Consider the following 54369-nt stretch of genomic DNA (forward strand, 5'->3'; position numbering starts at 1 on the left):
TGAGCAGGCACAGAAGGCGGGTTGATTCGGTAGCAATCCGGCTACCTGGTCCCACAGCGGATGGCGTTCACCATGGCGCTCACCCTGTGGGACCAGGCGATAGCCTGCGAATAACGCGCTTACAACCACCCCGACCGCTTGAAGCTGGCGAACAGCCCGGTGCAGCCCACCACGATCACACCCAGCACCGTGAAGTAGCCGTAGTGCCAGTTCAGCTCTGGCATGTATTGGAAGTTCATCCCGTAGATGCCGGCAATGGCGGTGGGGAAGGCCAGGATCGCGGCCCAGGCGGCAAACTTGCGTTGGGTAACGCTCTGCCGCGCGGATTCGAGCAGCATGCCGATTTCGATGGTTTGGCTGGCGATGTCACGGATGCCGGTCAAATCTTCCATCTGCCGCGTGACGTGGATCTGCACATCGCGGAAGTACGGTCGCATGTTCTTGTCGATGAAAGGGAAATCCAGCCGCTGCAGTTCCTCGCTGATTTCCACCATCGGTGCCAGGTAGCGGCGCATGCGCAGCAGGTCCCGGCGCAGGTTGTGCAGGCAATGGATATCCCGCTCGTTGAGCGCCTGGCTCAGCACATTCTGCTCCAGCGTTTCGATTTCCTGATGGATGCTTTCGGTAACGGGCTGATAGTTCTCGCTCACAAAGTCGAGGATGGCGTACAGCACGAAGTCCTCGCCATGCTCCAGCAGGATCGGGCGCGCCTCGCAGCGCTGGCGTACCAGCGCGTACGAGGCAGAGTGGCCGTTGCGGCAGGTGATCACGTAGCCCTTGCCAGCGAAGATATGGGTTTCGATGAATTCCAGCTTGCCCTCGCGCCGCACGGGCGAGTAGGTCACGATGAACAGCGCGTCGCCGAAGGTTTCCAGCTTGGGCCGGCTGTGACGCTCCAGCGCATCCTCTATGGCCAGCTCGTGAAGGCCGAATTGCTTCTGCAACAACGACAGCGTGGCGCCGTCTGGCTCTTCAAGGCCGATCCACACGAAATGACGCGGCTGGCAGGCCCACTGGCGGCCATCCTCCAGCTTGATGTCAGCAACTTTCTTGCCGGCGCTGTACACCGCCGCGGCAACGACTCGGCCCATGATCGGTGGATCTCCAATGGTGTCGCCAGATCAGAGTAGCGCGTGCACTTGCAGTTCAGTGACCGCGGACAGCTCGTCGATGCACGCCTGCATGGCGTGCTCGCAGCGCGCTATCAGTTCGGGAATATCCTTGGCGGTCAGGCCCTGGGTAGGGATGGGCGCCAGGGAGCGAACGCGAATGTCACCGCTGTGCCGGCGGTTGAAGTCCAGCGCTCGCACATAACGGCTGGCACACACCGGAATGATCGGCACGCCCGCGTCGATCGCCATCATGAACGCACCCTTCTTGAAGGGCAGCAGGCGATTACCCGGGTTACGCGTACCCTCGGGGAAAATCCAGATGGACGTGTGCTGATCGCGCAATACGCGGCTGGTGGTTTGCAGCGCGCGGCGGGCCTGATAGGCGTTGTCCCGGTTGAGCAGCACGTTGCCGCCCAGCCAGAACAGCTGGCCGAAAAGAGGTACCCAGCCCAGGCTTTTCTTTCCGATGCACGCCATGCGGCGTGGCACGATCGAGCCCAGGAAAAACACGTCGAAGTTGGACTGATGGTTGGCGATGATCACGAAGCCTGGCGGCTGCGCCTGCAGTGTGGCGACGTCCGCCTCCAGGCGTAGCCCGAGTAGGGCCAGCGAAGGGCGGCTGTAGAGCCGCGCGAAGATCCGGTTGTTGTCCGGATTGAACGGCCGGGCCAGCCCGACCAGCAGGCCAAGCACGCCCACCAGCAGAAAATTCAGGCCCAGCAAGGCCATGCGAACGACGTAGAGCATGCCAACTACTCTCGATGCGAAGGCCACGCAGTGTACGGTCGTGACCTGCGAGCAGCAAATGACATCGTTCGCGTTGCTGGCCTCAGCCTACCTTGAATTGTTCACGGTCCAGCGCGATGGCTTCGTCCAGGGTGTCGAGCAGGGCCTTGCGTACCTTGAGCTTGGTATTGCGGTGGGCGAGCTGGTTGATGCTCTTCAGCCGCTGGGCAGCCTTGGTCGCGGCTGCGGCCAGGGCCTCTGGCGCTACCACCTCATCGAGGAAGCCCGCGCTCAAGGCGCCTTGAGGGTCGAACATCTCCGCGCAGATGACCGAGCGGTGGAACGCCGAACGGCGCAGGCGATCACGCGCCAGTTCGATCCCGGCGTGATGCATGGTCATGCCGATCATCACTTCGTTCAGGCCGATATGGAACGGGCCTTCAACGCCGATGCGGTAGTCCGCTGCCAGCAGCAGGAAGGCGCCCTTGGCCACGGCATGGCCGGTGCATGCCACTACCACGGGGTGCGGGTGGGCCAGCAGCCGCCGTGCCAGTGTAGAGCCCGCCGTGACCAGTTCCACCGCCTGTTGCGGGCCGGCCGTCATTACCTTGAGGTCGTAGCCGCCGGAAAGAATGCCGGGCTGGCCGGTGATCACTACCACCGCGCGGTCGGTTTCGGCCCTGTCCAGCGCCTGATTGAACGCCTCGATCATTGCCGGAGAAATAGCGTTCACCTTGCCGTTGTTGAGGGTAAGCGTCGCCACGCCTTCGTCGAGGCGGTAGTCGATCAGGTCGGACATGGAGCGGTTCCTTGTATGAGAGGAGGCAAACGTTAACTGGCACCTTCGTTCCGGTAAAGCGCGGCGGGTGACCTGGCAGTCACGGCCGCGGCGTGCCGTTTGGGTAAGCGCATGAAAAGCATAAAAAAAGCTTTGCCATCCGATTCTGTTTCGACTACATTAGCGCGCCTCGACACACTGACGGTGTGAAGAGCTACGGTGAGGTGTCCGAGTGGTTGAAGGAGCACGCCTGGAAAGTGTGTATACAGGAAACTGTATCAAGGGTTCGAATCCCTTCCTCACCGCCACATGAAGAAAGCCCCGCAGGCCAACGCTTGCGGGGCTTTTTGCTTTTTGGGGTGCCTCAGGCCAGCCGATCGCGGGGCGTTTTCGGGGCCAGCGTATCGTTGATCTGCCCGAACGTTTCCCGGTTGGCAATCGCGGTGAGCATGCGGCCATCCTTTAGCGTGGCTACGAACGTCACCTCATGCTCCTTGCCGCCGAACCACAGCCCCGCCATGAAGCCTACCGGCCCCGCCACCAGTGCGCCGGCCATGCCCCAGCCCAGCGCCGGCACCAGGTGGCGTGCGGTTTCCTCATTGGCAATGGTAAGCCTGGCCACCCGGCTGAGCGGAATCCTTTCCCCATGCGAAGGGTGGCGTATGGTTTTCAAGGTGAAGGCGTCGTCTTCAAAGTGGCCGTCGCCTTGAAGAAAGTCGCCGGCCTGGATAGTGATCTTGGCCATGCTGAGCTCCTGCCCCGTCGTTCAAGAAAGGTTCCTCTGGTGATAGCTCATGAGGGCGCTTCGTCAATACCGGGGCGACGGAGGGGCAGGGCAGTGCTCACCAAGCCTGGGTGATCACGTAGTGCTGGGGCTTGCCCGCCACTTGAAGGTGCACTTCATCGCCTTCGTGGTGATGTAGCAAAGCCTGGCCCAGCGGGGCGTTGGGGGTGATCACGGTCACGGTGCGGCCGTCAACCTGCACTACCAGGCCGGCGGCGTCAGGCCCGATGAACAGCGCGCGCAGTTCGCCTTCGGCGTTTTCCAGCTCCACGTAGTCACCGATCCGCAGGCCATGCTCTGGGGCGTGCTCGGCGATGCGCAGCTCCCGAACCCGGCTGAGGGCCTGAGCGATTTCGGCCATGCGCCGCGCCTGGCCGGTGGCCAGATAAGACGCCTCCAGGCCTAGGGTGTCGTATTTGTTTTCGGCGACGTTTTCTTCATGGGTTGCCGCTTCATAGGCGGTTTGCGCCGCGCGCTGGGCAACCGCGAGGTCGCGTTCGAGTGCACTGAGAATCACGGCGTGCAGGTTAGCCTTGTTCATCAGTTGCAGAACCTCGCCACCTGTTCGCGGCTGTCATCGGTAGCGGCCGTTTGTGCCTGCTCCAGCCAGAACTGGCATTTGGGGTTGGCCTGGTTTGCGGGGTTGGCGCGGGCGGCCGCCTCAGCGTCACGCAGTGCCTGGGAGTGCAAGTTCTGTTGATAGTGCTGGAACATCTCATCGGCGCCAGGCCCTGGCTCCGTGGACGGCTCCGAAGGCGACTGCATGCCCGGCTGTGCAGGCACGGGGTTTGGCGCCTGCGGGGGCAGGCGGTCGATCGGGCGCGGCGGGGCGGCAGCAGCGCCTGTACTCGCGGCAGGGCTTGGGGCCAGGGGCGGTGCATAGCCGTAATGCCAGGCGGCCCAGCCGGTCACGAGTATAAGGAGGAAGCCCAGCCACATACCCAGTGCAATGGACAGCACCAGCGTAAGGCTGGGAATACGCACCGCAAGCGTGCGGCGGGGAGGGTGGACGGGCATTTCAGGTCTCCGAAAACATTGCCGATGGCACAAGCACCTGCCGATAGTGTGGCACAGTCCGTGCTGCCTACAGTGGACGGCCCTGAGGCCAGCCCGCACAATTCGCGGTTTGCCTTGCTTGGCAGGAGCGCAATGGACAACAGCTGGGATATTTTCTGCAAGGTGGTAGACAACTTCGGCGACGCCGGGGTGACCTGGCGCCTGGCTCGCCAGTTGGCGGGTGAACACGGCCTTAAGGTTCGTCTGTGGATCGACGACCTTGGCGCGTTCGCGCGCCTGTGCCCGGCCGCCGATCCCCATGCCCAGGCCCAGCAGGTGCAAGGCGTGGAAGTGTGTGCATGGCGCGATCCATGGCCAGGCGCCTCTCCCGCGCAGGTGGTGATAGAAGCCTTCGGCTGCACGTTGCCAGCGGAGTACGAAGCCGCTCTGGCGGCCCGGCCCGGCCCCACCTTATGGGTCAACCTCGATTATCTGAGCGCCGAGCCTTGGGTGGGCGGGTGCCACGGCCTGCCCTCGATGAAATCGGGCGGGCTGAGAAAGTTTTTCTTCTTCCCAGGGTTTCGCCAGGACACTGGCGGCTTGCTGCGTGAAGCGGACCTGCTCACTCGCCGGGCGGCGTTCGAGCGTGACGCGTTCATGCGCGCCGATTTTTTGCGCAGCCTTGGTGTAACCCCGGCGCCCGGCGCTGGGCTGATCTCGCTGTTCGCCTACGAGAACGACGGCCTGCCGGGCTGGTTGACGCAACTGTCGAAGGCCGCGCATCCCATTCATCTGTTAGTGCCGGAGGGCCGGGTGCTGGCCAGCCTGGAGCCCTGGGCAGGAGCGCGGCTGCAGCCGGGCGGGATTTGCGTGCGTGATGCGCTCACGGTCCAGGTGTTGCCGTTCGTTTCTCAGCGCGATTACGACCATTTGCTATGGGCGTGCGACTTCAACGCCGTGCGCGGGGAAGACTCTTTCGTACGGGCCCAATGGGCCGCGCGGCCGATGCTCTGGCACATCTACCGTCAGGATGAATACGCGCACTGGGAAAAGCTCGAGGCCTTCCTCGACCTGTACACCGAGGCACTGCCCGCGGCAGCCGCCGAAGCGTTGTCCGGGCTGTGGCGCGCCTGGAACATGGACGGGGACATGGCTACCGCCTGGGTGGGCTTCGAGGCCCACCGTGAGGTGCTGCAAGCCCACGCCCGCGCATGGTGCAAGCAACTGGCCGCTCGCCCGGACCTTGCCACGGCGCTGGTACAGTTTTGCCGAAATTCGCTATGATACGCGGCTAGACCGTCACCACCCCTATTCGGAATTGCGTAATGAAAACTGGTAAAGAGCTCAAACCCGGTACCGTCCTGCGGATCGACAACGATCCTTGGCTGGTGCAGAAGGCCGAATTCACCAAGTCCGGCCGTAACAGCGCGATCATGAAGACCAAGCTGAAAAACCTGCTGACCGGCTACAAGACCGAAACCGTGTACTCGGCTGACGACAAGCTGGACGACGTGATCCTGGATCGCAAGGAAGCCACCCTGTCCTTCATCAGCGGTGACAGCTACACCTTCATGGACACCACCGACTACACCATGTACGAGCTGAACGCCGAAGATATCGAAGCCGTTCTGCCGTTCATCGAAGAAGGCATGACCGACGTCTGCGAAGCCGTGTTCTTCGAAGGCCGCCTGGTATCCGTAGAGCTGCCGACCACCATCGTGCGTCAGGTCGACTACACCGAAGGTTCCGCCCGTGGCGATACCTCCGGCAAGGTCATGAAGCCTGCCAAACTGAAAAACGGTACCGAACTGTCGGTGGCCGACTTCATCGAAATCGGCGACATGATCGAGATCGATACGCGCGAAGGCGGCTCCTACAAAGGCCGCGCGAAGTAAGCTTCGCCGCGATGAAAAACCCGGCCATGCGCCGGGTTTTTTGTGCCTGCGCGATGCGCCCGGGTGGGGCTCAGACGTTGTCCTGAAGCCGGCCGCGCAGTTCCAGCAGGCGGTCCTGCAGCTTGCGCAGGTCGGGTGGGTCCATGGCCACCGCGCCGAAGACACAGGCCGGTATCTCCAGTGCATCGTCGCGCAGGCTCCGGCCGGCCTCGGTCAGGTTCACGATAACCACGCGCTCATCTTCCTTGCTGCGGGTTCGGCTGAGCAGGCCAAGGCTTTCCAGCCGTTTGAGCAAGGGTGTAAGAGAGCCGGGGTCGGTGAGCAGGCGCGTGCTGATCTCGCCCACGGTCATGCCGTCGCGCTCCCACAGCACCAACATGGCCAGGTATTGAGGGTAGGTAAGCCCCAGCTTGCTGAGTAGAGGCTTGTAAACCTTGGTCATCAGCAGGGAAGTGGAATAAAGGGCAAAGCAAAGCTGGTTATCCAGCAGCAAGTGATCGCCGGAGTCGGCCGCCTGTTTTGTTGAATGTTCGGCTTTCATGCTGATCCTTGATGTCGAATGACGTTAAAAGTAGTGCGCTTGTATTTAGTGTGCCATTCAATCCATGTCGGCTCTATCGGTACTGCGTGAGCAGCCTGAAATTTCGAACCGTGAACGCATTCAGAAGTTCGTTAAATGTTCATTTCCCGTACGATGGCGCGTTTTTACGGAGGCTCGGCATGTTGGACTGGGTAGGCTATGTAGCCTTTGGCGCGGCATTGGGAACGCTCGGCGGCTTGTTCGGCATCGGCGGAGGGCTGATCGCCATTCCCGCGTTGGGCCTGTTGTTCGGGCTGGACCAGCAACTGGCGCAGGGCACTGCGCTGGTGATGGTGGTACCCAATGTGTTGCTAGCGCTGTGGCGTTATCACCAACGTAATCGAATCGACCACCGACACGCCGTCGCCCTGGGCGTCGCCGGGCTGGTGTGCGCCTGGCTCGGGTCGCTGTGGGCGGTTGGCCTGGATGGGGCGGCCATGCGCAAGGGCTTCATCGGTTTTCTGCTGTTTCTGGTGCTCACGAATCTACTGCGTATGTTCGGGCGCCAGACGCCCCCCAGCCAGGCGCTCAAGCATGGCTGGCCATCGCTGGCAGCGCTCGGTGGGCTGGCGGGGCTGGCGGGCGGGCTGTTCGGAGTAGGCGGGGCGGTGGTCGCCACCCCGGTACTTACGGCAGTGTTCGGTGCTTCCCAGGTGGTGGCCCAAGGGCTATCGCTGGCCCTTGCGGCGCCCAGCACCGGCATCACTCTGGTGACCTATGCGTTGCACGGCCACGTGAACTGGCCCATGGGCCTGGCGATGGCGGTAGGTGGGCTGTTGAGCATCAGCTGGGGCGTGAAACTGGCTTATGCCCTGCCCGAGCGTGTGTTGCGCGCGGCCTTCTGCGGGTTCTTGCTGTTGTGCGCCTTGATGCTGGCGATGAAGCTGTGATCACAGGCGGAAACCTTCGGCGATGAACTCAGCCAGGGATTCGGTCACCGTCGATTGGGTGCTCGCATTGCGCAGCAGCATCACGTTCGCCAGCGGCAGCTCGGGCAACTGCTCGGCCGGGCCGAGGATGCGCATGTCCGCCGGGATCAGGCTGCGCAATTGGGCGGTGACCGCCAGGCCAGCGGTCACCACGGCCATGATCGCCGCCAGGCTCGGGCTGGTGTAGGCAATGCGATAAGCCTTGCCGCGCGTATCCAGCGCATTGCAGGCCCAGGCCCGGCAGAAACAGTCGGTGTTGAACATGGCCAGCGGGATCGGGTCCCGTTCGTGGGGTGAGAAACCGCTCGCCTCTGCCCACACAAACCGCTCCTGGCGCAGCAACTGGCCGATCTCGTGGCCCGGCTCGCGGGTCACGATGGTGAGGTCCAGGTCTTGCCTGTTCATCAGCGCCTTGGAGCTTTCGCAATGCACTTCCACCTGCACCAGTGGGTAAGCCTCGGCAAATCGCGACAGGATGCCCGGCAAGAACCGCATGGCGTAATCATCCGGCGTACCGATGCGCACGGTGCCGACCATGTGAGGTGCGCGCAAGGTGTTGAACACTTCGCTATGAAGCTTGAGGATGCGTCGGGCATAACCTAGTAGCACCTGCCCCTCGGCGGTCAAGCGAACCTGCCTGCCGTCGCGTTCGAACAGCTGTCGCTGCACCACGTCTTCTTCCAGCCGCTTCATCTGCATGCTAACGGCAGACTGAGTGCGATTGACCAGCTCGCCTGCACGGGTAAATCCACCGTGGTCGGCAATGGCCACAAAGGTGCGCAGTACATCCGAATCAATGCTGGGGTACGTGGCCATTCATCAAACTCTGAGATGGTAAGGATAAGAAACATTCGTTGGATTGATCTTATCGCCAGGCAGACACTTTGCCCATCACTCACGGAGGGCGACAAGATGAAAGGTCAAAAAGGTTTTGTACGGGCTCACCCGGCGCCGTTTCATTTCTTTCCGGTTACGGCTTGGTTAAAGGGCGTTTTCGGTCGCCTTGGTCGCTGGCATGAACTAGGGCAGCAGCGGCGGCAATTGGCTTCCTTGAGCGACAACGCGCTGCATGACCTGGGGCTGAGCCGCGCTGATATCGTGTCAGAAGCCGACCGGCCGTTCTGGGATGACCCGCTCAAGCACTGAGCCTGGGGCTGGCGCAGCTTGCGAACATTCCCCGGCTGCGCCGGGTCCCACAGGGCTGAAACCGCTGCTGAGGGGTTCCTGGGCTAAGGTATGAGTTTGCATGTTCGGATTGCCTATGCCCCCGCGTGAATCGTTCAGCCAGCCACAAGCCCGTCGGCTGGCACTGCATGCCCAGGGCTTTGGCGCGCGCCAAGGCCGGCACGAACCCCGGCACCTGCTGGCAATGGCCGAGCGCCTCGGCGCTTTGCAGTTGGATTCGGTCAATGCACTGGCACGCTCTCACTACCTGCCGCTGTATTCACGCCTGGGCGGTTATTCGCGTGAAACGCTGGACCGCCTTGCCTGGGGCAAGGGCAGGCACCGGCGGCTGTTTGAGTATTGGGGGCACGAAGCTTCGCTGTTGCCGCTGGGCCTGGAGCCCCTTCTGCGCTGGCGCATGGCGCGTGCCCGGCGCGGCGAGGGCATCTACCGGGAGCTGGCGCGCTTCGGCACCGAACAGCCCCGGCGGGTGGCCGAAGTTCTGGATCACGTTCGACGTAACGGTGCGCTGGGCGCAGGCAGCCTGTCCACGCGCAAGGAGCGAGCGGGGCCTTGGTGGGACTGGAGCGAAGAGAAAATGGCCCTGGAGTGGCTGTTTGCGGCAGGTGAAGTAACGGTCGCATCGCGGCGGGGGTTCGAGCGGCTGTACGACCTGCCGGAGCGTGTATTCCCAGCCGCGCTCCTGGCCCAACCCACGCCTGATGAAGCCGATGCCCAGCGCGCGCTGCTGTTGCATGCCGCGCGGGCGCTCGGTGTTGCTACCGAGCGGGACCTTCGCGCCTATTTCAGGGTCGGCCCCGACGATGCTCGGGCCCGGCTGCTGGAGCTGGAGGAAGAGGGCGGCCTGTTACGCTGCGACGTAGAAGGTTGGGCGCAGCCGGCCTGGTGCCTGCCGGTTTCGCGCGTACCTCGCAAGGTCGACGTTAGCGCGCTGTTATCCCCGTTCGATTCGCTGATATGGGAGCGCGACCGCGCCGAGCGGCTGTTTGCCTTCCGCTACCGGCTGGAGTTCTACACGCCGCCGGCCCGCCGGGTATACGGCTACTACGTGATGCCGTTTTTACACCGGGAAGCCCTGGTGGCGCGGGTGGACGTTCGCGCCGACCGTGCCAATGGATGCTTGCGGGTACATGCTCTGCATCAGGAAGGCCCGGCGCTGCGCGATGACGCCATGCAGGCACTGGCGGCTGCCTTGAAAGCCCTGGCCGCCTGGCTGGGCCTGGCGGCGCTGGATATCCAATGCCCGCGCCCCGAAGGGCTTGCGCTGCTGGCTGCGCTTGAACTCAGCGGCGAACCCCTTTGAGCGTTTCGGCGATCATGAAGGCCAGTTCCAGCGACTGGTCGGCGTTCAAGCGGGGGTCGCAGTGGGTGTGATAGCGATCGGACAAGGCGTCTTCGGTGATCGGCCGTGACCCGCCAATGCATTCGGTGACGTTCTGCCCGGTCATCTCGATATGGATGCCCCCCGCGTAAGTACCTTCGGCCTGGTGCACCTGGAAGAAATCCTTCACCTCGCCGAGGATTTGCGCAAAATCCCGGGTCTTGTAGCCGGTGCTTGCCTTGATAGTGTTGCCGTGCATCGGGTCGCTGCTCCACAGCACCTGCCGCCCCTCGCGCTGCACAGCCCGCAGCAGGCGAGGCAAGTGATCGCCCACCTTGCCGGCACCCATGCGCACGATCAGGTTCAGGCGGCCGGGGTCGTTGTCGGGGTTGAGCACGTCGATCAGCCGCACCAGCTCGTCCGGGTCCATGGTAGGGCCCACCTTGACGCCGATGGGGTTGTTCACCCCTCGCAGGAACTCAACATGGGCGCCGTCCAGTTGGCGGGTGCGGTCGCCAATCCACAGCATGTGGGCCGAACAGTCGTACCAGTCGTTGGTGAGGCTGTCGCGGCGCACGAAGGCTTGTTCATAGTTGAGCAGCAGCGCTTCGTGGGCGGTGAAGAAGCTGGTTTCCCTCAGCTGGGGCAACTCATGCAGGCCGCAGGCGCGCATGAACCCCAGGGTTTCGTCGATGCGGTCCGCCAGGCGGTGGTACTTGTCTGCCAAGGCGGAGTTGGCAATGAAATCCAGGTTCCACTTGTGCACCTGATGCAGGTCGGCAAAGCCACCCTGGGCGAAGGCCCGCAACAGGTTCAGGCTGGCGGTGGACTGGTGATACGCCTGCATCAGCCGCTCGGGGTCTGGGGTGCGGCTTTGCTCGTCGAAGCCGATGCCGTTGACGATGTCCCCGCGGTATGCCGGTAGCGTCACCAACCCCTGGGTTTCGTCGTTGCCCGAGCGAGGCTTGGCGAACTGACCGGCCATGCGCCCTACCTTCACCACCGGGCAGCCAGCGGCGAAGGTCATCACGATCGCCATTTGCAGCAATACCTTGAAGGTGTCGCGGATCTTGGCGGCGGAGAACTCCGCGAAACTCTCGGCGCAATCGCCGCCTTGCAACAGGAAGGCGCGGCCCTGGGTGACTTCGGCGAACTGTCGGCGCAATTCACGCGCCTCGCCGGCGAACACCAGGGGCGGGAAGCCGGCGAGAGTGCGTTCCACCTTGGCAAGGTGATCGGCGTCAGGGTAACTCGGCTGCTGCTTGATCGGCAGTGAGCGCCAGCTGTCTGGGCTCCAGGGGGCGGACATGATGACCTCGCGGGTTGAAGGGCAGGGGGGCTGGATATTACCGCACAAGCGCCCGGGTTCGCTGCGCTGGCGAATTGCCCGTGAGTCAGGGAGAATGGCCGGTTTCCGCCTGAAGAACGCCTCGCCGTGGACGAACCGATCCAACCCGCGCCGCCTCCTTCCGAGGAGCGCCTGCTTGCCGAAGTGGAAGACGCCTTCGGCGTGGTCCGCGTGTGGGAGGTGGGTGACTACCGCTTCCTGGAGTTCGGCGCGGCCATCGAACAAAGCTGCGTGTTCATGCCCGACCCCGCCTGGCTCGAGTATGACTACACCCGCGCCATGCTGATTGGCGCGTTGTGTCATGACGCGCCGGAAACCGCGTTGTTCCTGGGCCTCGGTGCCGGCAACCTCACTCAGGCCTGCCTGGCGCACCTGCCGCTGGAGGACGTGGAATGCATCGAGCTGCGCCCGGATGTGCCGCGCCTGGCCATGGAATACATGGGCCTGGCAGACGACCCCCGGCTGTACATCCGGATCGGCGATGCCCTCGAACTGCTGCCTACCGCCGAGTCGGCCGACCTTGTGTTCGTCGACCTTTATACGGATCAGGGCCCGGGTGTGGCCCACCTCGCCTGGCGTTTTCTCGAGCAGTGCCAGCAACGGCTCAACCCGGGCGGCTGGCTGGTGATCAACCAATGGGCCAGCGATGACGGCAAGCCGCTAGGCGCCGCCTTGTTGCGGGGCCTGTACCACCGCCACTATTGGGAACTGCCGGTAAAGGAGGGGAACGTGATCCTGTTGGTACCCGCCGACCTGGACCAGCAACTGGATTTCGACGCCCTGCATCAACGTTGCGCAGCGCTGGCGCCGCGCCTGGGTTACTCGCTGGAAAGCCTCTTGAAGGCGCTACGGCCGGCCTCTTGAGCAAAGCCAATGGCTACAGGCGAGGCAGCGCTGTCTTGCCTGAGAAAAAACTCCCCCGCAAGGGCGCTTTTCAGGTATGATGCGCGCCGGCCTTTTAACGGGCCACGTTTAGGTAGCATTCTCCGAAGACAGCTTCGGCTGACGTCCGCGCTAGCGGGCTCTCCTGACGATTCATTCATCAATCGTTTTCGCAAATCCCCGCCGCCAAAGTTGCCAGGGTGACTCTCGAAGTCTTACGGCATGCGCAACTTTGGAGCATGGGTCTTTGCGGATGCACTTAGAGGCAGACCCATGACCCAGGAATCCGGCGGCTTCGCCGCGCTCGAACTCCATCCAAGCATCGTTGCAGCCGTTATCGCCACAGGGTACGAAGAACCCTCCGCGATCCAGCAGCAATCGATTCCGATCATCCTCGCCGGTCATGACATGATCGGCCAGGCGCAGACCGGCACCGGCAAAACCGCCGCGTTCGCTCTGCCGATCCTGCACCGTATCGACCCGAGCAAGCGCGAGCCGCAAGCCCTGATCCTGGCGCCAACCCGTGAGTTGGCGCTGCAAGTGGCTACCGCGTTCGAAACCTATGCCAAGCAAATGCCTGGCGTGAACGTTGTAGCTGTATATGGCGGTGCCCCGATGGGCCCGCAACTCAAAGCCATTCGTAACGGCGCTCAAATCGTTGTAGCAACGCCCGGCCGCCTCTGCGACCACCTGCGCCGCGACGAAAAGGTATTGGCCACCGTCAATCACCTGGTGCTCGACGAAGCTGACGAAATGCTCAAGCTGGGCTTCATGGATGACCTCGAAGTGATCTTCGATGCCATGCCGGAAACCCGCCAGACCGTGCTGTTCTCGGCTACGCTGCCGGCCTCCATCCGGGCCATCGCCGAGCGTCACCTCAAAGACCCCAAGCACGTCAAGATCCAGACCAAGACCCAGACCGTTTCGGCGATCGAGCAGGCTTACCTGCTGGTTCACGCCGATCAGAAGGCAGCCGCCGTGCTGCGCCTGCTGGAAGTGGAAGAGTTCGATGCGCTGATCGCCTTCGTGCGCACCAAGCAGGCCACTCTGGACCTGGCCAGCGCGCTGGAAGCCAAGGGCTACAAGGCCGCTGCGCTCAACGGTGACATCGCCCAGAACCAGCGTGAGCGCGTGATCGACTCGCTCAAGGATGGCCGCCTGGACATCGTTGTCGCCACCGACGTCGCTGCCCGTGGCCTGGACGTACCGCGCATCACCCACGTGTTCAACGTGGACATGCCGTACGACCCGGAGTCCTACGTTCACCGTATCGGCCGTACTGGCCGTGCCGGTCGCGAAGGCCGCGCGCTGCTGCTGGTTACCCCACGCGAGCGCCGCATGCTGCAGGTGATCGAGCGTGTGACCGGCCAGAAGGTTACCGAAGTGCGCCTGCCAGGCGCCCAGGCGGTACTGGATGCCCGCATCAAGAAGCTGACCAACAGCATCGCGCCGCTGGTGGCCGACGCCGAAGCCAGCCATGGCGACCTGCTCGACCGCCTGACCGCGGACATCGGTTGCAGCCCGCGCGCCCTGGCCGCCGCACTCCTGAGCAAGGCCACCAATGGCCAGGCGCTGGACCTGGCGACCGTTGAGCGTGACCAGCCGCTGGTCCCGACCGCGGCCGCACAGCGCGAGCGCACCGGTGAGCGTAGCGGTGAGCGCCACGAGCGCCGTGCCCCGATGCCATTGGGCGAAGGCCGCGTTCGCTGCCGTACCGCACTGGGTGCTCGCGACGGTATCGCCGCGAAAAACCTGCTGGGCGCCATCCTCAACGAGGGTGGCCTGGTACGCGAAACCATCGGTCGCATTCAGGTGCGTGACAGCTTCAGCCTGGTTGAATTGCCGGAAGACGGCCTCGACCGCCTGCTGGCCAAGCTCAAGGACACCCGCGTTGCCGGCAAGCAGCTGAAGCTGCGCCGTTATCGCGAAGACTGAGCCGCGCCTGCTGTAACAAAAACCCCCGCCTGAGTGCGGGGGTTTTTGTTTTCAAAGCCCGGCCTTAGGAGACGGGCGGAGCCGATAGGCGAAGCTCGCGAAGGGGCAGGCGACGCTTCAATCAAACCGATACACATCCATCCCCAGCGCCCCAAGGGTAAAGCCCTGATGCACGATGCTGAAGCGCTCTCCCGCGCCCAGCGCGAAGTACAGTGGTAACAGGTGCTCCTCGCTCGGGTGGTTGCGCACGGCATGTGGTGCCTGGCGGCGGTAATCCAGCAGTGCCTCTATATCTCCACTGCCGAGCTTGCCCGCAATCCAGTCCCTGAACGCCAATGCCCAAGGCGTAGCGGCTTCGTCCTCTGCCTGACGGTCCAGCTCTCGCAGGTTGTGGGTAATGCTGCCCGAACCGATCAGCAGCAGGCCCTGCTCCCGAAGCGGGGCCAACGCCTTGCCTACCGCGACCTGCAGCGCCGGCCCGTACTGGCTGGGGAGTGAAACCTGCACCACGGGGATATCCGCGCCCGGGTACATCAGCCGCAGCGGCACCCATACCCCGTGGTCGAACGGCCGTTGTGGGTCCAGGGTAGCAGGTAGCCCTTTCTCGATCAGTTGGGCCATGATCCTGGTTGCAAGCTCGGGTTCCCCGGCAGCGGGGTATTGCAGCTCGTAGAGTGGGCGGGGAAAGCCTCCGAAGTCGTGCCAGGTAGGCGGGGCAGGGTGGCTGCTTACCTGCAGGGTAGGGCTTTCCCAGTGGGCGGATACCACCACTATGGCCTTGGGCCTGGGCAGCGCGGCAGCCAGCTTGCGCAAGGCTGGCCCGCTGGCGCCAGGCTCGAGCGCCAGCATGGGGGAACCGTGGGAGATGAACAGACTGGGCAGCATGGCGGCCTCGTGGATAATCAGTAATGCGCTATCTTCATCGAGCCCAGGGGCAGAAATCCAACGGGTTTTTTCGCATGAATCAATCGAATTCATAGGCAGGTGCTCAAGGCGCCCGGCACAAACGAAGAGGGCGACTTTCGTCGCCCTCCGCTGGGTTAGCCGCGCCGACGCAAGGCGTCGATCCGTTCCTCGAGAGGCGGGTGGCTCATGAACAGGCCGGCCAAGCCATGCTTGAGGCCGCCATTGATGCCAAAGGCGGTGAGGGTGCTTGGCATGGTGACCGCCACGCCCTGCTCGGCCCGCAGGCGGTGCAGCGCATTGATCATCGCACCGGTGCCGGCGAGGCGGGCACCGGCGTCGTCGGCGCGGAACTCCCGGCGGCGCGAGAACCACATCACGATGATGCTGGCCAGGATACCCAGCACCAGCTCGGCGAAGATGGTTGCGATGTAGTACGCCATGCCCTGGCCTTCTTCGTTCTTGAAGATGACCTTGTCGACGAAGTTGCCAATGATCCGCGCGAAGAACATCACAAAGGTGTTCACCACGCCCTGTACCAGCGCCAGCGTGACCATGTCGCCGTTCGCCACATGGCCGATCTCGTGCGCCAGTACCGCGCGCACTTCGTCCGGGGAAAACCGCTCGAGCAGGCCTTGGCTTACCGCGACCAGGGCGTCGTTGCGGTTCCAGCCGGTAGCGAAGGCGTTGGCCTCGTAGGCAGGGAAAATCCCCACTTCGGGCATTTTGATGCCGGCTTCGCGGGAAAGCTGCTCCACGGTTTGCAACAGCCACTGTTCGTGGCGAGTGCGCGGTTGGGTAATTACCTGGGTGCCAGTGCTCGTGCGCGCCATCCATTTGGAAATGAACAGCGAGAACAGCGAGCCGGCAAAGCCGAAGACCGCGCAGAAAATCAGCAGCTGGCTGAGGTTGAGGTCTACCCCGTTTGCCGCCATGAAGCCGTTGAAGCCGAAAAGGCTCAGGGTGATGCTGGCAATCAGCACCACCGCAAGGTTGGTGGCCACAAACAGCAGAATGCGCATCATGGTGTCGAGTTACTCCTGACGGATTGAAGTGAAGCGTAGTCGGCTATATAAGGCGCCCCCTCCGGCGATTCAACAGATCGACTATTTCAAACTGTGTCTTCAGAAGTTTCCTACACGCTGTGTCGACTTCTTCGACACTCGGTGGGCGCAGCGAAGCGGGGGAGGGCGCGGGCTCTGGAATGGGGGTGAGCGGTCGCCCACCCCCGCGTCGGTCACTGACGATAGGTGCGCAGGAAGCTGCCGATGCGGCCGATCGCTTGTTCGAGATCGTCCACCCTTGGCAGGGTGACCACACGGAAGTGATCAGGCCACGGCCAGTTGAACGCCGTGCCCTGAACAACGAGCAATTTCTCTGACAGCAGCAGGTCCAGCACAAACTTTTCATCGTTGAGGATCGGGCATACCTTGGGGTCGATCCGGGGGAAGGCGTAAAGCGCGCCCATGGGCTTTACGCAGCTCACGCCGGGGATGTCATTGAGCAACTCCCAGGTGCGGTTGCGTTGTTCGAGCAGGCGGCCCGGCGGCAGCACCAGGTCGTTGATGCTCTGGTAACCCCCCAGCGCGGTCTGGATGGCATGCTGGCTGGGCACGTTGGCGCACAGGCGCATGTTGGCGAGTATGTCCAACCCCTCGATGTAGCTCTGGGCGTGATGTTTGGGCCCGGAAATGGCCATCCAGCCCGAGCGGAAGCCTGCTACCCGGTAGGATTTGGACAGGCCGTTGAAGGTCAGGCACAGCAGGTCCGGGGCCAGCGAAGCGCTGCTGATATGCACGGCTTCGTCGTAGAGGATTTTGTCGTAGATCTCATCGGAGAACACCACCAGGTTGTGCTGGCGAGCCAGTTCCAGCATGCCGAGCAACACTTCTTTCGAATATACGGCGCCGGTGGGGTTGTTCGGGTTAATGATCACCATGGCCTTGGTGTTGGGGGTGATTTTGGCCTTGATGTCTTCCAGGTCTGGCCACCAGTTGGCCTGTTCGTCGCACAGGTAATGCACGGCGTGGCCACCGGCCAGGCTCACGGCGGCGGTCCACAACGGGTAATCCGGCGCCGGTATCAGCACCTCATCGCCATTGTTCAGCAGGGCCTGCATGGACATCACGATCAGCTCGGACACGCCGTTGCCCAGGTAGATGTCCTCGATGCCAACGCCTTCCACCTGCTTTTGCTGGTAGTACTGCATCACCGCCTTGCGTGCGCTGAACAGGCCCTTGGAGTCGCTGTACCCTTGGGCGGTAGGCAGGTTGCGGATCACGTCCTGGAGAATTTCCTCGGGCGCTTCGAAGCCGAACGGCGCCGGGTTGCCGATATTCAGCTTGAGGATGCGATGGCCTTCTTCTTCCAGCCGCTTGGCGTGCTTGAGTACCGGCCCACGGATGTCATAGCAGACATTGGCGAGTTTGTTCGATTTGCTGAACTGCATGATGAGATCCCGAAGAGTGGCCGGGCGGCGCCGAAATGAGTTTGAATGCGCGAAGCGCCGGTGACAGACTGGCAACGATTGAAGGCGCAATGATACGTGCCGTCCCCATCACGGAAAAGCCACCTCCGGCGGATTTTCCGTAGCCGAGGTAAAGCCATGCAAAAGTTTGATAAAACCCTGGAAGAATGGCGCGACATGCTCGATCCAGAGCAATACCGTGTGTGCCGCCTGGCGGGTACCGAGCGCCCGTTCACTGGTAAGTACAACGCCACTAAAACGGCCGGCATCTACCACTGCATCTGCTGTGACGCTTCGCTGTTCGATTCAAACACCAAGTTCGACTCCGGGTGCGGCTGGCCCAGCTTCTATCAGCCCATTGGCGAGCAGGCGATGGTCGAATTGCGCGACACCACCCACGGGATGATCCGCACCGAAGTGCGTTGCTCCACCTGTGATGCCCACCTGGGCCATGTGTTTCCCGATGGCCCACCACCTACGGGCCTGCGCTACTGCATCAACTCCGTGTGCCTGCAGCTGGTGACCACTGAAGGGGAGCGGGTGTAATGGCCTTGCCGCTGCTGAACGTGCCCTGCGACCTGATTGCCGGAGGTTCGAAAACCCTCGCGGACCTTCCGGCGCGGGCCTGGCTGGTGGTCAATACCGCCAGCAAGTGCGGCTTCACTCCGCAGTATCAAGGGCTGGAGCAGCTTTGGCAGCGCTACAGGGATCAGGGGCTGATGGTGCTGGGATTCCCTTGCAACCAGTTTGGCGGCCAGGAACCGGGCGCCGAAGCGGAGATTTCCCAGTTCTGCGAGCTTAACTTCGGCGTGACCTTTCCGTTGTTCCGCAAGGTTGACGTGAATGGCCCGCAGGCTCATCCGCTGTTCCTCGCGCTGAAGCAACAGGCCCCTGGTGTTCTGGGCAGCAAGGCGATCAAGTGGAATTTCACCAAGTTCCTGGTAGATGCCTCTGGCCAGCAGGTAAAACGCTACGCCCCGGCCACGCGGCCGGAGAAGCTCGAGGCAGATATCCAGGCATTGCTCAGCCGTTCGTAGGAGCGTGCGGCGCCGAGACCCAGTGGTCGATCAGGCCGATCAGCTCTTCCCGGCGGAAAGGCTTGGACAGGTAGTCGGACATGCCGGCCGCCTTGCAGCGTTCCCGTTCTTCGGGCATGGCGTTGGCGGTAAGTGCAATGATCGGCAGGCCCGGCCACCGGCCGCTTTCACGGATGCGCCGGCTCGCCTCATAGCCGTCCATCACCGGCATATTGCAGTCCATCAACACCAGGTCGAACGGTTGCCGCTCCAGTGCGCTCAACCCTTCAGCGCCATTGATCGCGACTTCCACTTCGCAGCCCAGCTTGCTCAACATCCCCTTGGCGACCAGTTGATTGACGGGGTTGTCCTCCACCAGCAGTATCCGGGCCTGACGCGGTATGTTCCCCTCAGGGGGGACGGGGCCCGGCAAGCCCGGGGGTTGCTCGTCCAGATGGCTGCGCATGATCTCCAGCAGCCCCTGGCGTGCCAGCGGGCGGGCCAGCTGTTGTATGGGCATAAGGGCCGCAGCCTGCTCCATCGGCAGGAAATTCCCATAAGCCGTTACCAGCAGCAAAGGCGCCGCCACGGTAGGGCGAAGCCTGGCCAGGCATTCCAGGCAATCGGTGATCAGCAGGTCCGGCTGGATGTCCTCCAGGCTTTCATGGCTGTTGAAGCGCTGATACTCCAGCCCCCAGCGGGGAAGATATTCGTCCAGCAACTCAGCCAGCCCGGTGCCGGCATCACATACCGCCCATACTTTCCCCCGCAACTGCGGAGCGGGGTAGGCAGGAGTGTGTACAGTCAGTGGGAGGTCGGCGTAAAAGCGGCTGCCCACGCCTGCTCTGGAGCTGATGCTCAGCCGGCCGTGCATGGCGGTGCACAGGTTGCTGGTAAGCGCCAGGCCCAGGCCGGTCCCGCCGAACTGCCGGGTGATCGCGGCGCCCGCCTGGGTGAACGGCTTGAAAATCTTGTGCTGAGCTTCCGGCGGAATACCGATCCCGGTGTCCCGAACCTCGATACGTACATACTCGCCCACCGTCTGCAAGCGTACGTCGACCCGCCCGTGGCGGGTGAACTTGAGTGCATTCGAGAGCAGGTTGCTGATGATCTGACGAATGCGCATCGGGTCGCCCAGCACCATGGCGGGAAAGCCCGGCTGCACCAGGCAGGTAAGCTCCACCTCGGGCGCGGCGTTCTGGCTGAACAGGTTGGCGGTGTCTTCGGCCAGCACCGATAGGTCGAACGGTAATGCCTCCAGCTCCAGCTGACCTGCATCGAACTTCGACAGGTCGAGAATATCGTTGAGCAGCTCTACCAGTACTTTCCCCGAATCATGGGCGATAGCCAGCTGCTGGCGTTGTTCGGCCGTGAGCGGGCTGTCCAGGGTAAGCGCGATCATGCCCAGGAGGCCATTGAGCGGGGTGCGGATTTCATGGCTCATGTTGGCCAGGAATGCCGAGCGAGCCTGGGCCATTTCCAATGCGGTACGGCGGGCCTCGTCCAGTTCACGGTTCGATTGGCTGAGGCGTTGATTGCTGGCTTCAAGTTCCGTGGTGCGGGCCGCCACAATGCTCTCCAGCTCATCCAGGTAGGCCGTAAGCCGATCCTCGGCCGCCCGCCGCTGGCGGATTTCCACTGCAGTACGGTCAAGCCGTTGGTTGGCTACCCTGACCAGCACGCCAATTTCGTCGTGCTCGTGGCCGGGAGGGCAGGGCAGGTGTTGCGGATCGGCCGCCCCCGGGCTGGCGCGGCTGAGGTGCCCCACTACCGTGACCAGCGGCTTGGTGAGCATGAAATAAAACACCACCAACAAAATGGCGGTGAACAGCATGGTCCGCAAAAAGCCACTGATGAGCGTGACCTCGGCCCGGTCGATGAATCGACTGCCCAATGCGGCGGTGTCGATGGCTACGCTCAGGGTGCCCAACTTTTCTTCGGGCAGGTGCTCGAGAAACAGGGTGGTGTCGATCTCCAGGCTTCGCCCGAACAAAGCGTCCGTGATGAACCGGTGGGGGGTTTGGGCCTTCGGACGGTCGACGGCCGCCAGCAGCGTGCCTTCGTTATCTGTAATGCGGGCACCGACGATCGACTCGGATCGCAATAGCCCGCGGGTCAGCTCCAGGGCCAGTTCCCGGTCGATGTTGTAGGCAATTCGCGAGGCGGGGTTCTGGCTCACCTCCAGCAGGGAGGCGATCTGGCGTTTGAGCAGGTCGCGGCTGCTGGCATAATCGAGGGAAATTTGCACCACGCTCAAGAGCGTGCCCAGTATCAGGCCCAGCAACACCGTAAGCCGGGCTTGTTTATAGGACAGTCGCTGGTTGAACTTGATGCTCATGGGCATCGGGCTGTTTTCCTTGATGATGCATCCCCCAGCATAGTCAATGGGTCGGTCCCCGGCCCTGTGGCACACGGGCGCATCCTGCATCCTGTATAGCGCTTGTAAGCGCCGAGGTGAAGTTGTGGACTCACGTTTATCTGCGTTCCTTGAACGCGCCGAAGGGGTACTGGCCCGCCTGGAGCCCTTGCTGCCCGCCCCGCGGCCGCACATCGACTGGGCGAACACGCTCGCGGCGCGGTGGCAACGGGACGGCCGCGAAGGCTATCTGCTGCCGCTTGAAGTGAGCCTGGATATCCGCTTGAGCGACCTGCAAGGGGTGGACAACCAGCGCGCCCAGCTCGAACGCAACACGCGCCAGTTGCTTGAAGGGTTGCCTGCCAACCATGCGCTGCTGTGGGGCTCGCGCGGCACCGGCAAGTCTTCATTGGTAAGGGCCTTGCTGGCCGAATTCGCCAGCCAGGGCCTGCGCCTGATCGAGATCGAGCGCGACCATCTGGCAGACCTGCCCCGAGTGGTCGAGCAGCTGCGTAAACAGCCGCAGCGGTTCGTATTGTTTTGCGACGACTTGTCGTTCGAAGCAGGCGAAGGTGATTACCGTGTGCTCAAGAGCGTGCTGGATGGGTCGCTCGAACAGGCGCCTGAAAACGTGCTGCTGTACGCCACGTCGAACCGGCGGCATTTGGTGCCGGAAAAACAAAGCGACAACGATAACTGGACACGGGTGGAAGGCGAGCTGCATCCGAGCGAAGCTGTGGAGGACAAGATTGCACTGTCCGACCGTTTCGGCCTGTGGCTGTCGTTCTACCCCTTCACCCAGCAGCACTACCTGAACGTGGTAGAGCACTGGGTCAACCAATTGGCCGCTCGCGCGGGGCTGAGCTGGCAGCGGGATGCGGCGTTTGACGTGCTCGCGATCCGCTTTGCCACCTCGCGAGGCAACCGAAACGGGCGTTGCGCCTATCAATTTGCCCGCCAGTGGGTGGGCCTGCAAATGCTGGAGCCTGAGCAATGATCGATCTGCAATCCACCGGAGATGGCCTTCAGGGCTACGCCTTGTTATGCGCGCAACTGGAGGCGCTGTTGGCCGGGGAACGGGACTTCATCGCCAACGCCGCGCAGATGTCGGCATTCCTGTACAGCGAGCTGGGCGACCTGAACTGGGCAGGGTTCTACCTCAACCGTAACGAAGAACTCGTACTTGGCCCCTTCCAAGGCAAGGTCGCCTGCGTGCGTATACCCTTCGGCAAAGGTGTGTGCGGCGCCGCTGCGACCACGCGTATCACCCAGCGCGTGGAGGATGTGCATGCGTTTGCGGGCCATATTGCCTGCGACAGCGCGTCGAATAGCGAGCTGGTGGTTCCGCTGGTGAAGGAGGGGAGGCTGATTGGGGTGCTGGACCTGGACAGCCCCTTGGTGGGGCGTTTCACAGAGGAGGATCAAGCGGGTATCGAGCGCCTGGCGGAAATCTTCCTGCAGGCCACTGACCTGTAATATTCAGGTCAGCGGCGCGCATTGGGCCCTCTCAGTCGTAGAGGGCCTTTTTCTTCCACTCGGTTTGTTCTTCGGTTTCCTTCAGCCCGGCGGTGAGCTCGTTCACGTCGCCGTCGTGGGCCTGGATCTTGTTCAATACCAGTGCATCGGCACGCGCTACCATCTTTTGCGCATAGGCCATTTCTTCGCTGTACAGGGAAGGGTCGGGCTGTTTTTTCAGATACTGCACGGCGCGCTCGTAGGCCAGGCGGGCATGGCCCGGGTCGCCGTCCTGAAAGGCTTGCTGGCCCAGGTTGTTGAAGAACTCCAGGTGCAACTTCACCAGCAACCCCCGGATCACCCCGGCCCAGTGACGGGATTCGCCCGGTTTGAAAATGCCTTCCTGGGCTGCGCGCAGGATTTGATGGTGCAACGCTTCGATCAGGAAGCTCACATCCTTGGCCTGGGATTCGGTGGTGATCGAGACCACAGGGTTCTTGATCTCGAGTTCTTCCTTGCCCATATCGAGCTCAAGCTCGGCAAGCCGTTCCTTCAAATCAAGGTTGCCTTTGTTCAGTGCCAGCGCCCGCTTGACCACGTTGTGTTCGAGCCGGAGCATCAGCATCTTCAGCTCTGGCGTGGTGAGCTGGCCGGGGAAGCGTTCGTTGATTTCCGCGCAGCGCCGCAGGCGGTCCTTGAACTCATGGCCCAGGCGCACCTTCTCCGCCTTGTTGGCTTCTACCATATTGTTAAGGAAGCCAATGGCAATGAGTATCGCAATGCCCGCAATCACAATCGCGGCGATCATCATGTGTGTCACGGGGCTAACCTCGTCTAAAGCAATGGCTTGAGTGTAGTGGCTGCCTGGGAGGGGTGACAGGGCTGCCCCTCCACCAGCGCGTGCCGAGGCGTCGATTATGCGCGTGGCGCATTGCCCGGCATAGCCCTGCCAAGAGGGTGAAAGCGCCGTACAAGGAGCAAGGTGGGCCCGGCAAGCGAGGCGAACCCATTGATTTGAATAATTTTTTCTGGAGGGGTTGACGGGTATCAAAACCGCCCCTAGAATGCGCGCCACTTGCAGCGTAAAGCACTTAGCCAACCGCAGCAGGGAGTGAATGTTGTAGTGTGTCCCCTTCGTCTAGTGGCCTAGGACACCGCCCTTTCACGGCGGTAACAGGGGTTCGAGTCCCCTAGGGGACGCCATTGCGGGAATAGCTCAGTTGGTAGAGCACGACCTTGCCAAGGTCGGGGTCGCGAGTTCGAGTCTCGTTTCCCGCTCCAGTTTACTTTGATACGGCTCAGGCGGTATCAGTAAAATCCGAGGCCCTTGTGGTCGCGGTTGCTGAAATGACCGAAGGTTGTTTCGGGCAGTTGTCCCCTTCGTCTAGTGGCCTAGGACACCGCCCTTTCACGGCGGTAACAGGGGTTCGAGTCCCCTAGGGGACGCCATTTGCGGGAATAGCTCAGTTGGTAGAGCACGACCTTGCCAAGGTCGGGGTCGCGAGTTCGAGTCTCGTTTCCCGCTCCAAATTCAGGTTGGCCATGTTCATTGGCTAACCTACAGAGAAAAGGGCCTTCGGGCCCTTTTTTCATGCCTGCGATTCCCTGTCTGTGTTAACGCGGTGGCGTAATTAACTACCGCCGCGTCACTGGCGCCTTCCTTAAATTGTCGGTCAGCCATTTTCGGCAGTTATCAAGGATCGGCAGCAATGACCTCTCTTTACTCCTATACCCGCGCCGACGTGGATGAAGCCTTCTCCACGCTGAGCGCATCCCTCTTCGATCGCGCGCGCGATGCTGATTGTCACGATTGTGAGCCTAGCCCGAAGATTTTGATCGTGGCAGGTGCTCAAGGCTCGGGTAAAACGTATTTGCTGAAACACCAGCTCCTGCGAACCAAGCGCTACAAAAACTACGTGCGCCTTTATGTGCCTGCTTTTCGAGAATTACACCCCCAATACGATCAAATGAAGGGGCAGGGCATCCTTCATGTGTATGAGCATACCGAGCGCTTTGTCTGGGAACTGGGCGGAAAGGTTTTCGCGCATGCCTTCGCGAACCGGTACAACATCATTATGGAAACGGCCCTGGATAGCGCTGAGTTCGCTGCGTTTCCGCCTGCGGCCGTTCAAGCGGGCTATCAATTTGAAGTCCATATGATTGCCTGCCAGAAGGAGTTCAGCCACTGGGCGACCTTGGATCGTGGGGTGAAAAGTATCGCAAACGATGAGCTTGAGCGCTTCCTGCCCCTGTCGGCCATTGAAGCGTCACAGCTCAATGCCAGGGCGATTCTCGACGCCTTCGAAAATGCTTGCACACAGGTGCCTGGCTCCCAGATCACGCTATACCACCGCGGTATCGAGACGGGGATGGATAGCAAACCGCTTTGCCATAGCGAGTGTACCTCCCCATCAGAACTTACCCCGCAAGCGGAGTACCAGGGCCAGCCCTTTTTCAGCCTGCCCAACCTTAATCCTTCCTTTGAAATTCGCCGGAGTGCCGAAGCGAACTTCCCTTGCTCGTACCTTCAGTACGCCCAAGTGGTGAACGCGGGAATGATTGACGCGAGGGTGCGTGAGGAAATGGTCAGGTTCAGTTGCAAGACACTAGAGCGGGCGCAGGCGCTGATACCCAAGGTCCCCCGTGATGTCTTCCGCGAGTTGAGTTTGTATGTGATGAAGTATGTTTACCCATAACTATGGCATTACCAGGCCAGGACTGGGGCAGTCAGAGGCTCGCCCCGAGTACCTGCGTTCTGGCGGCTGTCAATGCTTCGGACCGCTCTCCGACATTGCCAGCAACTGCTTTTCCTGATTCCAATCGAACGGCTCATCGTTCGCTTCAGCGTCGTGGCGGCGATCTTCCAACTGCTGATACAAGTCGATCTCGTCATCAGGCATGTAGTGCAGGCAGTCCCCGCCGAAAAACCACAGCAAGTCACGTGGCACCAAGTGGGCAATCTGCGGGTAGCGGGTGAACACCTGGCAGAGCAGGTCCTGGCCCAGGTAGAAATTCTCCGGTGCTTCGTCGATGAGGGCTTCGATCAGTTCATCGAACCGCTCCACGAAGAGGGCATGGCTTTCTTCCGGCACTTGCTCGGCTTCGCCCAGGGCCACGAGGATCCCACGCAGGTGGCGCAGCAGTGCCAGATGATGCTCGATGATCGGATTGGCCACGGGAGGTCTCCTGTCTGAAAAGGCGCGGCAGTATAAGCGCCGCCGCGCCTGTTGTCCCGGGGCGGTTCAGCGCACCTGCCCGTCGGTGCGCTGAAGGGCTTCGGGGGCGAAGTCATCCACGTCGATCACCTTCCGGCGAGCGGCTTCGGCCTGGCGCAACAGCTCGCCTTCGGCCAGCTGGAGCACGCCCTGTTCCACCGCAGCGTCCACGGCGGCCTGGCCCGGCGCCGCCGACACTTGCCCACCTTTTAGCGCCGCATGCAGTTTGCGCTGCACAGGTGCTGCCTTGGCCAGCAGTTGCCACGTGGTGCGCAAGCCGCCCACGGGGTCGCTGGGGTTTTCGGGGCGGTAGCAGCCCTCGAGCAGGGCGGCCAGGGCCGGGTCCTCCTCGCTGCGCCCGAGAATGCCGGCCACTTCGGCTTCCAGTCGATCGTCCGGGCCGGGGTGGCGGCGGCCGAGCGGGAATATCACCAGCGTAAGCAGGTTACCCAGCACGCGGTTGGGGAAATTCGCCAGCACGCCGGCGAGCGCGGCTTCGGCCTTGCCCAGGCTTTCTTCCATGGCCCAACGCAGTAGTGGCTGCAGGTGCTCGGGGGATTGCTCGTCGTGGTAGCGCTTGAGCGCGGCCGAACCGAGGTAGAGGTAGCTCACCACGTCCCCCAACCGGGCAGATAGGCGCTCTTTGCGCTTGAGGCTGCCGCCCAGCAGCATCATGCTCAGGTCTGCCAACATGGCGAAGGCAGCGGCCAGCCGATCCAGCGCGCGGAAGTAGCCTTGGCTCAGGCGATCGCCAGGGCGGCGTTCCAAGTGCCCAACACCCAGGCCTAGCATGAGTGTGCTGGCGGCATTGCCCACCGCAAAGCCCAGGTGATCAAGCAAGACACGGTCGAACGCTTCGAGTGTCTGATGGCTGTCGCCCTGGCTGGCCAGCGCCATTTCCTTGAGCACGAACGGATGGCAGCGGATGGCACCCTGGCCGAAGATCATCAGGTTACGGGAGAGGATGTTGGCCCCTTCCACGGTGATATAGATAGGCGCGCCAGCCCAGTTACGCGCCAGGTAATTGTTCGGGCCGGCAATGATGCCTTTGCCGCCGTGCACGTCCATGGCGTGGGTGAGGGATTCGCGGCCGCGCTCGGTGAGGTGGTACTTGAGAATCGCCGAGAGCACCGAGGGCTTTTCGCCCAGGTCTACCGCGCGGGCGGTGAGGATGCGGGCACTGTCCATCAGCCAAGCGTTGCCACCAATGCGCGCGAGCGATTCCTGAATACCTTCGAACGCCGCCAGTGGCACATTGAATTGCTCGCGAATGCTCGCATAGCGGCCCGTGACCAGGCTGCTGTATTTCGCCACCCCCGTGCCCACGGCAGGCAGCGAAATGGAGCGCCCTACCGACAGGCAGTTCATCAGCATCATCCAGCCCTTGCCCAGCATGGCCGGGCCGCCGATCAGCGCGCTAAGAGGTACAAACACGTCCTTGCCGCTGTTGGGGCCATTCATGAAGGCAGCGCCCAGCGGCACATGGCGCCGGCCGATATTCACGCCGGGCGTGTCGGTAGGGATCAGCGCCAGGCTGATGCCCAGTTCCTCCTTGTCGCCTAGCAAATGGTCCGGGTCGTAGGCCTTGAACGCCAGGCCCAGCAACGTAGCGACGGGGCCGAGGGTGATGTAGCGCTTTTCCCACGTCAGGCGCAGGCCCAGCACTTCCTCGCCTCGCCATTGCCCCCGGCAAACGATGCCAACGTCGGGCATGGCGCCAGCGTCCGAGCCGGCAAGGGGGCCAGTGAGGGCGAAGCAGGGGATCTCCTCACCCTTGGCCAGGCGCGGCAAGTAATGGTTGCGCTGCTCTTCGGTGCCGTAATGCAGCAGCAACTCTGCCGGCCCAAGCGAGTTAGGCACCATCACGGTGGAGGCGAGGTCGCCACTTCGGGTCGCCAACTTCATCGCCACCTGCGAATGCGCATAGGCCGAGAAGCCCTTGCCGCCGTATTCCTTGGGGATAATCAGCGCAAAGAACCCGTTCTGCTTGATGTAGGCCCATGCTTCGGGGGGAAGGTCCATGTCCTGGCCGACCTGCCAGTCGCTGACCATGGCACACAGGGCATCGGCCGGCCCGTCAATAAAAGCCTGTTCCTCGGCGGTGAGCACGGAAGGCGGGTAGTTGAGCAAGGTATGCCAGTCGGGCCGACCGCTGAACAACTCCCCGTCCCACCATACGGTGCCGGCTTCGATGGCCTCGCGCTCGGTGCTGGACATGGGCGGCAGGGTGCGCTTCACCCAGGTGAACATGGGCTTGGTGAACCATTGGCGGCGCAGGCCATGCAAGGTCACAAAGGCGGTGACCGCCGCCAGCAGCAGCCAGAGAACAGCCAGTACCACACCAGGCGTATCGGTAAACAGGCCAAGCCCCAGCACATAAACGGCGGCGATGCCCAGGACGGGCAAGGGCGACACTCGCCTATGGCACAGCCAGATAACGCCGCACAGCAGAACCAACACACCGAACACCCACATACGTTTCTCTCCGGATGGTGGGGCCGGGCTTGAGCGCATCGCGCGATCCGCGCGATGAGGCAGGCACGGCCTCGATCTTGCCGGGCCGCTTCGCTGCCGGGCTGTGCCTGTAGTGACCCTGCTGTGAACGCTGAGTTCGTAGCAGGCGCCCGGCGCCCCGGCGAAACTTAACGGGGGTGTGGCCGGTCGGTTGAAGCAGAAGGGCAGGGCAATGACCTGCCCCTGATAATGACTATCGACGCGCTTCACTGTACGCATGCACCGCACGTCGGCAGCATGAAAGCGAGCGCCAGACATTGTAATTCACCTCGGTGGCCCTTAACTTTCCGGCCACCTTATTATCGGTATTGATCTGTCATGAGTTCCGCACTGTCCATCCGGCAGCTAACCAAGACCTATGGCAACGGCTTCCAGGCCCTCAAGGGGATCGACCTGGATGTTGCCGAAGGCGACTTTTTCGCATTGCTCGGGCCCAACGGCGCGGGTAAATCCACCACCATCGGCATCCTGTCCACCCTGGTGAACAAAACCAGCGGCACGGTAAATGTGTTCGGTCACGACCTGGACCGTGATCCGGCACGGCTGAAGCGCTCTATTGGCGTGGTGCCACAGGAATTCAACTTCAATCAGTTCGAGAAAACCTTCGACATCGTGGTGACCCAGGCCGGCTATTACGGCATTGCGCCGAAGGTCGCCAAGGAGCGCGCCGAGCAGTACCTGACCCAGCTGGGGTTGTGGGAGAAGCGGGACGCGCCGTCGCGTTCACTGTCGGGCGGCATGAAGCGCCGGCTGATGATTGCCCGGGCGTTGATTCATGAACCTCGCCTGTTGATCCTCGATGAGCCCACCGCGGGTGTGGACATCGAGCTGCGCCGGTCCATGTGGACGTTCCTCACCGAACTCAACCGCAAGGGCATCACCATCATTCTTACCACCCACTACCTTGAAGAGGCCGAGCAGCTCTGCCGCCACATCGGCATCATCGATCACGGGACCATTGCCGAGAACACCAGCATGCGTAAGTTGCTGGGCAAGCTCACCGTCGAAACCTTCGTGCTGGACCTGGGGCAGAACCTGGATAAAGCGCCGGAACTCGTCGGCTACCCGTGCCGCCTGCTCGACCCCCATACACTGGAAGTGCAGGTCGATAAAAAAGCGGGTATCACTGCGCTGTTCGGCCAACTTGCCCTGCGCCAGATCGAAGTGCTGAGCCTGCGTAATAAAACCAACCGGCTAGAGGAGTTGTTTGTGTCCCTGGTTGAAAAGAACCTGGCGAAGGTGGCCGTATGAGCACCGAACTGTCGCCCAACCTGGTCGCCCTCAATACCATCGTGTACCGGGAAGTTCGCCGCTTCATGCGGATCTGGCCACAAACGCTGCTGCCCCCGGCCATTACGATGGTGCTGTACTTTGTGATCTTCGGAAACCTGATCGGCCGCCAGATCGGTGGGATGGGCGGGTTTACCTACATGCAATACATCGTTCCCGGGTTGATCATGATGTCGGTGATCACTAACTCCTATGGGAACGTGGTATCGAGTTTCTTCGGCGCCAAGTTCCAGCGCTCGATCGAAGAGCTGATGGTGTCGCCGGTGTCGCCTCACACCATCCTCGTGGGCTATACCCTCGGCGGCGTGCTGCGGGGGCTGGCGGTAGGGTTGATCGTCACCCTGCTGTCGCTGTTCTTCACCGACCTGCACGTGCATCACCTTGGCGTGACCATCGTAGTGGTGGTGCTGACCGCGACGATCTTCTCCTTGCTGGGCTTCGTCAACGCAGTGTTCGCGCGCAACTTCGACGATATCTCGATCATTCCCACCTTTGTACTTACGCCCCTGACCTACCTGGGCGGGGTGTTCTACTCCATCAACCTGCTGCCGCCGATCTGGCAGACCCTGTCGCTGGCCAACCCCGTGCTGCACATGGTGAACTCGTTCCGCTACGGCATATTGGGCGTGTCGGACATCCAGATTGGCACTGCGCTTAGCTTTATGTGCGTGGCCACCGTTGTGCTGTACCTCTGCTGCGCCCGGTTGCTGGTCAGCGGCCGGGGCATGCGCACCTGATGCCAAACACCCGGTAACGGTCCATTTCCCCCCCTGGTAGCCTTGCCCAGCCATACTGCGCCGGGCCGCCAAGGAGGGGGGTATGCGAGCAGCGCTGCTGGCTTTTGTAACAGGTGTGCTAGGGGCTCGCTGGTGGCCTGGTTTGCCGCCGGGGTGGCTGGTGGCAAGCCTGGCCGTGGCAGGCTTGATGTTCGCGTTCCAACCCGGGCGGGCCAGCCGATGTGTTGGATCAGCGCTCGCCGGGCTGGCGTGGGCACTGTTCTGTGCCTTGCGCATCAACGCCGATCAACTCGACCCACGTCTGGACGACCGAACAGTCTGGGTCGAGGGGCGGGTCGTGGGCCTGCCGGTATCTACCTCAACAGGCGTTCGCTTCGAGCTGCGCGATGCGGTTTCGCGCCGTGGTGAGCTGCCCAGGCTTATTCGGGTGAACTGGCCCGGCGGCGCGGCCGTGCGCAGCGGGGATCGCTGGCGGCTGGCGTTGTCGCTGGCTCGCCCTCGAGGGGTAGTCAACCCGGGCGGGTTCGATTACGAAGCCTGGCTGTTCGCGCAAGGCATTGGCGCCACTGCCCATGCGAAGGATGGGCACCTTGTGCAGGCCGGTACCCCAGGCAGGCGCGAAGTGGTCCGGGAGAAAGTGCTAACGTCGTCTGGGCATACGCTGGCGCCTTTGCTGGTAGCGTTGGTGCTCGGAGATGATTCCGGGTTGAGCCCACGGCAATGGCGGGTGCTGCAAGCTACCGGTACGGTTCACCTGTTCGTTATTTCCGGGCAACACGTAGGTTTGCTCGCCGGGCTGGTATATGGGCTGGTAGCGGGGCTGGCTCGGCTGGGTGCCTGGCCGCATCGGTTGCCCTGGTTGCCCTGTGCATGCGTTGGCGCGGCGGGCGCCGGCCTGTGCTACGGCTTGCTTGCCGGGTTCGAGGTCCCGGTGCAGCGCGCTTGCGTAATGATCGGCATCACGTTGCTCTGGCGCTGGCGGTTTCGCCACTTAGGGGTATTCACGCCGCTGTCGTTCGCGCTGGTGGCAGTCCTTCTGCTCAATCCCATGGCCAGCCTCACGCCCGGTTTCTGGTTATCGTTCGCCGCGGTGGCGGTGTTGCTGCTCGGGTTCTCCGGCCGGCTGGGGGCCTGGCCCTGGTGGCGAGCATGGTGGCGCGCGCAGTGGCTGGTAGCGCTGGGGCTGGCTGTGGTCATGAGCGCGCTGGGCCTGGGCATCAGCTTCAGCGGCCCGCTGGTCAACCTGCTCGCCGTGCCGTGGATCAGCTTTATCGTCTTGCCGTTGGCGCTGGCTGGCACCCTCGGGGTGTGGTTGCCAGGGGTGGGTGAATTTCTGTTGTGGTGCGCCGCTGGCGCGCTGGAGGGGCTGCTCGGCGTTCTGGCCGTGACGGCCGAAGTGTCGCCGCCCTGGCTTGCGCCTCGCGTGCCGCCATGGGCCTGGCTGCTGGCAGCATTCGGTGCGGTGCTGCTTTTGTTGCCGGCCGGGCTTCCCCTGCGCTGGCTCGGGTTGCCGCTCATTCTGCAATTGGCTTTCGCACCGCTGCAAAGGCCCTCCTGGGGGCAGGCGCAGGTAGTGCAACTCGATGTGGGGCAGGGCTTGTCCATCCTGGTGCGCACCCGCCACCACGCCCTGCTGTTCGATGCCGGGCCGGGGTACCGCGCGGGGGATGCCGGTGAGCGCATCGTGGTCCCGAGCATGCGTCGCCTTGGGGTGCGCCAGTTGGATACGTTAATCATCAGCCACGACCATGCCGACCACAGCGGCGGCGCAGAGTCTGTGATCCGTGAACTGCTGCCCACACGCATACTGGTGGGCGAGCCCGCCGCTGCCCCCCTGCGCTGGCAAGGCCAACCCTGCGAAGGCGCGCAGCCATGGGAGTGGGATGGGGTGCGTTTCGAACCCTGGCGCTGGCCTCGTGCCCAAAGCCCCAACCCGGCGTCCTGTGTGTTGTTGATCGAAGCCAACGGCGAGCGGCTGCTGCTCACCGGCGATATTGACAGCCAGGCCGAGCGGGCGCTGCTTGCGGCCTGGCCCGGGCTTGCCGTGAAGTGGCTGCAAGCGCCCCATCACGGTAGCCGCACGTCAAGCTCCGCCGCACTCCTGGATGCGCTGGCACCGGCGGGCGTGTTGATCTCCCGCGGCTGGAACAACCGCTTCGGTCATCCCCATCCGGAAGTGTCCGAGCGGTTGGAGCAGCGGGGCATCGTACCATTCGACAGTGCCCGGGCAGGGGCGGTCGAGTGGGTACTGGGCAGGGATAGCATGCCCAGAGCGTGGCGTGCGCGGCCGCGTTTGTGGCGCAGTGATGCGCTTGAGGACGGGCGATAGGCTGCCGGCCTGTGCGCGGGCGGTTGTGATAGAGTGGCCGAATTTGTTCGAGAGGTGCCGCACTGTGTGGGAATTGGTAAAAGCCGGTGGCTGGATGATGTTGCCGATTATTCTGAGCTCCGTCGCGGCGCTTGCGATTGTTGCCGAGCGCCTGTGGACACTACGGGCCAGCAGGGTCACCCCGCCAAATCTGGTGGCGCAGGTATGGAAGTGGATCAAGGACAAGCAACTCAACAGCGAGAAGCTCAAGGAGTTGCGCGCCAACTCTCCCCTGGGCGAAGTGCTTGCTGCCGGCCTGGCCAATTCCCGCCACGGCCGGAACATCATGAAAGAATGCATCGAGGAAGCCGCCAATAGCGTAATCCACGAGCTGGAACGGTATGTCGGCGCGCTCGGTACCATCGCCGCCATGGCGCCGCTGCTCGGTTTGCTGGGCACGGTGCTGGGGATGATCGATATTTTCAGCGCGTTCAATGCCAGCGGTAACGCCACTAACGCCACGGTGCTGGCGGGCGGTATTTCCAAGGCTTTGATCACCACCGCTTCGGGGCTGTTCGTTGCAATCCCTGCGGTGTTTTTCCATCGGCTGTTGCAACGGCGGATCGACGAGTTGGTGGTACGCATGGAGCAGGACGCCATCAAGCTGGTAGAGGTGCTGCACGGTGACCGCGAAGTAGACATCGAAGGGGGCAGGGCGTGAAGTTCCGCCGCAGCCGCCGGCGCCGCGAAGACATCGAAATCAACCTCACGTCACTGATCGACGTGGTGTTCATCCTGCTGCTGTTCTTCGTGGTGACCACCACCTTCACCCGCGAGACAGCCCTGCATGTGGAGCTTCCCCAAGCCGTGAACGGGGCGCCGGAAGAGAACCCACCCAAACGGCTGGACATCGCGATCAGTGCCGATGGCAACTACGCCATCAATAACCATGCGCTGCCAAAAAGTGACCTGGACACGTTGCTGACGGCGCTGCAGGCCGAATCCGGAGGCGATACCAGCCTGCCGCTGTCCATCAGCGCCGACGGCAAAACCCCGCATCAGGCGGTTATCACGGCGATGGACGCCGCGGGCAAGCTTGGCTTCAGCCGCCTTAGCATGACCACGGTCGAGGCACAGGCGGCTCACTGATGGCATTTTCTGATCGCCTGCTTGCGGCCTGGTACGAGGGCCATCCCGGGCTGTCGCTGCTCGCGCCGCTGGAAGCCCTCTACCGGCGAGTGGCCGGCCGCCGCCGCCAAGCGTTCAAGGACGGTACCCGCCCCGGCTGGAAAGCCCCCGTTCCCGTGGTAGTAGTGGGCAATATCACCGTAGGGGGTACTGGTAAAACGCCGATGATCCTTTGGCTGATCGACCATTGCCGCCAGGCAGGCCTGCGCGTGGGGGTGATCAGCCGCGGGTACGGCGCGCGCCCGCCACAGTTTCCCTGGCAGGTAACGGCTACCGATGCAGCAACCGTGGCAGGGGATGAACCGCTGCTTATCGTGCAGCGCAGCGGCGTACCGCTGACCATCGATCCAGACCGCGCCCAAGCGGCCCGGGCCCTGCTCGCCGAGCATCCGCTGGACCTGATCCTGTGTGACGACGGGTTGCAGCACTACCGCCTGGCGCGCGACCTTGAACTGGTATTGATCGACGCCGCTCGCGGCCTGGGCAATCGTCGCTGCCTTCCGGCGGGGCCCCTGCGCGAGCCACCCGAGCGGCTCGCCGAGGTAGACGCGGTGCTGTGTAACGGCCAACAAGGGGATTCGGGCCTTGGCTATGGCATGGCCTTGCGGCCCACCGCGCTGGTCAACGTGGCGTCCGGCGAGCGCGTCGGCCTCGATCATTTCCCGCCGGGGCAGGCCGTGCACGCCGTCGCTGGCATCGGTAACCCGCGGCGTTTCTTCTCTACCCTCGAAGCGCTAAACTGGCGCCCGACCGAGCATGCCTTCGCCGACCATGCCACCTACAGTGCCGAGCAACTGACATTCGAACCCTCCCTGCCGGTACTGATGACCGAAAAGGACGCGGTAAAATGCCACGGTTTCGCCCGCAGCAACTGGTGGTACCTGGCAGTGGATGCGCAACCTTCTCCAGCCTTCGTGGCCTGGTTCGATGCCCGCCTGGCTCGCCTGGTCGGCCAGCCAGGTACCTGAAGCCTGCCCCTTGATGCAAGGACCCTTATGGACACCAAACTGCTCGACATTCTCGCCTGCCCTATCTGCAAGGGCCCGCTCAAGCTGAGCGAGGACAAGACCGAACTGATCAGCAAGGGCGCTGGCCTGGCGTATCCCATTCGCGACGGCATCCCCGTGATGCTCGAAAGCGAGGCCCGCACCCTTACCGACGACGAGCGCCTCGAGAAATGACTACGGCGTTCACGGTTGTCATTCCTGCCCGTTACGCCTCCACCCGTTTCCCAGGCAAGCCGTTGCAAGAGATCGCCGGCAAGCCGATGATCCGGCATGTATGGGAACAGGCCAGGCAAAGCAAGGCTGCGCGGGTGGTGGTCGCTACCGACGACGCGCGTATCCTCGCGGCCTGTGAAGCCTTCGGCGCAGAAGTGGTCATGACCCGTGCCGACCATGAGTCGGGCACCGATCGCCTGGCCGAAGTGGCTGCCCATCTGGGGCTGGCTGACGATGCTATCGTGGTGAACGTGCAAGGTGACGAACCGCTGATCCCTCCGGTAGTGATCGATCAGGTGGCTGGCAACCTGGCGGCTAACACTCAGGCGCGCATGGCCACGCTCAGCGAGCCATTGCTCGATGCTGCGCAGCTGTTCAACCCCAACGTGGTGAAAGTGGTGGCCGACATTACTGGCCTGGCCCTTACTTTCAGCCGCGCACCCTTGCCCTGGGCGCGGGATGCGCTGGCCCAGCGGCCGAACGAATTGCCCGAAGGCGTACCGTATCAGCGGCACATCGGCATCTATGCGTACCGTGCCGGCTTCCTCCAGGATTTCGTCCAGTGGGGCCCATGCTGGCTGGAGCAGACCGAATCCCTGGAGCAGCTCCGGGCGCTTTGGCATGGCGTGCGTATCCACGTGGAGGAGGCGTCCATCGCGCCGCCACCTGGCGTGGACACCCCCGAGGACCTGGAGCGGGTGCGACGCCTGCTGGAGGCCGGATGACCCCGGCGATTCGCGACGCCGTATCGCTCAAGCCTTACAACACCTTCGGTGTGGACGTGTGCGCGGCACAGTTTGTGGAGGTGGCCAACGACGCTGGCTTGATCGCCGCGCTGGCATACGCCGAGCAACACCACCTGCCCGTTCACCTGCTGGGGGGCGGCAGTAATGTACTGCTGCTCCAGGACGTACCCGGGCTGGTAGTGCGCATGGCCAGCCGCGGCCGGCGGTTGCTCGAAACGCACGGCAGCCGGGTGATGGTCGAGGCCGAGGCAGGTGAACCCTGGCATGACTTCGTGTGCTGGACCCTCCAGCAGGGCCTGGGCGGGATGGAAAACCTCAGCCTTATCCCCGGCACAGTAGGCGCCGCGCCGATGCAGAACGTGGGCGCCTACGGCGTGGAAGTGAAAGACGTCTTCGCCGGGCTCACTGCGTTGGATCGCCATACTGGCCAGCTGCAGGATTTCAGCGTGGAAGCCTGCCGTTTCGGCTACCGCGACAGCGTGTTCAAGCAGCAACCCGGGCGTTGGGTGATCTTGCGGGTACGCTTTTGGCTGGATCGCGAGGCACCGTTGCATCTTGAATACGGGCCGGTTCGCAAGCGCTTGGCCGAGCAGGGCATCACAACGCCCGGCCCGCAAGCCGTCAGTGACGCGATCTGCGCCATCCGCCGGGAAAAACTCCCGGACCCGGCTGTGCTGGGCAATGCCGGCAGCTTTTTCAAGAACCCCGTAGTGGCCCAAGCGCAGGCAGCAGCCTTGCAGCAACGCTGGCCCGCGATGGTCGGTTACCCTCAGCTCGATGGCCAGGTGAAACTGGCGGCGGGATGGCTGATCGAGCAGGCTGGCTGGAAGGGCTACCGGCGTGGCGACGCCGCGGTGCACAAGGATCAAGCCCTGGTGCTGGTCAATCATGGCGCCGCGACAGGCCGTGAGCTATTGGCCCTGGCCCGGGATATTCAGGCCGACATTCACGAACGCTTTGGCGTTACGTTGGAAATGGAGCCTAATCTGCTCCCGGCCGCCTGAACCACGCCGCTGCGTTGCCGTCCGATACCTGTACTCGTTCGCGAGCGCACAGGTAACGGTAGCGGTGAAGGGGTAAGGAATGAACAGCGTCGATCTTGGCGTGTTGCGGGACATGCAAAGCTGGCTTGCAGAAGGCCGTGCCGTGGTGCTCTACACCGTAGTACAAACCTGGGGCAGCGCCCCCCGCCCCCCGGGCGCCATGCTTGCCCTGCGCGATGATGGCGTGGTCACCGGTTCGGTGTCCGGTGGCTGTATCGAGGACGACCTGATTGGCCGCCTGCATGACGGGCGCCTACAGGGCAAAGGGCCCGAGGTGCAGCTGATTACCTATGGCGTCACCAAAGAGGAAGCAGCGCGCTTTGGGCTGCCTTGCGGCGGGACGCTGCGCCTTACCGAGGAATGGGTGCGGGATGCGGGGTGGGTCGACGAACTGCTGGCGCGCTGTGCCAACCATGAGATAGTCGCCCGCGAACTGGACCTCACCAGCGGTGCTGTTCGCCTTGAAACGGCCGACCGCGAAACCTCCCAACACTTCGACGGCCAACGGCTACGCGCCGTTTACGGGCCACGCTGGCGCATGCTGCTGATCGGGGCTGGCCAGCTTTCCCGCTGCGTTGCAGACATCGCGGGCCTGCTGGATTTCGAAGTACTCATCTGCGACCCCCGTACCGAATTTAGCCAGGGATGGGAAGCGCAACAGGCGCGTTTCGTTCCGGGCATGCCTGACGACGCGGTACTGGCGATCCAGCCCGACGAACGTACCGCGATCGTGGCGCTGACCCATGACCCGCGCCTGGATGACATGGCGTTGCTGACGGCATTGGATTCCAAAGCCTTCTATGTGGGCGCGCTGGGCTCGCGGGTGAACAGTGAAAAGCGCAAGCAGAACCTTGCCTGCCTTGGCGTAAGCAGCGCTTCCCTGGCCCGCCTGCATGGCCCGATCGGTTTGCCCATAGGTAGCCACACGCCGGCGGAAATCGCACTGTCGCTGATGGCCCAAGTTGTCGCCATCAAGAACCAGGCCGCATGAGCGGGGCTTGTGCCGTGGTGCTTGCCGCAGGCTATGGTCGCCGCTTCGCCGAGCAAGCAGGGCGTGAAGCCAACAAGCTGTTGGTCCCCTGCATCGGGTTGGACGGTAGTAAGCGGGCGGTATTGGCACACAGCTTGTCGGCGTTCAGCCAATGGGCCGGTGAGCGATTGCTGGTGCTACGTGAAGGCAGTGAACGCCTCGGCGAGATGACGGCGCTGGCCGCCTGCTATGGCTTTGATACCCTTGTGGTGCCCTCCGCAGGCATGGGGGACAGCCTCAGCGCCGCTGTGCGTGCCCGCGCCGATGCTGCCGGCTGGCTGGTAGCCCTGGGTGACATGCCGTGGATACACGCGCAAACCTATTCCCTCATCGGCAGCGCAATGACTACCGGCCACGCCTGCGTTCCGGTGTACCAAGGCAAGTGGGGGCACCCCGTGGGTTTCGACGCGGCATATGCCCAAGGCTTGATGAGCCTGAGCGGAGACCAGGGCGGGCGAAATTTGCTGGAGCAGGGCAGGGTGACGCTGATAGAGGTCGATGATCCCGGCGTGCTGCGGGATGTGGACCTTCCGGAGGATCTGGCCGGGTAGGCGGGCGGCGACAGCCCCCAAACCGTAGTCGGCGCAAATGCTCGGTTGTATCGGTCCCTACGTCATAAAAAAGCCCCTGTCACCTTTCGATGACAGGGGCTTTTTCAGTCAAGGGGCTCAGGCCAGAGGCTTGGGCTCCTTGTTCTGCGCTTCGGTTTCCTCGACCGTGCCAGCCACTTCTTCAGCGCTTTGCACGTTTTCGTCGATCACCGGAGCCGGCACTGGCTCGCTGGCGGCTTCAGGCTCGGCCTGAGGCGCTGTTGCGGGCACCGTAGCGGGCTCTGCTGCCGGCGTTGCTTCAGCAGCGGTCGCGGTTTCGGTTTCCGCTGCTGGCGCAGGCTCAACCACTACCGGTGCCGATACTTCAACTTCGACCGGTGCTTCGGCCTGGGCCAAGGCATTGGCGTTGGCCAGCTGCGCGGCTTCTTCGGCTTCACGAGCAGCTGCGGCGGCCAGTTCAGCTTCACGCTTGCGACGGCGCACTTCACGCGGGTCGTTCGGCGCGCGGCCATTGGACAGCACCACCGGAGCCGGGGCAGGCGCTTCGACTACAGGCGCTTCGGCGGCAGGGGTCGCCTCAGTGAACGCTTCTGGCGCAGCCGGGGCCTCGACGTGAGCCACTTGCACGGGTTCGTCAGCGACCGGCGGCACGGGCAGTTCAGCCGCTTCGGTAGCCGTTGGCACCTCTACGTGTTGAACCGGTTGCTCCACAATCGGTGCTGCCTCTGTTTCAGGAAGCGGCTCGGGTGCCGTTTCAACAGCGGCTTCAACCGCAGGTGCTTCTACCAGGCGCTCCAACGGCTCAGGCACGATGGACGCTGCCTGTTCGGTCGGGGTGGCAACGATTTCCGGGGCAGCTGTTGCGGCGTCCGGTGCAACGCTGGCGGTGGCTTGTTCGGCCTGGTGGTGGGCCTGGGCCTCGGCCGCCTGGCTGATCACGCCCTCGACAACCACAGCTGCAGCGACCGCAGCGGTAGCGCCGGTGGCTTCGTTGGTTTCGGTCGATTCCGACGTTTCATTGCCTTCGGCGTCGTCACCTTCACCGCCGATCAGTTCGCCGTTGGCGTCACGCTGACGCTCACGGCGGTTGCTACGGCGGCGCTGGCCACGCGAACGGCGGCGCGGACGCTCACCGTCGTTGCCTTCCTGGTTGTCATCGTGCAGTTCTTCGTTCAATACCGCGTCTTCGGCCGTGGTTGGCTCCTGAGCAGCTTGTTCCTCACGGGCAGGGCGCGGTTGGCGCTCTTCACGTGGGGCGCGTTCCTCACGCGGGGCACGCTCTTCGCGCGGCGCACGTTCTTCACGCGGTGCGCGTTCTTCGCGAGGCGCGCGTTCCTCACGCAGTTCACGTGGGGCGCGTTCTTCGCGAGCAGGGCGTTCGGCGCGCTCTTCACGGGCCGGGCGCTCTTCACGAGGTGCAGCTGGCGCGTCCAGGGGTTCGCGCAGCTCACGTACCGGGCGATCTTCGCGCGGGCGGCGATCTTCACGCGGGGCGCGTGCTTCGCGTGGCGGACGGGCCGGGCGCTCTTCGCGTGCTACAGCCGGGGTATCTTCACGCAGTTCGCGCGGTGCGCGTTCCTCACGTGGGGCGCGCTCTTCACGTGGCGCGCGCTCCTCGCGTGGCTTGCGCTCTTCGTCGCGGCGGCCGTTGCGGTTGCGGCTCTGCTGGCGGCCGTTGCGCCGCTCTTCGTTGCGCCCGCCACGTTCGGTAGCAGGCTTGGGCGCGGCGACGGCGGCTACCGGGGCAGCAGGCTCTTCCTTGCCAGCGAACAGGCTTACCAGTGACTTCACCAGGCCCTTGAACAGGCTCGGTTCGGCGGTAGCCGGCGCAGTGCTTGGCTGCGGTGCCGCCGCAGCGGGGGCGGGCTCTTCGCTGGCGGGCATCGGCGCGTTGGCACGGGCAGGGGCGGTTTTGACCGCAGCTTCCTGGCGAACGAGGGTGCGGGTAGCGGCAACCGGTTGCACTTCTTCAGTTTCGGCGGCGGCAATCTCGTAGCTCGACTGCGCGTTCAACACTTCCGGGTTGTCGTCACGCAGGCGCTGCACTTCGAAGTGCGGCGTTTCGAGGTGATCGTTCGGCAGGATGATGATCCGCGCACGGGTGCGCAGTTCGATCTTGGTGATCGAGTTGCGTTTTTCGTTGAGCAGGAAGGCCGCTACCGGGATCGGCACCTGGGCACGTACTTCGGCGGTACGGTCCTTGAGGGCTTCTTCCTCGATCAGGCGCAGGATGGCCAGGGACAGCGACTCCACGTCGCGGATGATGCCGGTGCCGCTGCAGCGTGGGCAAACGATGCCGCTGCTTTCACCCAAGGAAGGGCGCAGGCGCTGGCGGGACATTTCGAGCAGGCCGAAACGGGAGATGCGGCCTACCTGAACGCGTGCGCGGTCGGCTTCGAGGCATTCGCGTACACGCTCTTCAACGGCGCGCTGGTTCTTGGCCGGGGTCATGTCGATGAAGTCGATGACGATCAGGCCGCCGATATCACGCAGGCGCAGTTGGCGGGCGATTTCTTCGGCCGCTTCCAGGTTGGTCTGCAGCGCGGTTTCTTCGATGTCGCTGCCTTTGGTCGCGCGAGCGGAGTTGATGTCAATGGACACCAGGGCTTCGGTCGGGTCGATCACGATGGAGCCGCCGGAAGGCAGGTCGACCACGCGCTGGAAGGCGGTTTCGATCTGGCTTTCGATCTGGAAACGGTTGAACAGCGGCACGCTGTCTTCGTAGAGCTTGATCTTGCTGGCGTACTGCGGCATCACCTGGCGGATGAAGGTCAGGGCTTCTTCCTGGGCTTCAACGCTGTCGATCAGCACTTCGCCGATGTCCTGGCGCAGGTAATCGCGGATGGCGCGGATGATCACGTTGCTTTCCTGGTAGATCAGGAAAGGCGCGGAGCGGTCCAGGGAGGCTTCCTTGATCGCGGTCCACAGTTGCAGCAGGTAGTCGAGGTCCCACTGCATCTCTTCGCTGCTGCGGCCAAGGCCTGCGGTGCGAACGATCAGGCCCATGTCGGCGGGGGCGACCAGGCCGTTCAGGGCCTCGCGCAGTTCGTTGCGTTCTTCACCCTCGATGCGGCGCGAGATGCCACCGGCGCGGGGGTTATTGGGCATCAGCACCAGATAGCGACCGGCCAGGCTGATGAACGTGGTGAGGGCAGCGCCCTTGTTGCCGCGTTCTTCCTTTTCGACCTGGACGATGACTTCCTGGCCTTCGCTCAATACTTCCTTGATATTGACTCGGCCTTCGGGAGCCTTCTTGAAGTATTCGCGGGAGATTTCCTTGAGGGGCAGGAAGCCGTGGCGCTCGGAGCCGAAGTCCACGAAGGCGGCTTCGAGGCTGGGCTCGATACGGGTGATGCGGCCTTTGTAGATGTTGGCCTTTTTCTGCTCGCGCGCGCCGGATTCGATATCCAGGTCATAGAGGCGCTGGCCATCTACCAGGGCTACACGCAACTCTTCGGGTTGAGTTGCGTTAATCAGCATTCTTTTCATGTAGTACCGTCGGTTTCCGGGCTGCCGGAAACGGCGTTCGGCACACACGACTTCTCACGGTCGGTGTTCAGGTGCGAGAGAGGCCTGAGGGGGCTTCCCTGCCAGCGCTCAGGCTTTTTGCCTGTGTCATGGCGCCGCGTCCTGCCTTTGTGTGGTGTCAAAAGCACTCAGTCAGGAGGAGGAATCGGGTAGTGCGTCGTGGACGCCCTCTAGGGCATCTGGGCCGGCCGTGCCGCGGGCCAGTTCTGGCCAGGCCCGTACGGAAAGTACCCGTATGAACGCTGACACTCTGGCTGCCACTGGCGGGCTCGGTGCCACACGGCACGCTACCTGTGCATCTCCACCCTACACGTATCCCTGATAATTCGGGTGCTGCCGCGCGCTGAATCCGCAACGGGTTGGCATTTATCACGACGCCGGTTGGCTGTCGCACGCTAAAAAAATCAAGGCTTGTATTTCCGAAGCCTGCACCATTGCCCGATAAAACGGCTGCGCTCGTGTATCAGCCGCAGGATTCGAACACCCAGGGCACGATAAGACCGCCCTGTTGGATTCAACTCGTTCTTGCCAGGCTGCGCCTTGTGCGAACCATGGGTTCGTCGCGCGGTGTAAGCCCCGTCGGACGGCCTCGCGTCCTCGGTGAACATCTGGGTAAGCGGCGGTCGTTTACCGTCTGTCACTCCCCGGCCGCTTATGGCGGCGTTCGGGACTATAGCAGCAAACATTAAGTGCTTCAAATGGCTGAAAAATTGATATTATCCGCGCCATGACCACGACCTCTCCTCCAACTTCGGGCGTTCAGTTGCTTGAAGTTGCGCCGGAACTTGCCGGCCAACGCATCGACAATTTTCTTATCACGGCGCTCAAGGGTGTACCTCGCACGCTGGTTTATCGCATCCTGCGCAAGGGCGAAGTACGCGTCAATAAAGGCCGTATCAAGCCCGAATACAAGTTGCAGGCCGGCGATATCGTGCGGGTGCCGCCGCTCCGGCTGCCGGAGCGTGACGCGCCAGTGCCGGTTGCCCAGGGGCTGCTGCAGCGGCTCGAGGCCGCCATCGTGCACGAAGACAAGGGCCTGATCATCCTCAACAAGCCTGCCGGCATTGCCGTGCATGGTGGCAGCGGGCTCAGCTTCGGGGTGATCGAGGCCTTCCGCCAACTGCGCCCCGACGCCAAGGAGCTCGAGCTGGTGCACCGGCTGGACCGGGACACCTCCGGGCTGCTGATGATCGCCAAGAAGCGCAGCATGCTGCGCCATCTGCACGAGGCGCTGCGCGGCGATGGCGTGGACAAGCGCTACATGGCGCTGGTGCGTGGCCACTGGCCCACCAGCAAGAAGCAAGTGAACGCGCCGCTGCTCAAAAGCAACCTGCGCTCCGGCGAGCGCATGGTCGAGGTCAATCCGGAGGGCAAGGAGGCCTTGACGCTGTTCAAGGTGCTGCGCCGCTTCGGCGATTTCGCCACGCTGGTTGAGGCGCGGCCAGTCACCGGGCGCACTCATCAGATTCGCGTGCACGCGCTGCATGCCGGCCACTGCATCGCCGGGGACGCCAAATACGGTGACGAGGATTTCACCCGTGAGCTGCGCGACCTGGGCGGCAAGCGCCTGTTTCTGCATGCCTATGCGCTGTCTCTGACCCTTCCCGACGGTAGCCGCCTGGACGTGCAGGCGCCCGTTGACGAACTGTGGGCCGCCGCGGTGGAGCGCCTGGCCAGTGCCTGATTACGATCTGCTGATTTTCGATTGGGACGGCACGCTGGCCGATTCCATTGGCCGCATCGTCGATGCCATGCAGCACGCGGCCGTTGCCTGCGGGCTCTTGCCGCGAGACGCCACGCAGGTCAAAGGGATCATCGGGCTGGGGCTGCCGGAGGCGATCCAGGCCCTGTATCCACGCCTGAGCGAGGCTGAAGTGCTCGCGTTTCGCGATCAATATGCCCAGCGTTACATTGCCCTCGAAGCCTCCCCATCGCCCCTCTTTCCCGGGGTAGCAGAGGGGTTGGAACTGTTCCGGCAGGCGGGGTACCGGCTGGCCGTGGCCACGGGCAAGGCGCGCCGCGGCCTGGACCGGGTATTGAAGGGGCATTCGCTGGAGCGCTTCTTCGACATTACCCGGGCCGCCGACGAAACCCGAAGCAAGCCCCACCCGCTGATGCTCGAAGAAATCCTCGCTTACTGCGGCGTGCGCCCTGAGCGTGCGTTGATGATCGGCGACTCGGCATTCGACCTGCAGATGGCTCGCAACGCAGGCATGCCGTGTGTCGCGGTGGGCTACGGGGCCATCGAGCTCGATGCGCTGATGGCGTACGAGCCGGTGCTGGCCATCGAACGCTTTGCTCAATTGACCGCCTGGCTGAGCCCTGGCGAACCCTTGTCCTCGAAAGGTGAATGAACGGATGTCAGACCAATGGAAAGCGCCCTCCGCCGAAGAAGAGCCGGGCCCTCGCAGTTCCGATGACCGTAGCTGGAAGCTGCTGGAGAAAACCCTGCTGGCCAGTGTGCAGGAACAGCGGCGCGCCAGGCGCTGGGGCATCTTCTTCAAAAGCCTGACCTTCCTTTATTTGCTGGGCATGCTGTTTCTGTTCTCGCCGTTCGCCAAGCTGGAAAAAAGCGGCGGCACCGCGAGCAGTTACACCGCGCTGATCGACATCAAAGGCATGATCGCCGACAAGGAAGACGCCAGCGCTGACAACATCGTGACCAGCCTGCGCGCTGCCTTTGAAGACCCGAAGGTGAAAGGCGTGGTGCTGCGCATCAACAGCCCGGGCGGCAGCCCTGTTCAAAGCGGCTACGTGTACGACGAAATCCGCCGGTTGCGTGGCTTGCACCCTGATATCAAGGTGTACGCGGTAATCGCCGACCTCGGTGCATCCGGGGCCTATTACATTGCCAGCGCGGCAGACGAAATCTATGCCGACAAGGCAAGCCTGGTGGGTTCCATCGGCGTTACGGCGGCTGGGTATGGTTTCGTCGGCACCATGGAGAAGCTTGGCGTGGAGCGCCGCCCGTACAGCTCCGGCGAGCATAAAGCCTTCCTCGATCCCTTCCAGCCGGCCAAGGAGTCTGAAACCCGCTTCTGGCAGGGCGTGCTGGACACCACCCATCGGCAGTTCATCGCTCAAGTGAAGGCCGGGCGTGGCGATCGCCTGAAAGACAAGGACCACCCGGAGCTGTTCTCGGGGCTGATCTGGTCTGGCGAGCAGGCACTCGAACTGGGGCTGATCGACGGCCTGGCCAGCAGCAGCTACGTGGCGCGGGAAATCGTACACGCCAAGGACCTGGTGGACTTCACCGTGGAAGAATCCCCGCTGGACCGATTCTCGAAGAAGCTCGGCGCCAGCGTGGCCAGTGAAATGGCCCTCTGGATGGGCTTCGCCGGGCCGACGCTTCGCTAGCCGTAAGCGGCAAGCCGCAAGCTGAACGCAGCATGCTTGCAGCTTGGCTAAGGCACCACCACCCCAGCCTGCGCCAGCATCGCCACCAGGCGGATCAGCGGCAGGCCGACCAGGCTGGTGGCATCCGGCCCCTCGGTGCTTTCGAACAGGCTCACGCCCAGGCCCTCTGCCTTGAAGCTGCCGGCGCAATCGTAGGGTTGCTCGGCCTGGAGGTAGCGGGTGAGGGCGTTTTGGTCCAGCTGGCGCATGTTGACCGAGAACGGCACTACGTCTACCTGGCAATGGCCGGTATGGCTATCGAACAAGGCCAGGCCGGTCAGGAAGGTCACCCGCTGGCCGCTGGCGGCGGTCAGTTGTTCCATGGCCTGTTCAAAATCGCCTGGCTTGCCTAGTATCCTGTCGCCCAGCACAGCCACTTGATCGGAGCCGATGATCAGGTGTGCGGCGTACCGCGTGGCCAGCGCCCTGGCCTTGGCCTCCGCCAGGCGCAGCACCAGCTCACGGGCAGGTTCGCCATCCAGGCGCCGTTCGTCGAGGTTGGGTGCCTCGCTCTCGAAAGGCAGGCCCAGGCGGCTCAGCAGGGCGTGTCGGTAGGTGGAGCTGGACGCCAGAATCAATGGCCGCACGGGTGGTCTCTCCATAATAAAGGCCGTGATTCTACGCCTGCGCCGCTGCGCTGCCGATGGCCTAATTTCCTTTGACACAGCAAGGGGGCATCCCTAGAATGTCGCGCCTATGTTGAATGACCCGATTCCACCTCACGTTGACCCGCGCAAATTGGCCGATCGCGGCGCTGCCTTAAACGGTAGCCTGCCTCTTGCCAGTTTGGAGAGACTTTGCGACCTGCTTTCCGATGATGTCGGTACGGTCCAGGGTAAATTCATCTTCGAGCGAGACGAAGATCACACCGTGCTCATGCGCAGTGATCTGAGTGTCGAGGTCAAGATGGTTTGCCAGCGCTGTCTTGAGCTGGTCACCCTCCCGATTCACAGCGAATGTACATACGCCGTGGTGAAGGAGGGTGCGAATACCCAATCGTTACCGAAAGGTTATGACGTGCTGGAACTGGGCGAAGGTCCTCTGGACCTGCGGGATGTGATCGAAGAGGAGCTTCTTCTCGCGCTGCCGATCATTCCCGCTCATCATCCGGAAGAATGCCAGCAGCCGGCGGGTCTCGAAGAGCCCGAGCCGAGCGAGGACGAGGTAACGCGGTCCAACCCGTTCAGTGTATTGGCGCAGTTAAAGCGTGACCCAAACGTTTAGGAGTTAATCAATTATGGCTGTTCAGCAGAACAAAAAATCCCGCTCTGCCCGCGACATGCGCCGTTCGCACGACGCTCTCGAGCCGAACGCACTGTCCGTAGAAAAAACCACCGGTGAAGTTCACCTGCGCCACCACGTTTCGCCTGAAGGCGTTTACCGTGGCCGCAAGGTGATCGACAAGGGCGCTGACGAGTAATCCTTGTCCGCTCAGATCATCGCGATCGACGCAATGGGCGGGGACTTCGGTCCCCGCAGCATTGTTCAGGCCTGTGTCGCCTGCCTGTCCGAACACCCCTCGTTGTACCTGACCCTCGTTGGTCAACCCAAGCTCCTTGAAGAAATCCTCAGCACCCATCAGGGTGTCGATCATTCTCGCCTTCAGATTCTGCCTGCCACCGAAGTGATCGGCATGAGCGACAAGCCGTCCCAGGCGTTGCGCGGCAAGCCGGACGCTTCCATGCGCATTGCGCTGCAAGCGCTGCGGGACGATCGTGTGCACGCAGTAGTAAGCGCCGGCAATACCGGTGCGCTCATGGCGCTGTCCTGCCATGTGCTTAAAACACTGCCCGGCGTGACCCGCCCCGCCATGGTTGCGGCCATCCCCACGCGTACGGGCCATTGCCAGGTGCTGGACCTGGGCGCCAACGTGGATTGCGACGCCGAGCACCTGTATCAGTTCGCTCATATGGGGGCATTGGCTGCCCAGGCCCAGGGCGTGATACGTCCTCGGGTGGCATTGCTCAATGTGGGCACCGAGGACATCAAAGGCAATCAACAGGTCAAGGCAGCAGCCCGGCTATTGCAAAAGGCCGGGCTCAACTACATTGGTTACATTGAAGGTGACGGCGTCTATCGCGGTGAGGCCGATGTGGTGGTGTGCGACGGCTTCGTGGGCAATGTATTGCTCAAGGCCAGCGAGGGGCTGGCCAGCATGATCGGCGAGCGTATCGAGGCGCAGTTCAGTGGCGGGCTGTTCGCCAGGTTGGCGGGTGCGGTCGCCCTCCCGGCACTGCGGCGGTTACGCGAAGAGCTGGTTCCAGCGCGGCACAACGGCGCCAGTTTCCTGGGTTTGCAAGGCATTGTCGTAAAAAGCCACGGCGCGGCCGGGGTACAGGGCTTGAAAGCCGCGATCGAGCGCGCCCTGCAACAAGTGGACAGCAACCTGCCACGTCAGCTCGGCCAAGGGCTGGCCGCTGTACTTTCGCCGAAGCAGGAAGACGGCGATAGAATGTGACCGGGCGGTTCCGGTTATCATCCAACACTGGATTTTCGTTTCCGGCCATGGCCGGGAGCATTTTCGACCACTGCATCGATAAGGGCGCGTTCAATGTCTGCAACCCTCGCATTCGTCTTTCCTGGGCAGGGCTCCCAGTCGCTCGGCATGCTTGCCGACCAGGCCGGGCAGCACCCGTTGATTGGCGAAACCTTCAAGGAGGCGTCCGAGGCCCTTGGCTATGACCTTTGGGCGTTGACCCAGCAAGGCCCTGCCGAGCAACTGAACCAGACCGATAAAACCCAGCCGGCGATCCTCACCGCATCCATCGCGCTGTGGCGCGTATGGCAGGCTGAAGGCGGCAGTGTTCCAGCGTACGTGGCAGGCCATAGCCTGGGCGAGTACAGCGCATTGGTTGCGGCCGGTAGCGTGAGCCTGGCCGATGCCGTTCGCCTGGTCGAGCGTCGCGGCCAACTCATGCAGGAAGCCGTGCCGGCCGGGCAGGGCGGTATGGCCGCTGTGCTGGGCCTTAAAGACGAAGACGTTATCGCCGCCTGCGCCGAAGCGGCGAACGGTGACGTGGTGAGCGCGGTGAATTTCAACTCGCCGGGCCAGGTCGTCATTGCCGGTAGCGCGGCCGCCGTTGCCCGCGCCATCGAAGCCTGCAAGGCGCGCGGGGCCAAGCGCGCCCTGCCGCTGCCCGTCAGCGTGCCATCGCACTGCGCGTTGATGAAGCCTGCAGCCGAGCGCTTCGCCGATTCCGTGGCCGCCATCAACTGGCAGGCACCAAAGATTTTGCTGGTACAAAACGTGACGGCTACCGTTCCGGCTACGCTGGAGGATATGAAGCACAACCTCCTGGCTCAGCTGTACATGCCGGTTCGCTGGGTGGAGTCCGTGGCGCTGCTGGCTCAGCAAGGTGCCAGGCAACTGGTTGAGTGCGGCCCGGGCAAGGTGTTGTCAGGCCTGAACAAGCGCTGCGCCGACGGCATAGAAACCCACAATCTGGATACCCCCGATGCCTTCGCCGCCGCTCGCGCGGCCTTGGCTTGAAACAGGAGAAGCTGGCATGAGCCTGCAAGGTAAAGTGGCACTGGTGACCGGTGCGAGTCGTGGCATTGGCCAGGCGATCGCCCTCGAACTGGGCCGCCAGGGCGCCGTGGTGATCGGCACCGCAACCAGTGCTTCGGGGGCCGAGCGCATCAGCGCCACCCTCAAGGAACACAACATCGAAGGCTTGGGCCTGGAGCTCAATGTGTGCAGCGACGAATCGGTCGCTGCTGCGCTGGCCACCATTTCGGAGCGTTTTGGCGCGCCGGCTATCCTGGTCAATAATGCCGGGATCACTCGCGACAACCTGATGTTGCGCATGAAAGACGACGAATGGTTCGACGTGGTCGATACCAACCTGAACAGTCTGTTCCGCCTGTCCAAGGCCGTGCTGCGTGGCATGACCAAGGCTCGCTGGGGCCGCATCATCAGCATCGGCTCGGTGGTGGGTGCCATGGGCAACGCCGGGCAAGTAAACTATGCCGCAGCCAAGGCTGGCCTCGAAGGCTTCAGCCGTGCGCTGGCGCGTGAAGTGGGCTCTCGGGGCATCACTGTGAACTCGGTTACCCCGGGCTTCATCGATACCGACATGACCCGCGAGCTTCCAGAGGCGCAGCGTGAAGGCCTGTTGACTCAGATCCCCCTGGGCCGTTTGGGCCAGGCTGAGGAAATCGCCAAGGTGGTCAGCTTCCTGGCTTCCGATGGCGCTGCTTATGTCACCGGCGCGACCGTTCCGGTCAACGGCGGCATGTATATGTGATCCAGCTCAATGGGGCACCGCGGAAAAAATGTCATACGTAATGCCCCAAAATCCGTTATAAAGCTGCATCCAGATTATAGAGGTCGCCGGCCGGCGTTTGGTGGGGTCGCATTCAACTTGAAATGCGAGTGCCTTCCTATAAACTTACACACCGGCCAGTTGCCAGACTATCCACTAGGAGTGAAAACCAGGTATGAGCACCATCGAAGAACGCGTCAAGAAAATCGTTGCCGAGCAGCTGGGCGTCAAAGAAGAAGAAGTCGTTAACACCGCCAGCTTCGTTGAAGACCTGGGCGCTGATTCTCTTGACACCGTTGAGCTGGTAATGGCACTGGAAGAAGAATTCGAAACCGAGATTCCAGACGAAGAAGCCGAGAAGATCACCACCGTTCAAGCAGCCATCGACTACGTCAACAGCCACCAGGCCTGATTGCCGTATTCGACGCTTCTTGTCAGAGAAAACCGCACTGCCTTCAATGGGCGTGCGGTTTTTTCTTTAATTAGGGCAAGAGGTTGAAACAAAGTATTAAGGAGAACACTGTGTCGCGTAGACGCGTCGTGGTCACTGGAATGGGCATGTTGTCGCCATTGGGCGTAGACGTGCCGAGCACCTGGCAAGGCATTCTGGCCGGCCAAAGCGGCATCGGTCCGATCGAGCATACCGACCTGTCAGCGTTTTCCACTCGGTTTGGCGGCTCGGTCAAGGCATTCGATGTGGCGCAGTACCTCTCGCCCAAAGAGGCCCGCAAGCTTGACCTGTTCATTCAGTACGGTCTGGCGGCTGGCTTTCAAGCTGTGCGCGATGCCGGGCTGAACATCGACGACAGCAACCGTGAGCGCATTGGCGTGGCCATGGGCTCGGGTATCGGTGGCCTCACCAATATCGAGGACACCAGCCGTACGCTTCATGAGCAGGGGCCGCGGCGGATTTCCCCGTTCTTCGTGCCTGGCTCGATCATCAACATGATTTCAGGCTTCCTGTCGATCCACTTGGGTATTCAGGGGCCAAACTACGCCGTGTCCACGGCGTGCACCACCGGTACCCACTGCATTGGCATGGCGGCCCGCAACATCGCCTATGGCGAAGCGGACGTGATGATCGCCGGCGGCGCCGAAATGGCCGCCTGCGGCCTGGGCATGGGTGGCTTCGGCGCGGCGCGGGCCCTGTCCACGCGCAACGATGAGCCTACGCGCGCCAGCCGGCCGTGGGACAAGGGCCGTGATGGTTTCGTGCTGTCCGACGGTGCCGGTGCGCTCGTGCTCGAAGAGCTTGAGCATGCGCGGGCGCGCGGGGCGCGGATCTATGCCGAACTGGTTGGCTTCGGCACCAGTGGCGATGCCTTCCACATGACCTCTCCGCCCGAGGACGGCGCCGGCGCGGCCCGTTGCATGGTCAATGCCCTCAAAGACGCCGGCCTGGCGCCCGACGCGGTGCAATACATCAATGCCCACGGCACCTCTACCTCCGCCGGCGACCTCGCCGAAGTACGGGCGATCAAGTCGGTGTTCGGCGGGCACGCCTACAAGCTGGCGGTCAGTTCCACCAAGTCCATGACCGGCCATTTGCTGGGCGCGGCGGGTGCGGTCGAGGCCATCTTCAGCGTGCTCGCGATTCGGGACCAGGTGGCGCCGCCCACCATCAACCTCGATGAGCCGGACGACGATTGCGACCTGGACTTCGTGCCGCACGAAGCGCGGGAAATGCCGATCGATGTCGTGCTGTCGAACTCCTTCGGCTTTGGCGGTACCAACGGCTCTCTGGTGTTCCGCCGGTTCAGCGAGTAATGGAAGCCTGGGTCGATGGCTGGCCAGCCAGTGCGATCGGCCTGGCCAACCGTGGCCTGGCATACGGCGACGGCCTGTTCGAAACCCTTCGGGTGCGGGCTGGCCGGCCGAAACTGCTGGAGCGGCACCTGGAGCGCCTGGCCCATGGCTGCGCGCGCCTGGGGCTACCTTTTGATGAGCCAACGCTGCGCGCTGAGCTGCACGCCTATGGCGGCCAACTGGGCGATGGCGTACTCAAGCTCATCGTTACCCGAGGCGATAGCGCACGCGGCTATGCGGGCGACCCTGATGCGCCAGCGCGGCGTATTCTCCAGAGCAGCCCGCTCCCGGAGTACCCCGTGCAACGGCAAGCCGAGGGTATCGCGCTGTACCCGTGCAACACTCGGCTGGCCGAACAGCCCTTGCTGGCTGGCCTCAAGCACCTCAACCGCCTGGAACAGGTACTGGCCCGTGCCGAATGGCAAGGAACCGAGTACGCCGAGGGGTTGATGTGTGATACCAGTGGCCGGGTGATCGAAGGTGTGTTCAGCAACCTGTTCATGGTGTGCGAGGGGCGGCTGGTTACTCCAGGGCTTACCCGTTGCGGCGTTGCCGGCACCCTGCGCGCGGAGCTGATTGCCCAGGCCATGTCGGGCGACCGCCCAGTGCTTGTCGACGACATTGCCCTCGAGCAACTGGCAAGTGCTACCGAAGTGTTCATGTGTAACAGCGTCTATGGCATCTGGCCGGTCCGCCGCTATGCACAGCTTGCTTGGCCGGCAGGGCCGCACACCCGTAAACTTCAGCAGATGGCCTGCGAACTTCTGGATATCTGACAGTGCTACGCAAACTCCTGCTGCTGATCGAAACCCTGGTCATCCTCGCTGGCATCGCCATGGGGCTGGCCGTCTGGCGTGTCCAGGCCGTGCTGGACCAACCGCTGTCATTGCCGGCGGAACAGCTGATCGACGTACCCCTTGGCGCATCGCCAGGCGGCATGCTCAACCGCCTCGAAGACCAGGGCGCACTCAAGGGCGCGTTTTGGGCTCGCCTCTACTGGCGGTTCAACCTGGACAGCCAGCCGCTGCACACTGGTGAGTACCGCCTGGGGCCCACCACCACGGTGCGGGAAATGTTCAGCCTATGGCAACGTGGTGAGGTAGTGCAGTACAGCCTTACCCTTGTCGAAGGCTGGACCTTCCGCCAGGTGCGGGCCGCCCTCGACCGCCAGGAAAAGCTCAAGCAAACGCTGGCAGGGCTTACCGATGAGCAGGTGATGGCCAAGCTCGGCCACCCCGGCGTGTTTCCCGAAGGGCGGTTCTTCCCGGATACCTACAAATACGTGAAGGGGATGAGCGACGCGCAACTGCTGGAGCAGGCGTTCGATCGCCTCGATACGGTGCTGGCTCAGGAGTGGCAGGCCCGCGCAGGCGACCTGCCCTACACCGAGCCTTACCAGGCGCTTGTCATGGCGTCGCTGATCGAGAAGGAAACAGGCGTACCTCAAGAGCGCGGGGAAATAGCCGGCGTGTTTGTGCGCAGGCTGGCCGCTGGCATGCTTTTGCAAACCGACCCCACGGTCATCTACGGCATGGGCGAGCGTTACACCGGGCGGATCACCCGCGCCGATCTGCGCGAACCCAGCCCCTACAACACGTACCTGAACCCCGGGCTACCGCCAACGCCTATTTCGATGGTAGGCCGCGAAGCCATTCGTGCCGCGCTGAACCCCACGGCCGGAAGCAGCCTGTATTTCGTCGCCAAGGGCGACGGTAGCCATGTGTTCTCCGATGATATCGAAGCGCACAACCAGGCTGTGCGCCAATACCAGCTCAAGCGGCGCGCAGACTATCGCTCCAGCCCCGGTCCCACGCCTGTGCCTGCGGGCGTGGGGGAGGGGGGTACGGGCGTCGACGCCCCGGCCGCCCCAGCGATGGCTGCCCCCGCCGAAGAAACGCAACAACCATGAGGAAGCCTGAGTGAGCGGTCTGTTCATCACCCTGGAAGGGCCGGAAGGTGCCGGCAAAAGCACCAACCGCGATTATATTGCCGCCCGCCTGCGTGACGCCGGAAAAGACGTGCAGCTTACCCGCGAGCCCGGTGGCACCCCGCTTGCCGAACGCATTCGTGAGCTATTGCTGGCGCCCAGCGAAGAACCCATGGCTGTGGATACCGAGCTGCTGCTGATGTTCGCCGCCCGGGCCCAGCATATCGACCAGGTCATACGCCCGGCATTGGCGCGGGGCGCGGTGGTGCTGTGTGATCGCTTCACCGATGCCACCTATGCGTATCAAGGGGGTGGGCGCGGCGTACCAACAGAGCGCATCGCCCAGCTTGAAGCCTTCGTGCAGGGTGGCCTGCGCCCAGATCTCACCCTGGTATTCGATCTTCCTGTCGAAGTGGGGCTGGCGCGCGCGGCGGCACGTGGCCGGCTGGACCGCTTCGAACAGGAAGCGCGAAGCTTCTTCGACGCCGTGCGCCAGGCGTATCTGGCACGCGCCGCGGCCGACCCACTGCGCTACCAGGTGATCGACGCCAGCCTGCCCCTGGCAGAGGTTCAGGCGCGGTTGCACGATAGCTTGCCCCATTGGCTGGAGCGCGCCCGTGGGTGAGCCCTACCCGTGGCAGGCCGGGCTGTGGCAGCAACTGAGCAGCCGAACCGAGCACGCCCATGCGTACCTGTTGCAAGGCCCCGCCGGGATCGGCAAGCGGGTATTGGCCGAGCAGTTCATGCGGTTGTTGCTGTGCAGCGCCAGCGCAGGCAAGCCCTGCGGCCAATGCAAGAGTTGCCTGCTGTTAGCCGCAGGCAGCCACCCGGATAACTTCCTGCTGCAGCCCGAGGAAGTAGACAAGGCGATCGTGGTGGACCAGGTGCGCCGGCTGGTGGATTTCGTGAGCCAGACCGCTCAACTGGGCGGGCGCAA

At 62.9% G+C, this 54369-nt stretch carries 56 protein-coding genes and 5 tRNA genes (2 of these 61 running past the window's edge); 43 read left to right on the plus strand and 18 right to left on the minus strand.

Annotated elements, in window-relative coordinates; genetic code table 11:
• Positions 1 to 25, plus strand: partial view of an amidotransferase gene (locus AC3Z8Y_RS05130; RefSeq protein WP_490088722.1) — the 3' portion only. It extends 710 nt beyond the left edge of the window; only the last 25 of its 735 coding nucleotides appear in the window; the start codon falls outside the window, past its left edge; its stop codon occupies positions 23 to 25.
• A gap of 94 nt (positions 26 to 119) precedes the next feature.
• On the opposite strand, the gene AC3Z8Y_RS05135 is transcribed toward AC3Z8Y_RS05130, so the two are convergent.
• The 3 genes from AC3Z8Y_RS05135 to AC3Z8Y_RS05145 form a co-directional block, all read right to left on the minus strand.
• Positions 120 to 1091, minus strand: a complete 972-nt coding sequence (locus AC3Z8Y_RS05135) for a magnesium and cobalt transport protein CorA (RefSeq protein WP_490088723.1) — start codon at positions 1089 to 1091, stop codon at positions 120 to 122.
• A 30-nt stretch (positions 1092 to 1121) separates the two neighbouring features.
• Positions 1122 to 1859, minus strand: a complete 738-nt coding sequence (locus AC3Z8Y_RS05140) for a lysophospholipid acyltransferase family protein (protein WP_490088724.1) — start codon at positions 1857 to 1859, stop codon at positions 1122 to 1124.
• A gap of 82 nt (positions 1860 to 1941) precedes the next feature.
• A complete protein-coding gene (locus tag AC3Z8Y_RS05145; protein WP_490088725.1) occupies positions 1942 to 2637 on the minus strand; it encodes a crotonase/enoyl-CoA hydratase family protein in 696 nt (231 codons plus the stop codon).
• 197 nt (positions 2638 to 2834) lie between these two features.
• On the opposite strand from AC3Z8Y_RS05145, the gene AC3Z8Y_RS05150 reads away from it, so the two are divergent.
• Positions 2835 to 2924 (plus strand) — tRNA-Ser (locus AC3Z8Y_RS05150).
• Positions 2925 to 2980: 56 nt separating this feature from the next.
• Here AC3Z8Y_RS05150 and AC3Z8Y_RS05155 read toward each other — a convergent pair.
• From AC3Z8Y_RS05155 to AC3Z8Y_RS05165, 3 genes are all read right to left on the minus strand, one after another.
• Entirely contained in the window at positions 2981 to 3361 is a 381-nt protein-coding gene (locus AC3Z8Y_RS05155) for a hypothetical protein (RefSeq protein WP_490088726.1), read from the minus strand.
• Between the two features lie 97 nt (positions 3362 to 3458).
• Positions 3459 to 3941, minus strand: coding sequence for a GreA/GreB family elongation factor (locus AC3Z8Y_RS05160; protein ID WP_490088727.1), 483 nt, complete (start codon positions 3939 to 3941; stop codon positions 3459 to 3461).
• Positions 3941 to 4417: a hypothetical protein gene (locus AC3Z8Y_RS05165; protein WP_490088728.1), complete on the minus strand. Its 477-nt coding sequence runs from the start codon at positions 4415 to 4417 to the stop codon at positions 3941 to 3943. Before AC3Z8Y_RS05165 ends, AC3Z8Y_RS05160 begins: the two co-directional genes overlap by 1 nt.
• 132 nt (positions 4418 to 4549) lie before the next feature.
• Between AC3Z8Y_RS05165 and earP the strand changes: the two genes are divergently transcribed.
• Positions 4550 to 5680, plus strand: a complete 1131-nt coding sequence (gene earP / locus AC3Z8Y_RS05170; RefSeq protein WP_490088729.1) for an elongation factor P maturation arginine rhamnosyltransferase EarP — start codon at positions 4550 to 4552, stop codon at positions 5678 to 5680.
• A 41-nt stretch (positions 5681 to 5721) separates the two neighbouring features.
• Positions 5722 to 6291, plus strand: a complete 570-nt coding sequence (locus tag AC3Z8Y_RS05175; protein ID WP_181117336.1) for an elongation factor P — start codon at positions 5722 to 5724, stop codon at positions 6289 to 6291.
• 70 nt (positions 6292 to 6361) lie between these two features.
• Here AC3Z8Y_RS05175 and AC3Z8Y_RS05180 read toward each other — a convergent pair whose 3' ends face one another.
• Positions 6362 to 6832 (minus strand): MarR family winged helix-turn-helix transcriptional regulator, encoded by a 471-nt coding sequence (locus tag AC3Z8Y_RS05180; protein WP_490088730.1) that lies wholly within the window; start codon positions 6830 to 6832, stop codon positions 6362 to 6364.
• Between the two features lie 179 nt (positions 6833 to 7011).
• On the opposite strand from AC3Z8Y_RS05180, the gene AC3Z8Y_RS05185 reads away from it, so the two are divergent.
• Positions 7012 to 7761 (plus strand): sulfite exporter TauE/SafE family protein, encoded by a 750-nt coding sequence (locus tag AC3Z8Y_RS05185; RefSeq protein WP_490088731.1) that lies wholly within the window; start codon positions 7012 to 7014, stop codon positions 7759 to 7761.
• On the opposite strand, the gene AC3Z8Y_RS05190 is transcribed toward AC3Z8Y_RS05185, so the two are convergent.
• Positions 7762 to 8616: a LysR substrate-binding domain-containing protein gene (locus AC3Z8Y_RS05190; RefSeq protein ID WP_490088732.1), complete on the minus strand. Its 855-nt coding sequence runs from the start codon at positions 8614 to 8616 to the stop codon at positions 7762 to 7764.
• Positions 8617 to 8712: 96 nt separating this feature from the next.
• Between AC3Z8Y_RS05190 and AC3Z8Y_RS05195 the strand changes: the two genes are divergently transcribed.
• Together AC3Z8Y_RS05195 and AC3Z8Y_RS05200 are read left to right on the plus strand one after the other, a co-directional pair.
• Positions 8713 to 8946 (plus strand): DUF1127 domain-containing protein, encoded by a 234-nt coding sequence (locus AC3Z8Y_RS05195; RefSeq protein ID WP_490088733.1) that lies wholly within the window; start codon positions 8713 to 8715, stop codon positions 8944 to 8946.
• Between the two features lie 115 nt (positions 8947 to 9061).
• On the plus strand, positions 9062 to 10288 hold the full coding sequence (locus tag AC3Z8Y_RS05200) for a winged helix-turn-helix domain-containing protein (protein ID WP_490088734.1): 1227 nt from the start codon (positions 9062 to 9064) through the stop codon (positions 10286 to 10288).
• Here AC3Z8Y_RS05200 and AC3Z8Y_RS05205 read toward each other — a convergent pair.
• Positions 10269 to 11615 (minus strand): class II 3-deoxy-7-phosphoheptulonate synthase, encoded by a 1347-nt coding sequence (locus tag AC3Z8Y_RS05205; protein ID WP_181117341.1) that lies wholly within the window; start codon positions 11613 to 11615, stop codon positions 10269 to 10271. The genes AC3Z8Y_RS05200 and AC3Z8Y_RS05205 overlap by 20 nt on opposite strands.
• Before the next feature lie 126 nt (positions 11616 to 11741).
• Between AC3Z8Y_RS05205 and AC3Z8Y_RS05210 the strand changes: the two genes are divergently transcribed.
• Positions 11742 to 12518: a spermidine synthase gene (locus AC3Z8Y_RS05210; RefSeq protein WP_490088735.1), complete on the plus strand. Its 777-nt coding sequence runs from the start codon at positions 11742 to 11744 to the stop codon at positions 12516 to 12518.
• 291 nt (positions 12519 to 12809) lie between these two features.
• Positions 12810 to 14471 (plus strand): DEAD/DEAH box helicase, encoded by a 1662-nt coding sequence (locus tag AC3Z8Y_RS05215; RefSeq protein WP_490088736.1) that lies wholly within the window; start codon positions 12810 to 12812, stop codon positions 14469 to 14471.
• Positions 14472 to 14588: 117 nt separating this feature from the next.
• Here the strand turns inward: AC3Z8Y_RS05215 and AC3Z8Y_RS05220 are convergent, their stop codons facing one another.
• From AC3Z8Y_RS05220 to AC3Z8Y_RS05230, 3 genes are all read right to left on the minus strand, one after another.
• Positions 14589 to 15356: a DODA-type extradiol aromatic ring-opening family dioxygenase gene (locus tag AC3Z8Y_RS05220; RefSeq protein WP_490088737.1), complete on the minus strand. Its 768-nt coding sequence runs from the start codon at positions 15354 to 15356 to the stop codon at positions 14589 to 14591.
• A gap of 155 nt (positions 15357 to 15511) precedes the next feature.
• Positions 15512 to 16399: a protease HtpX gene (htpX, locus tag AC3Z8Y_RS05225; protein ID WP_490088738.1), complete on the minus strand. Its 888-nt coding sequence runs from the start codon at positions 16397 to 16399 to the stop codon at positions 15512 to 15514.
• A gap of 212 nt (positions 16400 to 16611) precedes the next feature.
• The gene (locus AC3Z8Y_RS05230; RefSeq protein WP_490088739.1) at positions 16612 to 17823 is read right to left on the minus strand and encodes a pyridoxal phosphate-dependent aminotransferase; all 1212 of its coding nucleotides are present in this window, start codon (positions 17821 to 17823) and stop codon (positions 16612 to 16614) included.
• Between the two features lie 156 nt (positions 17824 to 17979).
• Here AC3Z8Y_RS05230 and msrB point away from each other — a divergent pair, with 156 nt between their 5' ends.
• A complete protein-coding gene (gene msrB / locus AC3Z8Y_RS05235; protein ID WP_490088740.1) occupies positions 17980 to 18387 on the plus strand; it encodes a peptide-methionine (R)-S-oxide reductase MsrB in 408 nt (135 codons plus the stop codon).
• The gene (locus AC3Z8Y_RS05240; RefSeq protein ID WP_490088741.1) at positions 18387 to 18878 is read left to right on the plus strand and encodes a glutathione peroxidase; all 492 of its coding nucleotides are present in this window, start codon (positions 18387 to 18389) and stop codon (positions 18876 to 18878) included. The genes msrB and AC3Z8Y_RS05240 overlap by 1 nt, the downstream gene beginning before the upstream one ends.
• On the opposite strand, the gene AC3Z8Y_RS05245 is transcribed toward AC3Z8Y_RS05240, so the two are convergent.
• Positions 18865 to 21195: an ATP-binding protein gene (locus AC3Z8Y_RS05245; protein WP_490089942.1), complete on the minus strand. Its 2331-nt coding sequence runs from the start codon at positions 21193 to 21195 to the stop codon at positions 18865 to 18867. The two genes, AC3Z8Y_RS05240 and AC3Z8Y_RS05245, sit on opposite strands and share 14 nt — an antisense overlap.
• A gap of 124 nt (positions 21196 to 21319) precedes the next feature.
• Between AC3Z8Y_RS05245 and AC3Z8Y_RS05250 the strand changes: the two genes are divergently transcribed.
• Complete coding sequence (locus tag AC3Z8Y_RS05250) at positions 21320 to 22210, plus strand: ATP-binding protein (protein ID WP_490088742.1); 891 nt, start codon at positions 21320 to 21322, stop codon at positions 22208 to 22210.
• Positions 22207 to 22689, plus strand: a complete 483-nt coding sequence (locus AC3Z8Y_RS05255; protein WP_490088743.1) for a GAF domain-containing protein — start codon at positions 22207 to 22209, stop codon at positions 22687 to 22689. The genes AC3Z8Y_RS05250 and AC3Z8Y_RS05255 overlap by 4 nt, the downstream gene beginning before the upstream one ends.
• 31 nt (positions 22690 to 22720) lie before the next feature.
• Here AC3Z8Y_RS05255 and AC3Z8Y_RS05260 read toward each other — a convergent pair whose 3' ends face one another.
• Positions 22721 to 23488, minus strand: coding sequence for a hypothetical protein (locus tag AC3Z8Y_RS05260; RefSeq protein ID WP_490088744.1), 768 nt, complete (start codon positions 23486 to 23488; stop codon positions 22721 to 22723).
• Between the two features lie 307 nt (positions 23489 to 23795).
• On the opposite strand from AC3Z8Y_RS05260, the gene AC3Z8Y_RS05265 reads away from it, so the two are divergent.
• The 5 genes from AC3Z8Y_RS05265 (at position 23796) to AC3Z8Y_RS05285 (ending at position 25364) form a co-directional block, all read left to right on the plus strand.
• A tRNA-Glu gene (locus AC3Z8Y_RS05265) sits at positions 23796 to 23871 on the plus strand.
• 2 nt (positions 23872 to 23873) lie between these two features.
• Positions 23874 to 23949: transfer RNA gene (locus tag AC3Z8Y_RS05270), tRNA-Gly, on the plus strand.
• A 92-nt stretch (positions 23950 to 24041) separates the two neighbouring features.
• Positions 24042 to 24117 (plus strand) — tRNA-Glu (locus AC3Z8Y_RS05275).
• A 3-nt stretch (positions 24118 to 24120) separates the two neighbouring features.
• Positions 24121 to 24196 (plus strand) — tRNA-Gly (locus AC3Z8Y_RS05280).
• Between the two features lie 181 nt (positions 24197 to 24377).
• Positions 24378 to 25364, plus strand: a complete 987-nt coding sequence (locus tag AC3Z8Y_RS05285) for a zeta toxin family protein (RefSeq protein ID WP_490088745.1) — start codon at positions 24378 to 24380, stop codon at positions 25362 to 25364.
• Between the two features lie 69 nt (positions 25365 to 25433).
• On the opposite strand, the gene AC3Z8Y_RS05290 is transcribed toward AC3Z8Y_RS05285, so the two are convergent.
• Together AC3Z8Y_RS05290 and AC3Z8Y_RS05295 are read right to left on the minus strand one after the other, a co-directional pair.
• Positions 25434 to 25844: a PA2817 family protein gene (locus tag AC3Z8Y_RS05290; RefSeq protein WP_490088746.1), complete on the minus strand. Its 411-nt coding sequence runs from the start codon at positions 25842 to 25844 to the stop codon at positions 25434 to 25436.
• A 66-nt stretch (positions 25845 to 25910) separates the two neighbouring features.
• The gene (locus AC3Z8Y_RS05295) at positions 25911 to 28358 is read right to left on the minus strand and encodes an acyl-CoA dehydrogenase (protein ID WP_490088747.1); all 2448 of its coding nucleotides are present in this window, start codon (positions 28356 to 28358) and stop codon (positions 25911 to 25913) included.
• A gap of 357 nt (positions 28359 to 28715) precedes the next feature.
• Between AC3Z8Y_RS05295 and AC3Z8Y_RS05300 the strand changes: the two genes are divergently transcribed.
• The 11 genes from AC3Z8Y_RS05300 to AC3Z8Y_RS05350 all read left to right on the plus strand — a co-directional run bounded on the left by AC3Z8Y_RS05300 (position 28716) and on the right by AC3Z8Y_RS05350 (position 38510).
• Complete coding sequence (locus AC3Z8Y_RS05300) at positions 28716 to 29648, plus strand: ABC transporter ATP-binding protein (RefSeq protein WP_181117354.1); 933 nt, start codon at positions 28716 to 28718, stop codon at positions 29646 to 29648.
• Positions 29645 to 30424, plus strand: a complete 780-nt coding sequence (locus tag AC3Z8Y_RS05305; RefSeq protein WP_490088748.1) for an ABC transporter permease — start codon at positions 29645 to 29647, stop codon at positions 30422 to 30424. The genes AC3Z8Y_RS05300 and AC3Z8Y_RS05305 overlap by 4 nt, the downstream gene beginning before the upstream one ends.
• An 82-nt stretch (positions 30425 to 30506) precedes the next feature.
• Positions 30507 to 32753, plus strand: coding sequence for a DNA internalization-related competence protein ComEC/Rec2 (locus tag AC3Z8Y_RS05310; RefSeq protein WP_490088749.1), 2247 nt, complete (start codon positions 30507 to 30509; stop codon positions 32751 to 32753).
• A gap of 64 nt (positions 32754 to 32817) precedes the next feature.
• Positions 32818 to 33453 carry a MotA/TolQ/ExbB proton channel family protein gene (locus AC3Z8Y_RS05315; protein WP_490088750.1) on the plus strand — a complete coding sequence of 212 codons (636 nt, stop codon included), beginning with the start codon at positions 32818 to 32820 and terminating at the stop codon, positions 33451 to 33453.
• Positions 33450 to 33881 (plus strand): ExbD/TolR family protein, encoded by a 432-nt coding sequence (locus AC3Z8Y_RS05320; RefSeq protein ID WP_490088751.1) that lies wholly within the window; start codon positions 33450 to 33452, stop codon positions 33879 to 33881. Before AC3Z8Y_RS05315 ends, AC3Z8Y_RS05320 begins: the two co-directional genes overlap by 4 nt.
• Entirely contained in the window at positions 33881 to 34888 is a 1008-nt protein-coding gene (gene lpxK, locus AC3Z8Y_RS05325; RefSeq protein ID WP_490088752.1) for a tetraacyldisaccharide 4'-kinase, read from the plus strand. The genes AC3Z8Y_RS05320 and lpxK overlap by 1 nt, the downstream gene beginning before the upstream one ends.
• 27 nt (positions 34889 to 34915) lie before the next feature.
• Positions 34916 to 35101 carry a Trm112 family protein gene (locus tag AC3Z8Y_RS05330; RefSeq protein WP_040260976.1) on the plus strand — a complete coding sequence of 62 codons (186 nt, stop codon included), beginning with the start codon at positions 34916 to 34918 and terminating at the stop codon, positions 35099 to 35101.
• Positions 35098 to 35865: a 3-deoxy-manno-octulosonate cytidylyltransferase gene (gene kdsB, locus AC3Z8Y_RS05335; protein WP_490088753.1), complete on the plus strand. Its 768-nt coding sequence runs from the start codon at positions 35098 to 35100 to the stop codon at positions 35863 to 35865. The genes AC3Z8Y_RS05330 and kdsB overlap by 4 nt, the downstream gene beginning before the upstream one ends.
• Positions 35862 to 36890 (plus strand): UDP-N-acetylmuramate dehydrogenase, encoded by a 1029-nt coding sequence (gene murB, locus AC3Z8Y_RS05340; protein ID WP_490088754.1) that lies wholly within the window; start codon positions 35862 to 35864, stop codon positions 36888 to 36890. The genes kdsB and murB overlap by 4 nt, the downstream gene beginning before the upstream one ends.
• A 79-nt stretch (positions 36891 to 36969) precedes the next feature.
• Positions 36970 to 37920 (plus strand): XdhC family protein, encoded by a 951-nt coding sequence (locus AC3Z8Y_RS05345; protein ID WP_490088755.1) that lies wholly within the window; start codon positions 36970 to 36972, stop codon positions 37918 to 37920.
• A complete protein-coding gene (locus AC3Z8Y_RS05350) occupies positions 37917 to 38510 on the plus strand; it encodes a nucleotidyltransferase family protein (RefSeq protein WP_490088756.1) in 594 nt (197 codons plus the stop codon). Before AC3Z8Y_RS05345 ends, AC3Z8Y_RS05350 begins: the two co-directional genes overlap by 4 nt.
• Positions 38511 to 38627: 117 nt before the next feature.
• On the opposite strand, the gene rne is transcribed toward AC3Z8Y_RS05350, so the two are convergent.
• The gene (rne, locus tag AC3Z8Y_RS05355) at positions 38628 to 41999 is read right to left on the minus strand and encodes a ribonuclease E (protein ID WP_490088757.1); all 3372 of its coding nucleotides are present in this window, start codon (positions 41997 to 41999) and stop codon (positions 38628 to 38630) included.
• Positions 42000 to 42765: 766 nt separating this feature from the next.
• Here rne and rluC point away from each other — a divergent pair.
• The 3 genes from rluC to AC3Z8Y_RS05370 are packed head-to-tail and all read left to right on the plus strand — an operon-like array spanning position 42766 to position 45395.
• Positions 42766 to 43722, plus strand: coding sequence for a 23S rRNA pseudouridine(955/2504/2580) synthase RluC (rluC, locus tag AC3Z8Y_RS05360; RefSeq protein ID WP_490088758.1), 957 nt, complete (start codon positions 42766 to 42768; stop codon positions 43720 to 43722).
• Complete coding sequence (locus AC3Z8Y_RS05365) at positions 43715 to 44392, plus strand: HAD-IA family hydrolase (protein ID WP_490088759.1); 678 nt, start codon at positions 43715 to 43717, stop codon at positions 44390 to 44392. Before rluC ends, AC3Z8Y_RS05365 begins: the two co-directional genes overlap by 8 nt.
• Positions 44393 to 44396: 4 nt before the next feature.
• On the plus strand, positions 44397 to 45395 hold the full coding sequence (locus AC3Z8Y_RS05370) for a S49 family peptidase (RefSeq protein ID WP_225774990.1): 999 nt from the start codon (positions 44397 to 44399) through the stop codon (positions 45393 to 45395).
• 47 nt (positions 45396 to 45442) lie between these two features.
• Here AC3Z8Y_RS05370 and AC3Z8Y_RS05375 read toward each other — a convergent pair whose 3' ends face one another.
• Positions 45443 to 46021: a Maf family protein gene (locus AC3Z8Y_RS05375; protein ID WP_490088760.1), complete on the minus strand. Its 579-nt coding sequence runs from the start codon at positions 46019 to 46021 to the stop codon at positions 45443 to 45445.
• A gap of 109 nt (positions 46022 to 46130) precedes the next feature.
• Here AC3Z8Y_RS05375 and AC3Z8Y_RS05380 point away from each other — a divergent pair, with 109 nt between their 5' ends.
• The 11 genes from AC3Z8Y_RS05380 to AC3Z8Y_RS05430 form a co-directional block, all read left to right on the plus strand.
• Positions 46131 to 46658 carry a YceD family protein gene (locus AC3Z8Y_RS05380; RefSeq protein ID WP_181117370.1) on the plus strand — a complete coding sequence of 176 codons (528 nt, stop codon included), beginning with the start codon at positions 46131 to 46133 and terminating at the stop codon, positions 46656 to 46658.
• 13 nt (positions 46659 to 46671) lie between these two features.
• Complete coding sequence (rpmF, locus tag AC3Z8Y_RS05385; protein ID WP_168081858.1) at positions 46672 to 46854, plus strand: 50S ribosomal protein L32; 183 nt, start codon at positions 46672 to 46674, stop codon at positions 46852 to 46854.
• A gap of 3 nt (positions 46855 to 46857) precedes the next feature.
• Positions 46858 to 47892, plus strand: coding sequence for a phosphate acyltransferase PlsX (plsX, locus tag AC3Z8Y_RS05390; protein WP_490088761.1), 1035 nt, complete (start codon positions 46858 to 46860; stop codon positions 47890 to 47892).
• A gap of 93 nt (positions 47893 to 47985) precedes the next feature.
• The gene (fabD, locus tag AC3Z8Y_RS05395; RefSeq protein WP_490088762.1) at positions 47986 to 48924 is read left to right on the plus strand and encodes an ACP S-malonyltransferase; all 939 of its coding nucleotides are present in this window, start codon (positions 47986 to 47988) and stop codon (positions 48922 to 48924) included.
• 16 nt (positions 48925 to 48940) lie between these two features.
• Positions 48941 to 49681 carry a 3-oxoacyl-ACP reductase FabG gene (gene fabG / locus AC3Z8Y_RS05400; protein WP_490088763.1) on the plus strand — a complete coding sequence of 247 codons (741 nt, stop codon included), beginning with the start codon at positions 48941 to 48943 and terminating at the stop codon, positions 49679 to 49681.
• A gap of 193 nt (positions 49682 to 49874) precedes the next feature.
• Complete coding sequence (gene acpP, locus AC3Z8Y_RS05405; protein ID WP_004884578.1) at positions 49875 to 50111, plus strand: acyl carrier protein; 237 nt, start codon at positions 49875 to 49877, stop codon at positions 50109 to 50111.
• A 110-nt stretch (positions 50112 to 50221) separates the two neighbouring features.
• Positions 50222 to 51466: a beta-ketoacyl-ACP synthase II gene (gene fabF / locus AC3Z8Y_RS05410; protein WP_225774988.1), complete on the plus strand. Its 1245-nt coding sequence runs from the start codon at positions 50222 to 50224 to the stop codon at positions 51464 to 51466.
• Positions 51466 to 52281: an aminodeoxychorismate lyase gene (gene pabC, locus AC3Z8Y_RS05415; RefSeq protein WP_490088764.1), complete on the plus strand. Its 816-nt coding sequence runs from the start codon at positions 51466 to 51468 to the stop codon at positions 52279 to 52281. Before fabF ends, pabC begins: the two co-directional genes overlap by 1 nt.
• 2 nt (positions 52282 to 52283) lie before the next feature.
• Positions 52284 to 53414 carry an endolytic transglycosylase MltG gene (gene mltG / locus AC3Z8Y_RS05420; protein ID WP_490088765.1) on the plus strand — a complete coding sequence of 377 codons (1131 nt, stop codon included), beginning with the start codon at positions 52284 to 52286 and terminating at the stop codon, positions 53412 to 53414.
• A gap of 10 nt (positions 53415 to 53424) precedes the next feature.
• Positions 53425 to 54057 (plus strand): dTMP kinase, encoded by a 633-nt coding sequence (gene tmk, locus AC3Z8Y_RS05425; protein ID WP_490088766.1) that lies wholly within the window; start codon positions 53425 to 53427, stop codon positions 54055 to 54057.
• On the plus strand, positions 54050 to 54369 hold the 5' portion of the coding sequence (locus tag AC3Z8Y_RS05430) for a DNA polymerase III subunit delta' (protein WP_490088767.1). 664 nt of this gene lie beyond the right edge of the window; 320 of the gene's 984 nt are visible here — the first part of the coding sequence; its start codon is at positions 54050 to 54052; its stop codon lies off the right edge, out of view. The genes tmk and AC3Z8Y_RS05430 overlap by 8 nt, the downstream gene beginning before the upstream one ends.

The sequence above is a fragment of the Pseudomonas sp. 3MAES_34.3B genome (assembly GCF_058145875.1).

Excerpts from the sequence above, each read along its gene's own strand:
- AC3Z8Y_RS05135 (WP_490088723.1), bottom strand. The coding sequence starts at position 1,091 with ATGGGCCGAGTCGTTGCCGCGGCGGTGTACAGCGCCGGCAAGAAAGTT.
- earP (WP_490088729.1), top strand. The coding sequence starts at position 4,550 with ATGGACAACAGCTGGGATATTTTCTGCAAGGTGGTAGACAACTTCGGC.
- AC3Z8Y_RS05310 (WP_490088749.1), top strand. The coding sequence starts at position 30,507 with ATGCGAGCAGCGCTGCTGGCTTTTGTAACAGGTGTGCTAGGGGCTCGC.
- fabD (WP_490088762.1), top strand. The coding sequence starts at position 47,986 with ATGTCTGCAACCCTCGCATTCGTCTTTCCTGGGCAGGGCTCCCAGTCG.
- acpP (WP_004884578.1), top strand. The coding sequence starts at position 49,875 with ATGAGCACCATCGAAGAACGCGTCAAGAAAATCGTTGCCGAGCAGCTG.
- fabG (WP_490088763.1), top strand. The coding sequence starts at position 48,941 with ATGAGCCTGCAAGGTAAAGTGGCACTGGTGACCGGTGCGAGTCGTGGC.
- rluC (WP_490088758.1), top strand. The coding sequence starts at position 42,766 with ATGACCACGACCTCTCCTCCAACTTCGGGCGTTCAGTTGCTTGAAGTT.
- AC3Z8Y_RS05295 (WP_490088747.1), bottom strand. The coding sequence starts at position 28,358 with ATGTGGGTGTTCGGTGTGTTGGTTCTGCTGTGCGGCGTTATCTGGCTG.
- AC3Z8Y_RS05160 (WP_490088727.1), bottom strand. The coding sequence starts at position 3,941 with ATGAACAAGGCTAACCTGCACGCCGTGATTCTCAGTGCACTCGAACGC.
- msrB (WP_490088740.1), top strand. The coding sequence starts at position 17,980 with ATGCAAAAGTTTGATAAAACCCTGGAAGAATGGCGCGACATGCTCGAT.
- AC3Z8Y_RS05300 (WP_181117354.1), top strand. The coding sequence starts at position 28,716 with ATGAGTTCCGCACTGTCCATCCGGCAGCTAACCAAGACCTATGGCAAC.
- AC3Z8Y_RS05230 (WP_490088739.1), bottom strand. The coding sequence starts at position 17,823 with ATGCAGTTCAGCAAATCGAACAAACTCGCCAATGTCTGCTATGACATC.
- lpxK (WP_490088752.1), top strand. The coding sequence starts at position 33,881 with ATGGCATTTTCTGATCGCCTGCTTGCGGCCTGGTACGAGGGCCATCCC.
- rpmF (WP_168081858.1), top strand. The coding sequence starts at position 46,672 with ATGGCTGTTCAGCAGAACAAAAAATCCCGCTCTGCCCGCGACATGCGC.
- pabC (WP_490088764.1), top strand. The coding sequence starts at position 51,466 with ATGGAAGCCTGGGTCGATGGCTGGCCAGCCAGTGCGATCGGCCTGGCC.
- AC3Z8Y_RS05285 (WP_490088745.1), top strand. The coding sequence starts at position 24,378 with ATGACCTCTCTTTACTCCTATACCCGCGCCGACGTGGATGAAGCCTTC.
- AC3Z8Y_RS05215 (WP_490088736.1), top strand. The coding sequence starts at position 12,810 with ATGACCCAGGAATCCGGCGGCTTCGCCGCGCTCGAACTCCATCCAAGC.
- AC3Z8Y_RS05155 (WP_490088726.1), bottom strand. The coding sequence starts at position 3,361 with ATGGCCAAGATCACTATCCAGGCCGGCGACTTTCTTCAAGGCGACGGC.
- AC3Z8Y_RS05205 (WP_181117341.1), bottom strand. The coding sequence starts at position 11,615 with ATGTCCGCCCCCTGGAGCCCAGACAGCTGGCGCTCACTGCCGATCAAG.
- AC3Z8Y_RS05145 (WP_490088725.1), bottom strand. The coding sequence starts at position 2,637 with ATGTCCGACCTGATCGACTACCGCCTCGACGAAGGCGTGGCGACGCTT.
- htpX (WP_490088738.1), bottom strand. The coding sequence starts at position 16,399 with ATGATGCGCATTCTGCTGTTTGTGGCCACCAACCTTGCGGTGGTGCTG.
- AC3Z8Y_RS05305 (WP_490088748.1), top strand. The coding sequence starts at position 29,645 with ATGAGCACCGAACTGTCGCCCAACCTGGTCGCCCTCAATACCATCGTG.
- AC3Z8Y_RS05240 (WP_490088741.1), top strand. The coding sequence starts at position 18,387 with ATGGCCTTGCCGCTGCTGAACGTGCCCTGCGACCTGATTGCCGGAGGT.
- AC3Z8Y_RS05345 (WP_490088755.1), top strand. The coding sequence starts at position 36,970 with ATGAACAGCGTCGATCTTGGCGTGTTGCGGGACATGCAAAGCTGGCTT.
- murB (WP_490088754.1), top strand. The coding sequence starts at position 35,862 with ATGACCCCGGCGATTCGCGACGCCGTATCGCTCAAGCCTTACAACACC.
- AC3Z8Y_RS05185 (WP_490088731.1), top strand. The coding sequence starts at position 7,012 with ATGTTGGACTGGGTAGGCTATGTAGCCTTTGGCGCGGCATTGGGAACG.
- AC3Z8Y_RS05190 (WP_490088732.1), bottom strand. The coding sequence starts at position 8,616 with ATGGCCACGTACCCCAGCATTGATTCGGATGTACTGCGCACCTTTGTG.
- AC3Z8Y_RS05370 (WP_225774990.1), top strand. The coding sequence starts at position 44,397 with ATGTCAGACCAATGGAAAGCGCCCTCCGCCGAAGAAGAGCCGGGCCCT.
- AC3Z8Y_RS05140 (WP_490088724.1), bottom strand. The coding sequence starts at position 1,859 with ATGCTCTACGTCGTTCGCATGGCCTTGCTGGGCCTGAATTTTCTGCTG.
- AC3Z8Y_RS05195 (WP_490088733.1), top strand. The coding sequence starts at position 8,713 with ATGAAAGGTCAAAAAGGTTTTGTACGGGCTCACCCGGCGCCGTTTCAT.
- kdsB (WP_490088753.1), top strand. The coding sequence starts at position 35,098 with ATGACTACGGCGTTCACGGTTGTCATTCCTGCCCGTTACGCCTCCACC.
- AC3Z8Y_RS05165 (WP_490088728.1), bottom strand. The coding sequence starts at position 4,417 with ATGCCCGTCCACCCTCCCCGCCGCACGCTTGCGGTGCGTATTCCCAGC.
- AC3Z8Y_RS05180 (WP_490088730.1), bottom strand. The coding sequence starts at position 6,832 with ATGAAAGCCGAACATTCAACAAAACAGGCGGCCGACTCCGGCGATCAC.
- AC3Z8Y_RS05330 (WP_040260976.1), top strand. The coding sequence starts at position 34,916 with ATGGACACCAAACTGCTCGACATTCTCGCCTGCCCTATCTGCAAGGGC.
- AC3Z8Y_RS05255 (WP_490088743.1), top strand. The coding sequence starts at position 22,207 with ATGATCGATCTGCAATCCACCGGAGATGGCCTTCAGGGCTACGCCTTG.
- AC3Z8Y_RS05200 (WP_490088734.1), top strand. The coding sequence starts at position 9,062 with ATGCCCCCGCGTGAATCGTTCAGCCAGCCACAAGCCCGTCGGCTGGCA.
- AC3Z8Y_RS05245 (WP_490089942.1), bottom strand. The coding sequence starts at position 21,195 with ATGAGCATCAAGTTCAACCAGCGACTGTCCTATAAACAAGCCCGGCTT.
- AC3Z8Y_RS05350 (WP_490088756.1), top strand. The coding sequence starts at position 37,917 with ATGAGCGGGGCTTGTGCCGTGGTGCTTGCCGCAGGCTATGGTCGCCGC.
- AC3Z8Y_RS05220 (WP_490088737.1), bottom strand. The coding sequence starts at position 15,356 with ATGCTGCCCAGTCTGTTCATCTCCCACGGTTCCCCCATGCTGGCGCTC.
- AC3Z8Y_RS05380 (WP_181117370.1), top strand. The coding sequence starts at position 46,131 with ATGTTGAATGACCCGATTCCACCTCACGTTGACCCGCGCAAATTGGCC.
- rne (WP_490088757.1), bottom strand. The coding sequence starts at position 41,999 with ATGAAAAGAATGCTGATTAACGCAACTCAACCCGAAGAGTTGCGTGTA.
- AC3Z8Y_RS05175 (WP_181117336.1), top strand. The coding sequence starts at position 5,722 with ATGAAAACTGGTAAAGAGCTCAAACCCGGTACCGTCCTGCGGATCGAC.